Origin of the sequence: Vibrio plantisponsor (assembly GCF_013041605.1) — a bacterium.
Classification (GTDB): domain Bacteria; phylum Pseudomonadota; class Gammaproteobacteria; order Enterobacterales; family Vibrionaceae; genus Vibrio; species Vibrio plantisponsor.
On record NZ_JABEQC010000007.1, the window covers coordinates 1 to 57,671 of the forward strand.

44 protein-coding genes (1 of these 44 running past the window's edge) are annotated in these 57,671 nt (G+C 42.9%); 26 read left to right on the forward strand and 18 right to left on the reverse strand.

Going from position 1 to position 57,671, the window contains the following annotated elements:
* The first annotated feature begins 569 nt into the window (after nt 1-569).
* Nucleotides 570-1,826 carry a glucose-1-phosphate adenylyltransferase gene (glgC, locus tag HKI82_RS10995; RefSeq protein WP_102943166.1) on the forward strand — a complete coding sequence of 419 codons (1,257 nt, stop codon included), beginning with the start codon at nt 570-572 and terminating at the stop codon, nt 1,824-1,826.
* Nucleotides 1,827-2,148: 322 nt separating this feature from the next.
* On the opposite strand, the gene HKI82_RS11000 is transcribed toward glgC, so the two are convergent.
* Nucleotides 2,149-2,490 carry a hypothetical protein gene (locus HKI82_RS11000; protein ID WP_102943167.1) on the reverse strand — a complete coding sequence of 114 codons (342 nt, stop codon included), beginning with the start codon at nt 2,488-2,490 and terminating at the stop codon, nt 2,149-2,151.
* A 145-nt stretch (nt 2,491-2,635) separates the two neighbouring features.
* Here HKI82_RS11000 and HKI82_RS11005 point away from each other — a divergent pair, with 145 nt between their 5' ends.
* From HKI82_RS11005 to HKI82_RS11020, 4 genes are read left to right on the forward strand one after another with little or no spacing between them, the layout of a single operon-like run.
* Nucleotides 2,636-4,291: an ABC transporter transmembrane domain-containing protein gene (locus HKI82_RS11005; protein ID WP_171138027.1), complete on the forward strand. Its 1,656-nt coding sequence runs from the start codon at nt 2,636-2,638 to the stop codon at nt 4,289-4,291.
* Entirely contained in the window at nt 4,288-6,363 is a 2,076-nt protein-coding gene (locus tag HKI82_RS11010) for a peptidase domain-containing ABC transporter (RefSeq protein ID WP_171138028.1), read from the forward strand. The genes HKI82_RS11005 and HKI82_RS11010 overlap by 4 nt, the downstream gene beginning before the upstream one ends.
* Nucleotides 6,356-7,681: an HlyD family type I secretion periplasmic adaptor subunit gene (locus tag HKI82_RS11015; RefSeq protein WP_102943170.1), complete on the forward strand. Its 1,326-nt coding sequence runs from the start codon at nt 6,356-6,358 to the stop codon at nt 7,679-7,681. Before HKI82_RS11010 ends, HKI82_RS11015 begins: the two co-directional genes overlap by 8 nt.
* Nucleotides 7,682-7,696: 15 nt before the next feature.
* Nucleotides 7,697-12,364, forward strand: a complete 4,668-nt coding sequence (locus HKI82_RS11020; protein ID WP_171138029.1) for a VCBS domain-containing protein — start codon at nt 7,697-7,699, stop codon at nt 12,362-12,364.
* A 192-nt stretch (nt 12,365-12,556) separates the two neighbouring features.
* On the opposite strand, the gene gcvP is transcribed toward HKI82_RS11020, so the two are convergent.
* Nucleotides 12,557-15,418: an aminomethyl-transferring glycine dehydrogenase gene (gene gcvP, locus HKI82_RS11025; protein ID WP_171138030.1), complete on the reverse strand. Its 2,862-nt coding sequence runs from the start codon at nt 15,416-15,418 to the stop codon at nt 12,557-12,559.
* A 90-nt stretch (nt 15,419-15,508) separates the two neighbouring features.
* Nucleotides 15,509-15,889, reverse strand: coding sequence for a glycine cleavage system protein GcvH (gene gcvH, locus HKI82_RS11030; RefSeq protein ID WP_042487376.1), 381 nt, complete (start codon nt 15,887-15,889; stop codon nt 15,509-15,511).
* Between the two features lie 584 nt (nt 15,890-16,473).
* On the opposite strand from gcvH, the gene HKI82_RS11035 reads away from it, so the two are divergent.
* From HKI82_RS11035 to HKI82_RS11050, 4 genes are all read left to right on the forward strand, one after another.
* The gene (locus tag HKI82_RS11035; protein ID WP_171138031.1) at nt 16,474-17,097 is read left to right on the forward strand and encodes a helix-turn-helix domain-containing protein; all 624 of its coding nucleotides are present in this window, start codon (nt 16,474-16,476) and stop codon (nt 17,095-17,097) included.
* 290 nt (nt 17,098-17,387) lie between these two features.
* Nucleotides 17,388-18,521 (forward strand): glycine cleavage system aminomethyltransferase GcvT, encoded by a 1,134-nt coding sequence (gcvT, locus tag HKI82_RS11040; RefSeq protein ID WP_171138032.1) that lies wholly within the window; start codon nt 17,388-17,390, stop codon nt 18,519-18,521.
* 117 nt (nt 18,522-18,638) lie between these two features.
* Complete coding sequence (locus HKI82_RS11045) at nt 18,639-19,655, forward strand: S1 family peptidase (protein WP_102941289.1); 1,017 nt, start codon at nt 18,639-18,641, stop codon at nt 19,653-19,655.
* A gap of 222 nt (nt 19,656-19,877) precedes the next feature.
* Entirely contained in the window at nt 19,878-21,842 is a 1,965-nt protein-coding gene (locus tag HKI82_RS11050; RefSeq protein ID WP_171138033.1) for an LTA synthase family protein, read from the forward strand.
* Between the two features lie 11 nt (nt 21,843-21,853).
* Here the strand turns inward: HKI82_RS11050 and HKI82_RS11055 are convergent, their stop codons facing one another.
* The 3 genes from HKI82_RS11055 to HKI82_RS11065 form a co-directional block, all read right to left on the reverse strand.
* On the reverse strand, nt 21,854-23,593 hold the full coding sequence (locus tag HKI82_RS11055; protein ID WP_171138034.1) for a GGDEF domain-containing phosphodiesterase: 1,740 nt from the start codon (nt 23,591-23,593) through the stop codon (nt 21,854-21,856).
* A 299-nt stretch (nt 23,594-23,892) separates the two neighbouring features.
* Nucleotides 23,893-25,197 carry an inosine/guanosine kinase gene (locus HKI82_RS11060; protein WP_102941291.1) on the reverse strand — a complete coding sequence of 435 codons (1,305 nt, stop codon included), beginning with the start codon at nt 25,195-25,197 and terminating at the stop codon, nt 23,893-23,895.
* Nucleotides 25,198-25,312: 115 nt separating this feature from the next.
* Nucleotides 25,313-25,795, reverse strand: a complete 483-nt coding sequence (locus HKI82_RS11065) for a CreA family protein (RefSeq protein WP_171138035.1) — start codon at nt 25,793-25,795, stop codon at nt 25,313-25,315.
* 208 nt (nt 25,796-26,003) lie between these two features.
* Between HKI82_RS11065 and HKI82_RS11070 the strand changes: the two genes are divergently transcribed.
* From HKI82_RS11070 to cutA, 3 genes are all read left to right on the forward strand, one after another.
* Nucleotides 26,004-26,510, forward strand: coding sequence for a hypothetical protein (locus tag HKI82_RS11070; protein WP_102941293.1), 507 nt, complete (start codon nt 26,004-26,006; stop codon nt 26,508-26,510).
* Between the two features lie 157 nt (nt 26,511-26,667).
* Entirely contained in the window at nt 26,668-27,324 is a 657-nt protein-coding gene (locus HKI82_RS11075) for an HAD family hydrolase (RefSeq protein ID WP_102941294.1), read from the forward strand.
* A gap of 450 nt (nt 27,325-27,774) precedes the next feature.
* Nucleotides 27,775-28,092 carry a divalent-cation tolerance protein CutA gene (cutA, locus tag HKI82_RS11080; protein WP_102941296.1) on the forward strand — a complete coding sequence of 106 codons (318 nt, stop codon included), beginning with the start codon at nt 27,775-27,777 and terminating at the stop codon, nt 28,090-28,092.
* Here cutA and HKI82_RS11085 read toward each other — a convergent pair.
* Nucleotides 28,089-28,694, reverse strand: a complete 606-nt coding sequence (locus tag HKI82_RS11085; RefSeq protein WP_102941297.1) for a DUF2238 domain-containing protein — start codon at nt 28,692-28,694, stop codon at nt 28,089-28,091. The genes cutA and HKI82_RS11085 overlap by 4 nt on opposite strands.
* 236 nt (nt 28,695-28,930) lie before the next feature.
* Here HKI82_RS11085 and HKI82_RS11090 point away from each other — a divergent pair, with 236 nt between their 5' ends.
* Nucleotides 28,931-29,551, forward strand: a complete 621-nt coding sequence (locus HKI82_RS11090) for a DNA-J related domain-containing protein (RefSeq protein WP_102941298.1) — start codon at nt 28,931-28,933, stop codon at nt 29,549-29,551.
* 59 nt (nt 29,552-29,610) lie between these two features.
* Here HKI82_RS11090 and HKI82_RS11095 read toward each other — a convergent pair whose 3' ends face one another.
* The 3 genes from HKI82_RS11095 to tesA form a co-directional block, all read right to left on the reverse strand.
* Nucleotides 29,611-31,260, reverse strand: a complete 1,650-nt coding sequence (locus tag HKI82_RS11095) for an ABC-ATPase domain-containing protein (RefSeq protein WP_171138167.1) — start codon at nt 31,258-31,260, stop codon at nt 29,611-29,613.
* A gap of 203 nt (nt 31,261-31,463) precedes the next feature.
* A complete protein-coding gene (gene fabV, locus HKI82_RS11100; protein WP_171138036.1) occupies nt 31,464-32,669 on the reverse strand; it encodes an enoyl-ACP reductase FabV in 1,206 nt (401 codons plus the stop codon).
* 111 nt (nt 32,670-32,780) lie between these two features.
* The gene (gene tesA / locus HKI82_RS11105; RefSeq protein WP_102941301.1) at nt 32,781-33,380 is read right to left on the reverse strand and encodes a multifunctional acyl-CoA thioesterase I/protease I/lysophospholipase L1; all 600 of its coding nucleotides are present in this window, start codon (nt 33,378-33,380) and stop codon (nt 32,781-32,783) included.
* Between tesA and HKI82_RS11110 the strand changes: the two genes are divergently transcribed.
* The 3 genes from HKI82_RS11110 to HKI82_RS11120 all read left to right on the forward strand — a co-directional run bounded on the left by HKI82_RS11110 (nt 33,379) and on the right by HKI82_RS11120 (nt 38,232).
* Entirely contained in the window at nt 33,379-34,056 is a 678-nt protein-coding gene (locus tag HKI82_RS11110; RefSeq protein WP_171138037.1) for an ABC transporter ATP-binding protein, read from the forward strand. The genes tesA and HKI82_RS11110 overlap by 2 nt on opposite strands.
* The gene (locus tag HKI82_RS11115; RefSeq protein WP_171138038.1) at nt 34,053-36,488 is read left to right on the forward strand and encodes an ABC transporter permease; all 2,436 of its coding nucleotides are present in this window, start codon (nt 34,053-34,055) and stop codon (nt 36,486-36,488) included. The genes HKI82_RS11110 and HKI82_RS11115 overlap by 4 nt, the downstream gene beginning before the upstream one ends.
* A 280-nt stretch (nt 36,489-36,768) precedes the next feature.
* On the forward strand, nt 36,769-38,232 hold the full coding sequence (locus HKI82_RS11120; protein WP_171138039.1) for an FAD-dependent oxidoreductase: 1,464 nt from the start codon (nt 36,769-36,771) through the stop codon (nt 38,230-38,232).
* Nucleotides 38,233-38,291: 59 nt separating this feature from the next.
* Here HKI82_RS11120 and HKI82_RS11125 read toward each other — a convergent pair whose 3' ends face one another.
* On the reverse strand, nt 38,292-39,032 hold the full coding sequence (locus HKI82_RS11125) for a 5-oxoprolinase subunit PxpA (protein WP_102941440.1): 741 nt from the start codon (nt 39,030-39,032) through the stop codon (nt 38,292-38,294).
* 181 nt (nt 39,033-39,213) lie between these two features.
* Here HKI82_RS11125 and HKI82_RS11130 point away from each other — a divergent pair, with 181 nt between their 5' ends.
* The 4 genes from HKI82_RS11130 to galE all read left to right on the forward strand — a co-directional run bounded on the left by HKI82_RS11130 (nt 39,214) and on the right by galE (nt 44,782).
* Nucleotides 39,214-41,232, forward strand: coding sequence for a TonB-dependent receptor plug domain-containing protein (locus tag HKI82_RS11130; protein WP_171138040.1), 2,019 nt, complete (start codon nt 39,214-39,216; stop codon nt 41,230-41,232).
* Nucleotides 41,222-41,719 (forward strand): YfiR family protein, encoded by a 498-nt coding sequence (locus HKI82_RS11135; RefSeq protein ID WP_102941306.1) that lies wholly within the window; start codon nt 41,222-41,224, stop codon nt 41,717-41,719. The genes HKI82_RS11130 and HKI82_RS11135 overlap by 11 nt, the downstream gene beginning before the upstream one ends.
* The gene (locus tag HKI82_RS11140) at nt 41,716-43,692 is read left to right on the forward strand and encodes a sensor domain-containing diguanylate cyclase (protein WP_171138041.1); all 1,977 of its coding nucleotides are present in this window, start codon (nt 41,716-41,718) and stop codon (nt 43,690-43,692) included. The genes HKI82_RS11135 and HKI82_RS11140 overlap by 4 nt, the downstream gene beginning before the upstream one ends.
* A 73-nt stretch (nt 43,693-43,765) precedes the next feature.
* Nucleotides 43,766-44,782, forward strand: a complete 1,017-nt coding sequence (gene galE / locus HKI82_RS11145) for a UDP-glucose 4-epimerase GalE (protein WP_171138042.1) — start codon at nt 43,766-43,768, stop codon at nt 44,780-44,782.
* Nucleotides 44,783-44,853: 71 nt separating this feature from the next.
* Here galE and msrB read toward each other — a convergent pair whose 3' ends face one another.
* The 5 genes from msrB to HKI82_RS11170 form a co-directional block, all read right to left on the reverse strand.
* Nucleotides 44,854-45,999, reverse strand: a complete 1,146-nt coding sequence (msrB, locus tag HKI82_RS11150) for a peptide-methionine (R)-S-oxide reductase MsrB (RefSeq protein WP_102941309.1) — start codon at nt 45,997-45,999, stop codon at nt 44,854-44,856.
* Nucleotides 46,000-46,149: 150 nt separating this feature from the next.
* The gene (locus HKI82_RS11155; RefSeq protein WP_171138043.1) at nt 46,150-47,898 is read right to left on the reverse strand and encodes a formate--tetrahydrofolate ligase; all 1,749 of its coding nucleotides are present in this window, start codon (nt 47,896-47,898) and stop codon (nt 46,150-46,152) included.
* Between the two features lie 245 nt (nt 47,899-48,143).
* Complete coding sequence (gene elbB / locus HKI82_RS11160) at nt 48,144-48,794, reverse strand: isoprenoid biosynthesis glyoxalase ElbB (protein ID WP_042483166.1); 651 nt, start codon at nt 48,792-48,794, stop codon at nt 48,144-48,146.
* A gap of 4 nt (nt 48,795-48,798) precedes the next feature.
* Nucleotides 48,799-49,020 (reverse strand): hypothetical protein, encoded by a 222-nt coding sequence (locus HKI82_RS11165; RefSeq protein WP_171138026.1) that lies wholly within the window; start codon nt 49,018-49,020, stop codon nt 48,799-48,801.
* 121 nt (nt 49,021-49,141) lie between these two features.
* Nucleotides 49,142-50,059, reverse strand: a complete 918-nt coding sequence (locus HKI82_RS11170; protein WP_171138044.1) for a LysR family transcriptional regulator — start codon at nt 50,057-50,059, stop codon at nt 49,142-49,144.
* Between the two features lie 102 nt (nt 50,060-50,161).
* On the opposite strand from HKI82_RS11170, the gene yjjG reads away from it, so the two are divergent.
* Nucleotides 50,162-50,836 carry a pyrimidine 5'-nucleotidase gene (gene yjjG, locus HKI82_RS11175; protein ID WP_171138045.1) on the forward strand — a complete coding sequence of 225 codons (675 nt, stop codon included), beginning with the start codon at nt 50,162-50,164 and terminating at the stop codon, nt 50,834-50,836.
* Nucleotides 50,837-50,887: 51 nt separating this feature from the next.
* Nucleotides 50,888-51,592 carry a phosphonate utilization transcriptional regulator PhnR gene (gene phnR / locus HKI82_RS11180; protein WP_171138046.1) on the forward strand — a complete coding sequence of 235 codons (705 nt, stop codon included), beginning with the start codon at nt 50,888-50,890 and terminating at the stop codon, nt 51,590-51,592.
* Between the two features lie 68 nt (nt 51,593-51,660).
* Here phnR and HKI82_RS11185 read toward each other — a convergent pair whose 3' ends face one another.
* Nucleotides 51,661-52,449, reverse strand: a complete 789-nt coding sequence (locus HKI82_RS11185) for a siderophore-interacting protein (protein WP_171138047.1) — start codon at nt 52,447-52,449, stop codon at nt 51,661-51,663.
* Between the two features lie 365 nt (nt 52,450-52,814).
* Here HKI82_RS11185 and HKI82_RS11190 point away from each other — a divergent pair, with 365 nt between their 5' ends.
* Nucleotides 52,815-53,786 carry a glutathione S-transferase family protein gene (locus HKI82_RS11190; protein ID WP_171138048.1) on the forward strand — a complete coding sequence of 324 codons (972 nt, stop codon included), beginning with the start codon at nt 52,815-52,817 and terminating at the stop codon, nt 53,784-53,786.
* A gap of 58 nt (nt 53,787-53,844) precedes the next feature.
* Here HKI82_RS11190 and HKI82_RS11195 read toward each other — a convergent pair whose 3' ends face one another.
* Nucleotides 53,845-54,105: a putative hemolysin gene (locus tag HKI82_RS11195; protein WP_171138049.1), complete on the reverse strand. Its 261-nt coding sequence runs from the start codon at nt 54,103-54,105 to the stop codon at nt 53,845-53,847.
* 316 nt (nt 54,106-54,421) lie between these two features.
* Here HKI82_RS11195 and HKI82_RS11200 point away from each other — a divergent pair, with 316 nt between their 5' ends.
* The 3 genes from HKI82_RS11200 to HKI82_RS11210 all read left to right on the forward strand — a co-directional run.
* Nucleotides 54,422-55,354, forward strand: coding sequence for an exopolyphosphatase (locus HKI82_RS11200; protein ID WP_171138050.1), 933 nt, complete (start codon nt 54,422-54,424; stop codon nt 55,352-55,354).
* An 88-nt stretch (nt 55,355-55,442) separates the two neighbouring features.
* Entirely contained in the window at nt 55,443-55,961 is a 519-nt protein-coding gene (locus HKI82_RS11205; protein ID WP_042483205.1) for an NUDIX hydrolase, read from the forward strand.
* 214 nt (nt 55,962-56,175) lie between these two features.
* Nucleotides 56,176-57,671 carry the 5' portion of an extracellular solute-binding protein gene (locus HKI82_RS11210; RefSeq protein WP_171138051.1) on the forward strand. It continues 322 nt past the right edge of the window, so the window shows 1,496 of its 1,818 coding nt (coding positions 1-1,496); the start codon lies at nt 56,176-56,178; the stop codon falls past the right edge of the window.

Consider the following 57,671-nt stretch of genomic DNA (forward strand, 5'->3'; position numbering starts at 1 on the left):
GCTTTGTCATGTATCCCTCTGAACAACGTTTATCGCATATGAGTAGAGGGAGTAGGCAAGTGAAGTGCCAATTATAAAGTGGCTATATTTCAGTGGTTTAATGATTTTTTATCAAGTGTTGGGCAAGTTTTTACTAGTCAGCGAGCAATAAGTGACACTTGGTGCAAGTTTTTACTTGGATGTATTCACTATTCGCAAAAGGTGAACTCAGTGTGTAGCCGAGGAGTATTAGGCAATAGTTAGGCATAACGTTTGAGCAAATAAAGTTTGTGACTTCAAACAGCAAAACAATGGAGAAGTGAAGCAGGCAAATAGGTTTCGACCTAGCTTTAAAGTAAGTGAGACTTGTAGGTGACCAATGCCTTGTTAGTTCTTTTATTATTTAAGATTAGCTCAACCTGCCTAACTGCAATGCCCTGAGTTAGTCACAGTTTAATGGTTGATTGAACGATATAGTAACTAACATAGATTCAATAGACAGCACCGCTGCCCGCTCTTTAACTACGCCTTTTAATAACAAAACTAACTTATTAATTAATCTATATAAATCGTACGCTCAGGAGGCCTCTATGTCCCATAATTATGACAGACATATCAGTAATTTGACTAAAGACACATATGCTTTGATATTGGCAGGAGGCCGCGGTAGCCGTCTTTTTGAACTCACTGATTCTCGAGCCAAGCCAGCTGTTTATTTTGGTGGCAAGTTTCGTATTATCGATTTCCCATTATCAAATTGTTTCAACTCAGGTATTCACCGAGTAGGTATCGCAACACAGTACAAGTCACACTCGTTGATCCGCCATATTAGCAGAGGTTGGGGTAGCTTTAGGGCTCAACAATTTGTTGAAATTTTGCCAGCTTCACAACGAACCGGTGATGATTGGTATGCTGGTACAGCAGATGCGGTATATCAAAATATTGATATCATTCGTTCTCATAATCCTAAATACATTCTAATTTTGTCTGGTGACCATGTGTACCGCATGGATTATGGTACTTTGCTCGCTGAGCATGTGGCGAATAACGCCGATATGACTGTCTGTTGTCTTGAAGTCGATACAGAAGAAGCTGCGGGCAGTTTTGGTGTTTTGACTGTAGATTCAAAAAGTAAAATTGTTGCCTTTGATGAGAAACCAGCACAACCTAATGAGATTCCGAATAAACCGGGTAAGTGTTTGGCTTCAATGGGAAATTACCTGTTTAATGTTGATTTTCTTTTCAATCAGCTATTAAAAGATGTGGATACCGAAGGTTCGACCCATGATTTTGGACACGATATCATTCCTTCAATCATTAATGAAAGTAATGTCTTTGCCTATTCATTCAAAGACCCAGACAGTGAGAACCAGCCATATTGGCGCGATGTGGGTACATTAGACTCATTTTGGGAAGCGAATATGGAGCTTGTTACTCCTAAGCCACAACTTGATCTTTATGATAAAGCTTGGCCAATTTGGACGTATCAGGAGCAGCTTCCACCTGCAAAGTTCATTTTTGACAATGACGAACGACGCGGAATGGCCGTAGATTCAACGGTATCAGGAGGGTGCATTATTTCTGGCTCTACCATACGAAAATCATTGTTATATTCGAGTGTTCATGCCCACTCATACAGCCTTATCGAAGAGTCAGTATTGTTGCATGGTAGCCATGTGGGTGAGCGCGCTAAGTTGAAACGAGTCATCCTTGACAGTTATTGCAGTGTCCCTGCTGGCTTATGTATTGGTTATGATAGAGATCAAGATATAGCGAATGGTTTCCGCGTGACTGAAAAAGGAGTGACCTTGGTAACTAAAGCTATGCTGGATAAACTCGCAAAATAAACGTACCGAATTATTGCGATAGGGAAACTCTAGTCAAAGGCATCGCTTGCCGAGAAACAAGGCAAGCGAGTCCGATTCGTCGGAGCATGTCGTTCTCCAAGTCTCAGAGTGCGTTATCGCATATTATCTGACTCGAAAAGAGTAGGAGGAATAATCTTGGGAATATCAGTGATTGAAACCAATAGCGCCTAGTATGAGTGGCGTGGATTTTGAGTAATTCTACTAAGAAAGATAGCTGAACATGTCTCAATAGCGGCGATACATTGTAAGTTCGTTAGTGCGCTTACAGTAAAACAATTAAACTTTTCGCCATTATGAGAACTTACTCTTCATCAAAAAAATTTGAGTCCCAATAGACGAAGACTCTCTGTTGAGGAAAACGAAAAATCAATCCGTGTGTACCTAACCCACTTTGTCGGTAAACCATTTCATTGTTCTGATCTTTAAACGTCCCAATTGCATTTTCTACTGGGGAAAGATCATGAACAATTCCATCGTCACGGTTAATCGTAATGTATCCTTGTCTTTGAGAGAAATTACATGCAATTACCTTGTGCGGCTTAACTTCGTCATTTACGTATACGTCACAACGAGCTTTTGTTGAGTCCGCATAGACATTTGTTGTTATTAGACTCATCAGCAGAATAAATTTTAAGTGTTTCATGTTCACCTGTAACTTTGATTGAGGAAGAAGAGGCTATGTTGTTTTAGTTGAAGTATCGATACTTAAATCCATCAAATATTCGATCTAGTTTAATTTTTTGTTCTATAACATATAGATAACTCTTGCAATAAAAAGGGAATTTCTGTTGATAGATCACATTCGAACACTGAAAAATAATCACAGTTTCACAGAATTGCTTTTGTCTTCTATTTTTATCAATTTGCTATCGATGGCTCTGCCTTTCAGTATGTTGCAGATTTACGATCGCATCCTACCTAATGAAGCGTATGGTACGGCTAACGTGCTTTTGATTGGAGTATCGATAGCAATCGTTTTAGAACTTCTCCTACGATATGCCAGAAGCTGGTTTTTAGCTTCTTCCGCTGTTAACTATGAATATTCAGTGACGTCTAAATTAGTTAAACGTCTATTAAAGTCGGATTTTCGTTACCTAGAAAGCTTAGGACCCGGGCGGATTCTCAGTGGAATTAAGAACGTTGCTGTTGTGCGTGACTTATATTCTGGGCAAGCCGCCGTTGCAATGATGGATGTTCCTTTTATCCTACTCTTTCTATTTCTTATTTTTTACATCGGTGGCTGGATAGTCCTCGTGCCAATATTGGTATGGATGATTGCTGGAGTTTGGGTCTGGGTTATTAGTCAGAAATTGTTGGATGCGACGAAAGAATTAGCGATAAGTGATAGTGAAAGAACACGTATTCTTGTACTCGTTCTATCCGGATTAACAACCGTAAAAGCTTTGGCTATAGAAGCGCGGATGACCCACAGATTTAAAGAATTTAACTTCACACAATTCAAACTTCAGACGAATGTCGACCTGCTTTCATCTCGTCTCAATGAAATCGTTCAAGGTGCATCTCTGGCTACCACATTAACTATTGTTATGATTGGTTGCTTATCAGTTTTAGAAGGTTCATTGACTACAGGTGGACTTGCTGCTTGTTCTATTTTAGCAGGACGGGCTGTTGCGCCTTTGAGTTCAATCGGTAGCCTAAGAGCGAAATTCTCATCCGTAAAAGTAGTAAATCAAGATATTGAAAACCTGCTAAATGCTCCTTTAGAAAGGTTTACAGGGGAGGTTACCTACCAAACCAAAATTCCCTTGGGACCAATAGAATTTGAACAAGTCAGCATAGCAAAAAATGGGGCAAAATTGAGTGGCGTAACTGTTGAAATACCACACAATTCAATCACTACGATTACGTCAAATCCTATGAGTTATGCGAGTCTTTTTCTTGGTTCTCTTGGCGCTTTTTTTCCAGTTGAGCAAGGCGTCGTCAAAATAGCTGGAATACCATTAGAGCAGCACGATGATTTTGAGTTTCGTCAATCGGTTTGCTATGTATCGCCTTGGGGTTCTCTATTTCATGGCACAGTAATAGAGAACATGACTATGTTCCATCCGGAAAACGAGGCGTATGCCATCGAACTATCAGAAAAGCTTGGGCTGTCTGAAACAGTATCTAAGTTGCCATATGGATTTCAAACAATTATTGGCACTACTCAGGGGCAAATTCTCAATAAAGGTGCGTTGAAGCTGGTTTCTTTAATACGGGCATTATCTCAACACCCCTCAATTCTGTTATTGGATGAACCCATGGTCTCATTGGATGCTGATTCTCAATCTAAGCTATTGAATCTATTGAATGATAAAAGAAGCCAAATGACGATTATCGTTGCTTCTTATTTCAATGACATGTCGGCCATTAGTGATTTGAAATTGCATATAGAACTTGACGGGTCAATCAGCAGCGATACGAGTGCGGGAGTGAAACTATGAAAGAAGAAAAAGCTCCTATCAAAAACTTTAAGCCAGCATTGATTCAACTGTTTAAGCAAATGGGCTTGAATGTTCAAGCGAGCAACATAGAAAGGAATGTGGCGAACGCAGAGTTAACCTATCTTGAAGCCTATGTATTGTTTAAAAAGCACCAGATTGATGTGAGTGTGCAGAAGTGCAGCAAGCAGATATTAAAAGATGTCTTATTTCCATTTATATGGGTTTCTGGAGAGGGTTTGCCAACTGTAATGAGGTATATCCATGATAGATTTGAGTCATTGGATGAGAGGAATGAGTGGGTAACGATTTCTAAGCAACCTGACAGCGGTTATGTATTTATCATCGATTCTTTACCTAATGTTGGTACGAAGACACGTTTTTTTGCTACTCAGTATTCAAAACTAACTAAATGGTATCGCCCAGTTTTTTGGTTGAGTTTACTTTCTAGTTTGACCGGCTTAGCAATCCCCTTATTCACCATGGCTGTTTATGATCGAGTGATTGCTGGTCATGCTCCACAAATTCTTCCCAATATTGCAGTGGGTGCTGTAATTGCACTAGTAGCTCTGGTGGTCAGTCGTATTCTGCGGGCAAAAATAGTTACTGTTGCAAGTAATCGATTTTCCAGAGATTTATCGTCAATTACATTTAATCGACTAATGAGCATGCCTTTGTCTGTGCTTTCCCGTGTTGGCCTTGCCAATCATATGTCACGTATTCGTAATGCAGAAAATATTCGAAAAGTGATTGCCGGCCCAGCAGGAGCGGGTCTACTCGATCTTCCTTTTTCAATCGTTGTATTGCTTACTATTGCGTTATTAAGTGGTTGGTTGGTTGTTGTTCCCATCGTAATGCTTATCCTGTTCTATTTAGTAATGAAAGTCGTTGAACGGTATGTCAAAAGCGCCTCTCCTACGATTTCTAACGAATATCAAAGTAGATTTAATGAGCTATCAAAAAGCATACTTAGCTTAAAAACTGCAGGAGAAACGGAAGGTTGGTATAACGACTTTATGCGTCGAGCAAAAGAGAACTCACGTCAGAATTTTAGTTATACCAAGAGAAGTGGATTAAACGCTGCGATTGCCCACGCTATGGGCTTAGCGACGGTTTTGGTCACTGTATTTACTGGCATCTATTTAACTTTGAATCAGAGCATCACTCCGGGGGCGCTAATTGCTTGTACGATGCTTATTTGGCGAATAACTGGACCAGCGCAATTAGCATTCTCAGCCCGTCAAAAAATTACGATGGTTAAAGGTACCGCTGCTCAGTTTGACCGCTTTATGGAAGTGCCAACCGAGTTCAGCTCTATGAGACTCGAGTTACCCGACACTAACAATCCGCCCTCAATTAGTTTCAAACAAGTGATTCTGCGATATAGCGCCGAAAGTGAACCTGCATTAGCTGGAGTGAGTTTTGATGTTTCACCAGGCGAAATTGTCGCGGTTATTGGCCCTAATGGAAGTGGGAAAACATCGTTATTACTTTCGGCTTTGGGGGTTTTAGAACCTCAAGCTGGCTACGTAATGGTCAATAACAAAAATTGTAAACAGTATGATACCGAAGCGCTTCGGCGCTGGGCGGCATATAGTCCTACTAATGCTGACATTATTCCTGGGTCTTTGGCTCAAAATATAAGAGTTGCTTGCCCCGACGCAACGGAAGATGAAGTTAGAGATGCACTGACCAAAGCAGGAGCAGGTTCAATATTGAAAGCACTAAATAATGATGTTAATGCGGATGTGTTTGGTAAGGGAGCGAGTGTTTTTTCCTCCGTAGAAAGTGGTTATGTTGGTTTAGCAGTAGCTTTGGCGAAGCGGTCTTCATTTTTAGTTCTAGATGAACCCATTGCTAACCGAAATCCGTATGCGAAACGGGACTTTATAAAGACGTTAACTCAGTTAAAGGGGAACACTACTGTTCTGTTCAGTAGCCATGACAAAGATTTAATTCATCAAGCGGATAAGGTCATTATTTTGGATAAAGGTTCCGTCGTTTACTGTGGTCCTATAATGAATAAAGAAAATCAAGCAGACAAAACAGTCGCACAAGGGGATGCTAATGGCTAATCGTGAGTTGAACAACCGCTATTTTCCTGAACATGAATTTACCGAAGCCCTAGAAGCTCCTTCAGAAAGAAAGCTGATTCAACGAGTCATGTTATTTATTGTTTTGGCTGTATTCTCTATCTTACTTTGGTCAGTTTTTGCCAATATTGAAGAAGTCGCTAAAGCAAAGGGGCAAGTGATTCCTCTCGGTCGAAAACAGGTGATCCAATCGCAAACTGGAGGGACTTTAGCTTCTGTTCTCGTCTCTGAAGGTGATCTAGTCAAGAAGGGAGATACTATTGCGAGTTTTGTCTCTGTAGATAGCCAAGCCGTAGAAGAAGAACTTCTCGGACAGAGAGCAAACCTCGAATTGAAAATAGAAAGATATAACGCTTTCATGGAAACTCGAAAACCTAATTTTGAGGCCTATGCAGACTTGTATCCTAGTCTTGTGGATCAGCACTTAAAAAGCTTAGAAAGGATGAACAAGGAGTATGAAGCCATCGTACAACTGTCTCAGTCCGATATAGAAAAATCCACGGCAGAACTTCGTAGTATCGATTTCGAAATTCCACCTTTAAAAGATCAAATTAAATCGTCCGAACAATCTCTAAAAATGATGAACTCGGCTAAAGGAAGCCAAGCTGTCTCTAGGTTAACAATGTTGGAAACTCAGCAGAAATATGATTCCTACATTCGAGAACTAAAAAACCTTGAGGGAAGACGTGGAGTGGTAGAGAAAACGATTCAAAACTTGCAAAAGCAGTTAGAGCAGAGAATTGCCACTTTGTATAAAGAAGTGGGTGAAAACCGAACTGATGCACATTCAGAACTTATTGGTGTTACAGCAAGGTTGAAATCTTCGAATCTTCAGATTCAGCAGGACACTATTGTTTCTCCTGTCGACGGTATTATTCAATCCATTCCGAACTCGTCATCTGGAAGTGTGATCCAGCCTGGAGGAACCGTAGCTGTCATCGTCCCGACGACCGCAACAGCACTGTTGGAAGCAAAGTTATCGCCCAGAGATATTGGCTTTGTGAGAGTTGGCCAAAAAGCGAAAATAAAAATCGATGCTTATGATTACAGTCGATATGGATCTATTGATGGGACGGTAAAAAAAATATCACCGACGACTGATGCCGATGAAAAAGGCGGCGTCTATTACAAGGTTCAAATTGATATTGAAAAGCCTTATTTTGGTAACAATCCTGAAGTGTTGCATCTATTACCCGGTATGACCGGAGAGGCTGATATTGTCACTGGTGAGAAAACAATTTTTCAGTATCTCTGGAAGCCAGTATTTACCAATATCCGAGAATCTTTTGGTGAGCGATAAAGAAGGGCAGAGATTATGCGAGAGAAGAAAACGGAAAATTCCAGCAATAAAAAGGCCTCTGCTTCGGAAACGCCGAGTATAAATAAAAGGGATGACAAAGCTAGGTTCAAAGCCAAAGAGTTAGACAAGAAAGCTGCACTATTGAAAGCGCAACAGTTTAGGACTTCCAATCTAGAATCAGATTTCAATAGCGATTTAGTAGCAGACAAGTCATGGCATACTGCTCACGCACAGGCTACCGCAAAAGAAGCAACAGAATCGTCTGAACTATTAGATGAAAGTGTTACAGCAACAAGTAGTGAGCCAAGCTCACCTAATGCCGATAGAAGCGCAATAGCGGAAGACGAGATTGCTTTATCAGCAACGGACGATAGTCAGGCAAAGGATAATACGGGTGCTGAAAACATCTCTAATCATAGAGGTGGAAACCATGTCATAGTTGAACTTAAAGAATCAATCACAGGTGACCTTGACCCATTAAAGCAATCTATGGGCAATAACTTCAAATCAGCACTTGTGGCGCCTAGTGATCTCAACAAAGCAGAGCCAACTGTCAACACTCTGCAAGCGCCCCCCGCAACTCATTCAGCACATCATTCCCCTCAAGCGAGTAATAGTTCGGCGCAACATACTCTGGCTATCAACCATTTACCTCCTGCACAGTTGGTAAAAGAGGATGCTTCAGTTAGCACTGTCGATGGACAGTTAACAGCTTCTGGTGACGGGAGTTTATCTGTGAGTTGGTCTGTAGCGTCAACTCACGGAAAGTACGGTGATTTGCAACTCGATAGTAAAACAGGTGAATGGCATTATCATTTGGATAACCACCTTGCTGATACGGATCAGCTTGGTGAAGGCGAAGTTCATACGGAACATTTTACAGTTACGGCAACGGATAAATTCGGACATGTAATACACACAGAAATTCTCGTTAATGTGGAAGGTACGAATGATGCTCCGAAGGTGTCACATACAGTTGTAGACGAGGTGGTCGATCAAGGTGCCATTCTTCAGTTTACGTTGTCGGCTGATACGTTCAGCGATATTGACCATGGCGATACACTAACCCTGTCAACGGGAACGCTACCTGCGTGGCTGCATTTTGATGCCAGTACGGGTACTTTCAGTGGTACGCCGACCAATAGCGATGTAGGGCAAACGCGTATTACAGTGACCGCGACAGATAACCATGGTGCTCATGTATCGACTACTTTTGACCTCACTGTGAACAATGTGAATGACGCCCCCGTGCTCACACCGATGGCAACGGTGAAAGTGGATGAAGATGGCGCGTCAGTACAAGGACAAATACACGCCACGGACATTGATACGGGAGATACGCTAACGTTCAGCGCTGGTCAGGTAGATGGTTTCACCTTCCATTCAGATGGCAGTTGGACCTTCGACCCAAGTCACAGTGCATACCAACATTTGGCGGTGGGGGAAACACTGCCACTCAGCATTCCTGTTACTGTCACCGACAGTCATGGTGCCAGTGATGTTCAACAATTGAATATTGTGGTGAGCGGTACCAATGACGCGCCGACGGTTACATCAAGCATTACGTTGCCTGAAGGCAGCGAAGATACGAGTGTCTTGATTTCGGCATCATCGCTGTTGGCCAATGCTACCGACATTGATAGTGGTGAAACTCAACAGTTGACGGTTCAGCATTTGCACGCTGACCACGGCTCTATCGTTGATAACCATGATGGAACATTTACCGTTAATCCTGATGCGAACTACAACGGTAGAGTGACCTTTACCTATAATGTCCAAGATCCTCAAGGGGCGACAGTCGCAACGTCAGCAACGATGGATTTAAAAGCCGTTGGTGATGCAGCGATTATCACAGGACAAGATACGGGACACGTGACCGAAGATTTGTATGATGCTACCCAAACACAGAACTTAATGGCGTGGGGTCAGTTAACGGTTACCGACCCTGATAAAGGTGAAGCGGGTTTTGTCGAGCATATTACAGGCCTTGCGCGTTTTGCTAAGCCCGATTTTGTTTCGGGTCAGTACGGTAGAGTTGAAATCTCAGAAGATGGGCACTGGACCTATATGGTGCCAAACAGTCATCCAGATGTTCAATCTTTAGGTGTGGGTCAACATCTCACAGACCATATTGAGGTGGAATCATTAGATGGTACTAAGCACACCATCACAATTACTATTGATGGTACAAATGATGCCCCAACGGTGACTCATACCGTTGCAAATCAGACAGTAGACCAGAGTGCTACACTTCAGTTTAGGTTGCCGGCTGATACGTTCAGCGACATTGACCATGGCGATACACTAACCCTGTCAACCGGGACGCTACCTGCATGGCTGCATTTTGATGCCAGTACGGGTACTTTCAGTGGTACGCCGACCAATAGCGATGTAGGGCAAACTCGTATTACAGTGACCGCGACAGATAACCATGGTGCTCATGTATCGACTACTTTTGACCTCACTGTGAACAATGTGAATGACGCCCCCGTGCTCACACCGATGGCAACGGTGAAAGTGGATGAAGATGGCGCGTCAGTACAAGGACAAATACACGCCACGGACATTGATACGGGAGATACGCTAACGTTCAGCGCTGGTCAGGTAGATGGTTTCACCTTCCATTCAGATGGCAGTTGGACCTTCGACCCAAGTCACAGTGCATACCAACATTTGGCGGTGGGGGAAACACTGCCACTCAGCATTCCTGTTACTGTCACCGACAGTCATGGTGCCAGTGATGTTCAACTATTGAATATTTTGGTGACCGGTACCAATGACGCACCAGTATTATCAATTCAACCATTTGATAACACTTCAGGTCATTTAACAGAGGTAGATGTTGACTCTAGCGATACGCATCAGTTCTCGGTCGTACAGTCTAGCGGTAGCTATGGTGACCTTATAGTTAACTCACAAACTGGTGAATACAATTATGTGCCCAGAGCGTCGGTTGCGGGGATGTCATACGATTCAACGACTAATACTTACAGTGGATCTGATGTATTTGAAGTTCGAGTAACAGATAACCACGGAGCAGAATCCACAAAATTTATTACATTCAATGTGCAATCAATTCTTACACCTACCAGTGCTACGGGTTATCAGGTACACAGCCATGTGACAGCTCCACCTCAATTAACAGCGGCAAGCCCAAGTGTTCATATGTCATCATTGCCATTAACCAACGATGTTACTTTGGAGCTCGAAACGACGAGTGATACTGGTATGTCTGACCAAGATCATTTAACGCGCGATAATACTCCAACGGTACATGGGACATCGGAGATCCCTTTCTCTGTAATTGAGATCCATGAAGGAAATTCATTGATAGCTACGGTAGTGTCCGACGCTTCCGGTCATTATCGGGCAGATTTACCACATATGATTGATGCAACCCATTCGTTGTTTGCTATAGCTGTTTCTCCGTCATCAATCTCTGGTACATCTGTACCATTAGATTTGACCGTGGACACACAATCTGAACTGCATGTAAACCCGATTGCTGGCGATAACATCCTTGATGCTGTTGAACACACACATCTTTTAACTATAGACGGCACAGCAAATGGTATAGAGGATGGCCAAATCATTACTGTTTCTATTGGAGGAAATAACCATCAAGCAGTAGTTAGCAACGGGTTGTGGTCGGTGGATATAGATGCAACGGAGGTTCAGTCATTAACAGGTGGTCTTCATGATGTGCTTGTTAGTGCAGAAGATAGAGCTGGCAATGCTGTCAGTTCGAACATCCCGCTTTTTGTCAGTGATGCTTCAACACCAGTTCCATCTATGAGTTTCCAAACTCCTCCTACACCTACAGGTGGTGGCTCAATTGGTTCCCATATTTCAGGTACTATATTAATACCACCATTATTGCAGCAACTTAGTCCGCAAGCCTCTGGCTCTGGTGGTTGGGGCATAGATGATGGGCATGGTCACACTGTCACAAGTCTTCAGGGGGACTATGGAACCTTAACAATTGATCCAGTATCCGGACATGTCGAGTACATTTACAACACTGCTCCCATACAAAGTGTAAAGGCAACGGGTGGTACGCATGTTGCCGGACAAACAACAACAGAAGAGCACCATGATATTTTTAAGGTTGTTTATCATGACGTTCATGCTTCTGATATAGACGTCAAAGTGGATTTAGATGTGACCTATATCCACGGGCATAGTGGTCATAACCAGTTATCCACTCATCTTGTGGATATGACTCTTATACCAGCGACTCCATCCTCAGCACCCCCAGTACAACACGATGAGGTTATTGATGGGATTGTCCCTGACGAGTTTACTGTAGAGATTCTCGATGACGCGCATAATTCTGATATGAATCTCCCCTTTGATGGAACACATCAGTTAGATCAAGCGACGAAACCTATTGACCATTACTTAGATATGGTTGGTGTGTCTAATAGTCACGTTAGTGCGAGTGATAACCTACCTTTAAGTAATAATTTACCTTCTATTTCAGAAGCAATAGATAGTTCACTGGATGATAATGGTTATTCACATACTGAGGACGGCTTACCCCATGATCCTTTAGTGGATAGTAAAGATGAACGTTATGATGAAAAGCATTTACCAGATAGTCTAGACGCTCATCAATCAGATTCATCTCATACTGACGACTTATTACATCAGGGGCTCAGTGACATGCATAATCACATATAGCTGTTGGTATCGGAGTTTAGGGGGCGTTCAATAGGATACGGGACCTGTCTTGAATGAGTTAGATAATAAACTTAGCAAGTATTTGTCCAAGATTGTTTTGGCTTCATAGCAAAAAGGCGAACCGCTCGGTTCGCCTTTACTCTCTGTAACTTAGTTAGTCACACAATTAATAGTCATCAACAGATTCAATCGCTACTCGTAGCTTTCAATACTAGGGCAAGAACAGATTAGGTTACGGTCGCCATAGACGTTGTCAACTCGGTTAACTGTTGGCCAGTATTTTGAGTCTTTCGTTTGCTTACTTGGGAAGCAAGCAATCTCACGTGAATATGGGTGATCCCACTCTGTGCTTGATAGATCAACTTGAGTATGAGGAGCGTTAACCAATGGGTTGTTTTCCAGTGGCCAAACACCGTTATGAACTTGGGTGATTTCTTCACGAATTGCGATCATTGCATCACAGAAACGGTCTAGTTCAGCTAAATCTTCAGATTCCGTTGGCTCTACCATTAATGTGCCAGCAACAGGAAAGGACATAGTTGGTGCATGGAATCCGTAGTCCATTAAACGCTTAGCAATGTCTTCTTCGCTGATACCTGTTTCTTCTTTTAATGGGCGAATGTCGATAATACATTCATGGGCTACGCGGCCATTTTTACCACGGTACAATACAGGGTAGTGTGGGCGTAGGCGTTCCATCACATAGTTAGCGTTCAGAATAGCCACTTTGGTTGCATCAGTTAGGCCTTCTGTTCCCATCATTGCAATATATGCCCATGAAATAGGAAGAATAGATGCACTGCCGATATCGGCTGCTGAAACCGCATAGTCGGTGCCTTCAATGCCATCTTCGATATGACCTGGAAGGAATGGTGCTAAGTGAGACTTAACGCCAATTGGTCCCATACCCGGACCGCCACCACCGTGTGGAATACAGAACGTTTTGTGCAGGTTCAGGTGCGAAACATCTGAGCCGATGAAGCCCGGAGAAGTTAGGCCAACCTGAGCGTTCATGTTTGCACCGTCTAGGTAAACCTGACCGCCTGCTGCATGTACCATGTCACAGACTTCACGTACTTGCTCTTCGTAAACACCGTGCGTAGAAGGGTAAGTGATCATAATGCTTGATAGATTGTCTTTATGTTTTTCAATCTTATCTGCAAGGTCGCCTAGATCGATGTTTCCGTTCTCAGCACATTTTACCACTACCACTTTCAATGAAACCATTGATGCAGTTGCTGGGTTAGTACCATGTGCAGAGCTTGGGATTAAACATACGTTGCGATGACCTTCTCCACGGCTTTGGTGGTAACGTTGAATCGCGAGCAGGCCAGCATATTCGCCTGAAGCACCAGAGTTTGGCTGAAGAGAAAATGCATCGTAGCCAGTAATCTCACATAGTTTCTCTTTCAGATCATTCGCTAGAGCTGTATAACCAGCAGCTTGTGCTTTTGGCGCAAACGGGTGTAGTGCTCCGAACTCAGGCCATGTCACTGGGATCATCTCTGCAGCCGCGTTAAGCTTCATGGTACAACTGCCTAGTGGGATCATACCGTGAGTCAGAGAGAAGTCTTTATTTTCAAGCTTCTTCAGGTAACGCATCATCTGCGTTTCACTACGGTGCGTGTTAAACACTGGGTGAGTTAAATACTTAGAAGTACGACGGCAGTTCTCAGGAATAGCGGCGTATTCATTACTTGCGATTGTGTTTGAAAGTTCAGAGATATCTTCTTTAACGTCGAAGATAGCAAATAAAGCTTCAATATCTGCAAGTGTTGTAGTTTCATCGAAGCTAATACCAAGCTGATTTGGAAGTTTGCGTAAGTTGATATCCGCTTGTTGTGCTTTTAGATAGACTGCTTCAGTGTTGCTACCAGTATTGATAGTAATCGTGTCGAAGAAGCTATTGTGTGCAAGCTCGTAGCCTGATTTAGTTAAACCAGCGGCAAGAATTGCAGTTAAATGATGTGTACGACGAGCAATCTTCAATAAACCTTCTGCGCCATGGTATACCGCGTAGAAAGAAGCCATGTTTGCAAGCAGAGCCTGAGCTGTACAGATGTTCGAAGTCGCTTTCTCACGACGAATATGTTGTTCGCGAGTCTGCATTGCCATACGAAGAGCTTGGTTGCCTTTGCTGTCAATCGATACACCAATAACACGGCCTGGCATAGTACGTTTGTAAGCTTCGCGAGTTGCCATAAACGCAGCGTGCGGACCGCCGTAACCCATAGGTACGCCAAAGCGCTGAGCAGAACCAATCACTACGTCTGCGCCCATTTCACCTGCTGGTTTTAGTAGGGTGCTCGCCAAAAGATCGGTCGCTACCGTAACTAACGTTTTGTTTGCGTGTGCTTTTTCGATGATGTCGGTTAAATCACGAACTTCACCTGTCGTGCTTGGGTACTGAAGAAGCGCACCGAAAACATCTTGCTCAGCAAGGCAATCGATTGCGCCGATAATAACTTCAAAACCAAAGAACTCTGCGCGAGTCTTCACCACTTCGATAGTTTGTGGATGAACGTCATCCGCTACAAAGAAGCTGTTACTCTTGCTCTTGCCTGCGCGTTGACACAGAGTCATTGCTTCAGCTGCCGCTGTTGCTTCATCAAGTAGTGATGCGTTGGCAATGTCCATCCCCGTTAGGTCCATTACCATTTGTTGGTAGTTCAATAAAGACTCTAAACGACCTTGAGAGATCTCTGGTTGGTATGGTGTATATGCGGTGTACCAGCCTGGGTTTTCAAGCACGTTACGTAAGATTACGTTTGGCGTGAAAGTGTTGTAGTAACCCTGACCAATGAATGTTCTTTTCACTTGGTTTTGCTCTGCGAAAACACGCATAGCAGCAAGCATGTCAGCTTCGCTTTTTGCTGGAGCAAGATTAAGAGGAGATTCTAGGCGAATACTTGCTGGAACCGTATCTGCGATAAGTGCGTTTAAGCTCTCAGCTTTGATGGTCGCAAGCATTTTTGCTTGATCGTTATGATTAGGACCATTGTGTCGAGCAACAAATTCATTTTGCGTGCTTAGGCTATGAAGTAGTTCAGTCATTTTCCCTTTACCTTCTAAACCACGAGACAACTCGCTTGCGTGGCTTTGAAAAAAAGCTGCCCCGAGTGGACAGCTTTCCTGTTGTATAAATTAGTCTTCTTCGATTGAGCTCAGATACTCTTCGGCATCTTTAAGGTCGTCTAGCTCTGCAGGATCGGACATTTTTACTTTCACAATCCAGCCGCCTTCATAAGGCTCTTCGTTGATAAGCTCAGGGCTATCTTGTAGCTCTTCATTTACTTCAACTACCACACCAGATACTGGTGCATAGATATCAGAAGCCGCTTTTACAGATTCAACAAGTGAAAAGCTGTCTCCAGCATCAATTTCTGTATCTGTTTCTGGTAGTTCAACGAAAACCACATCACCCAGCATCTCTTGAGCGTGCTCAGAAATACCGATAGTTACAGTGCCATCACCGTTGTCACGAACCCATTCATGGCTTTCTGTAAACTTCAGTGTATTGTCCATTGCTAATTCTCCAAAAAAAGTATCCAAACTGTACTACCGATTGAATGGAGTCTTGAGTATTAAGGTTCCATTCAATCTTCAAGCATTATCAAACGTTTTGTTGTCGACAGACTTCTTAAATAGACCTTATCAACAACGATTTCAAATTCTAAACGGCTTAACCCTATCTATTCGTGTTGATGTGTGAAATCCACATCAAAAGTAATGATAGGCATCTCTGGTGCAAAAAGAGATGATTTATTTGTTAGTGCTTCGCTTTAAAGGCTGTGAGTGGCTTTGCTCATTGTTTGTAATTAGTTGTTAGGCATTACAATGTGAACGCGGTCGATATAGATAAGCATTTTATTAAGCAAAAATGTTAAATTTACCCGGTTCAGCGATACCACCATTATTGGCATAGCTAACAAGCCAGTAACATACTCTTTGGTGTGACAACAATCAATGAAAAATTTCCTATAGGAAACATTGGTGGCGTTTTTGTTAGCCATAGCACGCTTTATTTCCTGATGTGCTCTTTAATGAATCAATAGCTTTGTGCCACAATGATTCTCAAATACAGGAATGCTATTCATTAGAGGGAAAGCATGTCAGAAGACATTTATGATGAGTACCCATCAATGATACTTGCCAAAGAAGCAAGTGAACAAAATATCGAACCATTGAAACTTGGTCAGAGAATAAAAGATATCCGAACAAAGTTAGGAATCACGTTAGAAGAAGCAAGTAACCGAACGGGTTTGGCTCGTTCGACACTGAGCAAAATAGAGAACGAACAGATTTCGCCAACCTTTCAAGCAATGCAAAAGTTAGCTCATGGTTTGCAAATTGATATGCCGCAACTGTTTGAGCCGCCAAAGAAAATTTTAGCGACAGGCCGTAGAGATATTACAAAAAACAGTGCGGGTAAACCCCATCCGACGCAAACCTATGAGCATGAACTGTTAGCTACTCAGTTATCAAATAAGAAAATGATGCCATTTAAAAGTCGCGTTCGAGCTCGTGCTTTTGAAGAGTACAGTGACTGGGTTCGCCATGACGGTGAGGAGTTTCTTCTTATTCTCGAGGGGGTGGTTATGTTCTATAGCGAGTTTTATGAACCTGTTCGCTTGGAAGAGGGTGACAGCGTTTATTATGACGCCACGATGGGGCACATGCTGGTTTCATTAAGTGAAGTTGATGCCCATATTCTCTGGGTAACAGCAAAATAGACTCAAAAGCCAGAAGTTTCCTATAGTGAAGGCAAACGTTTGCATTTTGTTTTAAATTGAAGAAAAATACGCCGCATTGATGTTTAAAGACTCAATGCGGCGTTTTTGTTGCCTAAAGAGAATGTGATTGAGTTGTTAACTTAGATCTTTGTCACTGTTTGAATCTTGTTAATCAGAGAAAACAGGCGCATTCTTGTTTACTATTGGAAACATGGTTTCCGCTTTATGGAACTTTTGCTTTTTGAGATGGCTGACTCTACGTGTAAGAGCTTGGCAAAATGGAGAATAAAATGACTCAAGAACATGCGACTCAGGAACTTCTAGTTACTCCTTTACATACTTTGCACATTGAAGTTGGTGCAAAGATGGTTCCTTTCGCAGGCTATGATATGCCTGTTCAGTATTCACTAGGCGTAAAAAAAGAGCACTTGCATACCCGCGAGGCTGCGGGACTGTTTGATGTTTCGCATATGGGTCAGCTTCGTCTGCATGGTGAAGGTGCAGCTCAAGCACTAGAAACTTTAGTTCCAGTGGATATCGTGGACTTGCCTCAAGGTAAGCAGCGTTACGCATTTTTCACTAATGAAGAAGGTGGCATTTTAGACGACCTAATGGTTGCTAATTTAGGCGACCATTTGTTTGTCGTTGTTAATGCGGCTTGTAAGGAACAAGATATCGATCATCTGCATGCACATTTACCTTCAGGGGTTGAACTTGAAGTGATCAAAGACAGAGCGCTATTAGCACTGCAAGGTCCGAAAGCTGCTGAAGTTCTATCGCGTTTGCAACCTGCAGTAGCTGATATGCTTTTTATGGATATTCAGCAAGTCAGCATCGATGGTATTGAGTGTATCGTTAGCCGCAGTGGTTACACTGGTGAAGATGGCTATGAAATTTCAGTTCCAGCTGACCAAGCTCAAAAATTGGCTCGTAAGCTAACTTCATTTGAGGAAGTGGAATGGATTGGTCTAGGTGCTCGTGACTCTTTACGTTTAGAGTGTGGCTTATGTCTATACGGTCATGATTTAGATACAACCACTACACCAGTAGAAGCAAGCTTGCTATGGGCTATTCAACCAGTACGTCGCACAGGCGGTGCTCGCGAGGGTGGCTTCCCAGGGGCTGAGATTATTCTCAACCAGATCGCGACTAAAGATGTGGCTCGCAAACGCGTTGGTTTGGTTGGTCAGACGAAAGCGCCAGTTCGTGAAGGTACAGAGTTGTTTGACGCAGATGGTCAACATATTGGTGTTGTTACAAGTGGTACTGCGGGGCCAACAGCGGAAAAACCAGTTTCTATGGCTTATGTTCGTAATGACTTTTCAGCAGTTGGTACGGAATTATTTGCAGAAGTTCGTGGCAAAATGCTCCCGATGTTGGTAGAAAAAATGCCGTTTGTACCGCAAAGATACTACCGCGGTTAAGTGAATTTAAGTAAATAGGTTAGTCCTAAGAGTCGTAAGTCTAGTCTTACGGCTCTTTTTTATTTACATTAGCCGTCTAAAATTATCAGTAACAGATGTAAGTAATGGATTACCACTATGAAGAAAAAGGCTGTTTTGTTGTCCTCCCTGATAGGAATGAGTTGCCATTTAGCTGCTTCTGAAGATTATCAGGCTTATATTGTGAATGGCACTAATGCCAGCATCACAACTTTTCCTTCCTACGTGGCTTTATTTGTAGACTTGATCGATTACAACAACACCTATTATGAGGGGAGTTATTGCGGTGGAACAATTTTAAACTCCACTCACATTCTAACTGCCGCTCACTGTGTTTATAGCTCTGATCCGGACAACAACTTGTATTCTCTGTTTACTACTGTTGTTCCAGACTTACAGTATGAGAGTTATTTTCCTAACAACATCACTGAAAAGAAACGTGTAGCAAAAATTTATTATCGTGATGACTACAACAGTTCTACGTTGAATAATGATTTGGCAATACTGCAACTGGAATCAGCACTTACAACTATCAACTCTAGTTATTATGCGAATAGACCTTCGACAGGTACTACTTACCGTAACGCTTCAGAGACTTTTTATGCGGTCGGGCATGGTGATGTCAAAACTGGTGTGGATGATAAAGATTTTTTACAGAAAGCCTCTTTGACGTATGTGGATAACAGTTCTTGTAACTACAGCAATATGACAGACACCAAACTATGTATGGAGGGAGTGGTTAGCCCATCAAACGGATTAGAAGCCAGTACTTGCCAAGGTGATTCAGGTGGTCCTTTATATTGGTACTCCGGTAGCAATTACATTCAAGTGGGATTAACCAGTTTTGGCCCTTCTACATTTTGCGGGGATGCCAGCTCAAAGTTTGGGGCGACTTCAGTTTTTACAGAAGTTTATGACTACCGAACATGGATAGACAGCGTATTAGCGGGCACCGAGACAGCAAAATATATCGCGACCGATACTAAAAGGCAGTCATACGTCGACCGTATTGGACAAGAATCTTCTAGCTCAGGAGATTCTGGCGGAGGGGCATTTGGTTTTATGTCGCTATTGTTTATGACTCTTTTGGCGTTAGTAAGGCGTAACGCTCAATAAAATACTCAGCTACCTTTCAACTATTCCTCAAGTCGTTGTCACCCCTGCACGACGACTTTTTTTTCACATCGTGTAATGCACAATTCATCCACTTTCTAATTACTGGGATCTAGTTCTATAGTTTACTGCTACCAGCTTGTTTACATAGTCTTTACATGCACAATAGTTATTAAACTACTGATACCATTGTCTGTATAACTGATTAACTATAAAGAGAATTTCTTGAATAAAATTAAATCAATATTAGGGTCTATTTATCCCTTAGCAGCAGCTTCCGTTGCGATGATTGTATTGTTTACTCTTTCACGCATAGGATTGTCTTTATGGCATTTCGATCGTGTATCGGATGTTAATGGGTGGGGAGATATACTACTGAGTGGGTTGCGTGTTGATTTCGCGTCTGTCTCTTATCTTTTTATTCTTCCAGCGTTATTAACTTCATTTCTATCTGGTGATCACGTTATTGGTCGTGTGTGGAACTGGATTCTTAGGATTTGGATAACGGCTGGCTTGTGGTTAGTCGTTTACATGGAAGCTGCTACACCGCCTTTTATCATCGAATATGACTTGCGACCGAATCGATTGTTTGTTGAATACCTGATTTATCCAAAAGAAGTGTTTGGCATGCTTTGGTCCGGCTACAAGCTTGAGCTATTTTTAGGGCTTGCTGTAAGTGTCATAACGCTTATTGTTGGTTGGAAATGGTCAGCGTCTCTTGTTAAATCATTAACATACCCACGTTGGTACTGGCGTCCATTTATTGCTGTTGCTGTGGTTGCTATATGCTTGATGGGTGCTCGTTCTTCACTTGGACATCGTCCATTAAACCCAGCAATGGTAGCATTTGCTGCTGACCCTTTAGTGAATGACTTGACGTTAAACTCCTCTTATTCCGTAATATTTGCAGCTAAACAAATGGGATCAGAAGCGAGCGCATTCGAGTTTTATCCAAAAATGGATAAGCAACTGATTGTTGAGCAGATCAAAGACTCGATGAATATTGATCCGGAAGCTTTCACTGATAATCAAAAGCCAACGCTCGCCAATCATGTCGCGTCTTATACTGGTCCAAGAAAGAATGTTGTGATTCTTTTATTGGAGAGTCATGGGGCACGTTACGTTAAAAGTTTGGGGGGTATTGACGCCTCTCCTAATTTAGACAAACTGATCCAAGAAGGTTGGGCATTTACAAGAATGTATGCCACAGGTACTCGCTCAGTTCGAGGTATAGAAGCGGTAACAACAGGCTTTTCCCCGACGCCAGCCAGAGCTGTGGTTAAACTGGGTAAGAGCCAGACGAACTTCTTTTCCATTGCTAATTTGTTGAAAGCAAACCAATACCACACTCAATTTATCTATGGTGGAGAAAGTCATTTCGACAATATGAAGAGCTTTTTCCTAGGGAATGGCTTTGTCGATATGCAGGATTTCCCTACATTTTCTTCTCCGAAGTTTGTTGGCTCTTGGGGAGCTTCGGATCAAGATCTCTTTGCTAAAGCTGATGAACAATTTACACAGCTAGCACAAACAGATCAGCCATTTTTCAGTTTAGTTTTTACCTCTTCAAACCACAGTCCATTTGAATATCCAGATGGCGTGATTGAGCCTTACAATGAACCAAAACAAACTGTAGAAAATGCAGTTAAGTATGCGGATTATGCTTTAGGTGAGTTTGTCGAAAAGGCGAAAAAATCTAAGTACTGGACCAACACTGTTTTTGCCGTGATTGCAGATCATGATGCTCGTGCGACAGGAACACTTCCAGTGCCAATTGGACACTTTAAAATTCCGGCGGTGATCTTTGGTGGCGGTATTGAACCGCAAGTAGATGATCGTTTGGTGAGCCAAATTGATTTGGTTCCGACATTACTGTCATTAGCCGGTATCAGCAGCCAGAACCCTATGATAGGGCATGATTTGACACATGAAGTCCCTGTTGATAAACAACGTGCAATGATGCAACGTGATAAAAACTTTGCTTGGATGACAGCAGATAATGAGGTTGTGGTCATTCAACCAGAGAAGGGGATCTCTACTTATACTTATAATCCTAGTGAGGATTCTTTAACTGCTGCCCCGCTTAGTGAAGAGACGGTTATTAAAGCTCACGCTAACGCCATGTGGGGTAATTTGGCGTTTGACAACAATTACTATACGGCTCAAAAAAGCTACGATGTGAGCCAGTAAGAAGAATTTCCTCAAGCAGTGGTATTTGATGCTGCTTGAGGAATAACATCACTTCGAAGCAGGGTATAACGGCTTGCGCTGGCAACAGACAGTGGTTTAGAGAACCAATAACCTTGAAAATAAGATGCGCCCATGTCTTTGTATTTTTGGAACATGGCTTGGTCTTCAATCCCTTCAAACACAATATCAATCCCTTTTGAGCGGCATAACTGAGTAATAAACTGTAAGTACTGCTCGTAAGCATCATTGGTCATCGACTTCGTTGTCATCACTCTATCTATCTTAATTTGTTTTAACGGCAATCCTAAGAAGCTGTGTATTGAGCTGAAACCGGATCCAAAGTCATCAAGAGACAACGAAAAACCCATACTGCTTAGAATATAAATTTGGTTTAGTGCATTCTTGTTCCCGTCGAGCATGACGGTCTCTGTTAGTTCGAGAACGATGTTTTTTGGTTCGACGTTAGAATCTACAGCTAGTGTATAAAGGTTCGAGGGGAAGTTAGTGTCTAGAAGTTGCAACACAGAGACGTTTACGTTGACGCGTATGTTGGCTTTGTTTAGTTGGTTATAGCGGCTGATGAAATTACAGGCTTTAGAAAAAACCAAATACCCCAGCTCATTAATCAGTCCTTTTTTTTCAGCAATAGGAATAAATTCATCGGGATATATTTCACCGTATCCTTTAGAGCGCCACCTGACTAAGGCTTCAAAACTGGCAACCTTCCCATCACTTGCATTGATTATGGGTTGGAACTTAACGCTCAAAGAACGAGAGTGGATTGCTTCTTTAAGTTCTTTCTCAATAAAGAAGAAACGGTCAACATTGTGCTGAGTTCTACCGTTATAGATCTCAATACGAGAGCAGTTATTTTCGCCAGCGAACTGACAGGTTCTTGAAGCGATACTTAGGCATTCAGTCGCGGTTAAGTTCGTGTCTATGTAAGGATAAACACCGATGCTAATTTTATCCCCATATAACTTGCCATATTCAAGAGTAGACTCTGCATAATGCTTAAGTATATTTTGGCAGAGCCGTTGGAGTTCTCCAGTGGAGTAGTCACCGTAAAGCAATACTGCAAAGTCGTCAGAACGTACCCTATAGTGCTCACAATCATTATCAGGAAGTACACGTAACGCACCCGTCAAGTGTTCGATAATCTGCTGAAAAACATCTGTGCCGTATTGGTTGAGGTAAGACTTGATGTCGTCAATCTGAATGTAGATAAGCGTAGCGTTAACTTGCGGTTTTTTAGCGAGAGATTCAATGTCGTGAATCAGTTTGGTTCTGTTTGAAAGACCTGTGGCATTATCAAAAAACGCAGCTTGGTGAAGATAGGATTCCATCAGCTTTTGATCGGATATATCACGATGACTTCCAACCATAAAAGTATGCCCACATATGGTTTTTGTCGTTGCGACACCTTCAACCCATATGTACTGTCCGTTAGCTTTTCTTATACGATACTGGGTAACGACATTCCCACCTTCATCAATATGTTGTCCGATACGGCTATCAAGCAAAGTAGCATCTAAGGGGTGAACAACGTTAAACCAGTCTGAGAGTTCGATGGTCTTCGATTCAAATCCGAATTGATGATAAAACTCAGGGTTATAAAAAGTCATTAAACCCTGTTCATCCATATAGAAAACACCGTGTTTAAATACGTCAAAAATGTGAACTAAACGCTTCAAATACGTGTCATCCAGAGCATTCTCTATAACAGATAACTTGTCTTGCTTAAACGACATAACCGCATACCAACTCTAACAACTGCTAACCATAATGCGAAATATGGATGAAAGAAATATGAATCTAAAACATCTGTATTGCTAGAGCTTTAGAGCATTAAACCTAAACAATTTTTCAATTTAAATCTAAATGAATAACGATTCAATTATTGATAATAGTAATTGTTGTTAATCGTGCTATAGCGCAAGCTTTAATAACAAAAAGGCTCATTTGTAATAGTGCATCTCGTTGATGTTTAAAACAATGAACCTACAAAAATGCGGCAAAATGCCGCATTTTTGTTTTCTAAGAGACGAGTTTAACGCTCCCAATACGCTTCTTCTAAGCTGTCTTCACGTTCAGGCAGCGAGCGAGACAAACGAGGGGAGTGCTGAGTCAATACTTCATAGCTGACACGGTTAGCGTATTTACATACCTGAGAGAGAGACGAATAAGTCAGATATGGCTGATCGTGCTTAACGGAATTTGGCACATTAATCAGATGGAAAGCATTGGCTGCCATATCATGCAACAGTGCAGACAGAGCACCGTCACCGGCACCGTTAGTGTTCTTTATTTCGAGTGGGCCACCGAGGTAAGGTCCGATATGCGAATAGATTTTAACTGGAGTTGCACAGTCATTTTTGCGCATAGCACGGCTGAATTCGTATTTATTAAATTCAGGAATGTTACCCGGAAGTAGAGGCAATTCGGTTTCACGTTTACTGGATTCGTCAGTATAACCCGCCATAAACAAGCCGATTGGTCCTGCGGTACAGAGAACTAAATCGACCCATTGAAGAGCAGCGTCTGAAGCTAGAAGCGGATCTTTATGTCCCGTTAACGCTTCACCTTCTTCTTCATTCATCGCAACGACAGTGACGTTTTCCTTAAGAAATTCTTGCCACCATTTCTCGTTACCTTCAATGACGTACTTGGTGCCCAAAGTTAACACTACAGGAATGTTGTTTGCCTTGGCCAATTCAATCGCTCGCTGAACCGCTTGAGGCATAGGGTCTTCAGGCTTTCCACGCATAAGATAAGACGAAACAACCAATGCAGATGCTTTTTCGAATACTTGCTCAGGAATGCTATCCGGACGCAACTTATTCATGTGGCCTTCGTTTATCGCAAAGGTACGCTCTCCATCATCGGTGATTAACGTATAGCAACGGCCTATAGGACCATCAACGGTCTGAAGATGATTGAGGTTCATGCGAGAAGAAGTTCGGCATAAGTAACGATAGGCAAATGAACCTACTTCGATGTTTTTGGACATAACACCAAGAAGCACAGACTTGCTATCCGCCAGCACGGAATAGTTGTGTAGCGTATTGCCAATAGTGTCACCCGGATGTTGATGGGTGATGAGATTCAGCTCAACCAGCTCCCTGTATAAGGCATCTGCTTTGGCCTCTTCTAGGACAAGAGAATGACCTTTACTTAAATTGTATTTGGCTAGGAAGTCGTTATCGACTCGAGCTTCGATATCAACAATTGTCTGACCCACACCGACTATGGTTGGACGATGTAGCTTCGGTGCTTGTTGAATGTGGTTAAGTAATGGATCTCGAGCATGTGTCGGAAAGTAGTGCTTAGATTTACGCTGTCCGGGAAACTTCATCTTGACTGTTAGGTGAAAGAAATATTTCGTGCATAATATCACAAATATATTTTTATATTTTCATTTTCTTACACGGAAAATGGTTTTTGTGAATGCCACTTTCCGTGCATCTGACTCATTGTTGAGTGGTGGTTTGATTGTCTGGAAAAGCGTTATAGGCTTTTGTGCCCCAAAGTGGAACAGTGGACAGGCTGTGTTTAAAACTACCGTCCGTTTCCTTGGTTGTATAGGACAAATAAAGCAGTGTTTGATTTTCTGGATCAAAAATACGTCTGACTTTCATGGTTTTAAAGAAAATACTCTTTGACTGTTTGAACACCACTTCGCCAGATTTACTCTTATCGATAGCTGCAATCATTTCTGGTGTGATGTCGCCCGTTTGTCGGCACGAGATTGAACTGTCACTCGGGTCAGAAAGGCTCAAGTTCGCTTCTATAGAGGCTATATGGCAAGCCACCCCCTGTATTTTGTCATCGTGAAGTGACGCAATCTTAATGTCCTTCATGGTAAATACGCCTAGGGAAACATCACCAACTTCGTTATCTGAACATCCGATTAGTAGGGTAGACAGTCCTACCATCAAAAGTAACTTTTTCATTGCTTGTCCTATCGTGCCGTATATAAAATTGAACTCATCATAACCCAAGTTGCAAATAGATGCAGAAGCAAATATCTGACTGTAAATAAAGAAAGATGTGCAGATGAGATATCAAGACTTGTGGGATTGAGTCTACCTAAGTATCCTTCGCTTATTCATTGCAGCTAAATGTGGTTTTAGCGTAAGCACCTCAATAGAAGAAAATTTCATGACAGATTCCTATCCAAACGTCGTTAAAGTGAAAAATCAGTGGCTGTTTGATCAAGTTGAGGTTGAGTTTCCAACGCCTGAAAGTTTAAAAGGCAGAGCCATTTATCAGTCTCTCTGTGAAGAGAGTACTGTGACTCCGTTGATCCAAGGTGCGCAAGAAACGGACATCAATTTGGATGAAATATATCTGGTTGATTTTCATCGTTTGACGGTGATGTTCTCATTACTTCAAGCATCGCGAGGACGTGACGAACAAGAAAAAAATTATCTGTTGGAGTTTTTCACCCAAATTATCTTCTCTGAGCCTTGCTATCTTTATGTCGGATTTAAGCAATCTGAACCCGTGGCTGCTGCTTTAATTACGCAATCTGAAAATGAACTTTTGGTTTCAGATATCGTTGTAAAAGACCTTTCCTATAGTTCTGATGAGCAATTCGCTCTGGCAGCAACGCAAAAGTGGCTAAAAAGTAACGAATTTTCAGGCTCTTTCTATATCGAACTCTAATATTTGGCGGCAAATTGAGTCAGAAAATTCCGGATTGTTTTAAACAGTGACGGTGCTACAAAATATCGACATTGCTGTGTAAGCAGATATCAAATTGTTAACTGAATCATTTTTCCTATTTAGTTTGTAATTAAACTGCATAGAAAGGAGAAATATTATGGTTGGCAAAAAAACGAACTGCGTTATTTTCGATTGTGAAGGTACATTGGTCGACAGTGAACGCTTGTGTTGTGAAGCCCTTGTACAAGTCTTTAATGAAATTGGGGCAGAGCTATCTATCGAAGATATTATTGATAACTTTGAAGGTGGCAAAATTGCCGACATTATGCATTCCACTTTACAACTTGCAGAGAAAACTGCAGATATTGATGTGTTAGAACAGCGATATCGTGAAGTGTTGGAACCTCTGTTCTTGAAGAAACTCACGCCAATGCGCGGTGCAATTGAATTATTAGATTGGCTTAGAGAAACAGAGACTGAATTTTGCGTTACATCGAACGCGCCCAAAGACCGTATTGAATCGATTCTAAAATCGGCAGGTTTATACAACTATTTTCAAGGAAAAATATTTTCTGCATTCGAAGCAAATAGTTGGAAACCAGAACCGGATTTGATCCGCTATTGCGCCATGAACATGGGCTTTATGTTAGATGAATGCGTTTATGTTGATGATACCCATAAGGGCGTGAAAGCAGGTCTTAACGCTGGCGTCACCACCTTTCAAATCACGCCTTTAACTTGGCAAAATAGAGTGTCTCACCCCAAAGTTACAGTACTAGAGAGTTTAGAACAGCTAACTCTGTATTTAATTTAAGTCGTGATATTCGATTTCGATTAATGAAGTGTATTCTCCGGCACATGGATGTACGGGGTTAACACTAGGTTGGCTGCTAGTATCGTCGGTTTAATGTTACTCAATTCTTCTGTGTGAAAACCACACTTGCCGCAAAGAAATTTTTCACCGCTCTCAGAGAGCAAATATTCATCGCTTTGACAAAGCGGACAACACTCAATCATTTTCATCACACATTCTCTTCAAATTGTTTTTATTATTTAGTTTTAGCTATTGCTGCTTTTATGTTCAGAATAAACGGAATGTCGGTCGGTGATTGTTATAATTACATTATTCTTTCATTTTTTGAGATTCATTTCATAAATCCATGAATTGAGTTTGTTGAATTCTAAACCTCAATTAACGAACTCAGTGATTTTGATAGAAACTTAAAATATGCATGAGAGGAAAAACATAAGTGGGGTCGAAGAAATGGATGATAAATTCTGTATCGTTTTAACCACAACAAACAGTCAAGACGTAACACAGCAATTGATTCGATACCTACTATCAAATCAACTGGCTGCTTGTGTTCAAACACTGCCTATCAATAGTCACTACATTTGGGAAGGAGAAGTTTGTAACGACGAAGAGATCCTTCTAGTGATAAAAACCCAATCCAAACTGTTTGAACAAGTCACGGAAGCGATTGAACAACTTCATAACTATGAAGTTCCACAAATTGTTCAGGTACCTATTACTGATGGCTTCAACCCTTACTTGCAATGGATCGAAGCCAATACCAATTAGGCATTTAATCGATTGGGATTAATTCGAATCTGCACTGCGAGTAACAACAACGAGGCTAATGCGCCTAGGGTATCGCACAGCATGTCTTTTTGGGCATCCCAGATATCACCTTGAGAACCTAAGAATGCGATACCTTCGTCTCCGCCAGCCAAATCCGCATACCACCATTCAACAATTTCGTAGCATGCAGCGATACTCATAATGCAAAACAGAGCGTAGCTGCTGGCAAATAATGGCTTAGCCAGTTTGTTTCGTATAAGCAGTTCGGCAATTGGGTATGCATACAAGCCTATGGAAAAGTGTGCGACACGGTCGAAGTTATTGCGCTCTGAACCAATGAGGGTGTTGAACCAATCAAAGGGCACTTCTGAGAAGGTATATTTAGCGCCAATCGTATGAAGAGTCAGCCAGATGAAAAAGAGAGCATAAGAAGTTGTACTTAATCTCTGCTTCATTGAAACCAGCCACACAATCGCAAGAATAAGTAGTGCAGGTACAATTTCGGCAACCCATACTGCTCGTGATGCGGGAGAGATGGCGGAAAAAATAAACACGGCTGTATATGCCAGACTCAGGATCGTCAGGCTTCTTGGTACTGTCATAGTTCAAATATCCTTTACTCAATTTTCTAAAGCATGTTTACACTATTTGAAACAGTGTTCAATTAAGTTGTGTTAAAAATCGAGTAGATTAATCTTAGAAGTAATTAGGAATTACTCGTATTCTAGAGATGAAAAATTGAATAAAGGTCAAAGCGTTAATAGTTTCGTCCTATTCTTACTCGACAAAAAGCTGCTCATGGCTTTGAATAAAAGAAGGGAAAATTGAGAGAAACTATATGACTGAAGCACAGCAAGTGTCCACAACGTTTCGCAACTATGTTGAGAATCCTTTATTGTGGCCAATTTTGGAAGTGTTGAAACGGCAGCCGTCCGGTTGGAAAGTTCATACGCTTGCCGCGCATTTGGGTGAGTTGGAACTGATGCCGACACTGGATGAAGCTCCAGAAAAAGATTTGTTCAAACGCAATTTTCTTATCATGAATGCGCTATACCAACTACAAGAGACTCTTTATCCGAAGCAATGGCTCCAAGTTGAGGCTATGGATATTATTCTGATGCCGATGTTTCGCAATGCCTCCCACGTAATTGATGTTGAAGATCCTTTGCGCGAATACTATTCACAGTGGGAGCACTATGAAGCGAGCGAAGGGGAAGTTAAACGCCTTCTCAATGAGTTTTGGACTCGCTATCGTAAGTTTGTTGGTGGCAGTAGCAAAGACTTAAATAGACAACAAGCCTTACGCTTATTCGAACTCCACGATGATGCTACACACTTTGAAATCCGCAAAACTTGGCGAAAACTCGCGTTAAGATGGCATCCGGACAGAGATAACGGCAATGCGGAAAAATTTAGGATCTTATGTGAGGCTTGGAACATTCTGCGCCAAGAGGCATAAAAATCTTTGACCAGAAAAAAACAGCGCAAATTTGCGCTGTTTTTTCGTTTCGATAACTCTTAATTCTTGAACTTAGCTTTGCGCATACGGTTCAGTGCTGCCATCGCATCCAGTATGCGAGGTTTCGCCAAATCGCCATGGTTTGGCATGTTCTCGTGCCAGTTGTCGTTAAGAAAGGCTTCGAAATCTTTAGCTGGGTTTTTCGACCAACCTGGCATCTGTGCGAGCTGGAACCAAAGCCAACCGATAGCATTAACTTCAGAAGGAGACTCTATCTGCTCAAGAGCGCTTAAGTCAGCAAACTCTTTGCCAAAGCGAAGTGAATCTGTGCCTTTTGCTGATACTCGGAATTTGCCTTCCGCCAGTATGGTTTGTAATGCCATGCAGTTTAGAGAACGAGGTGCAATGTTTTCCAAAGGCGTTTCACATTCGTTTTTACGTTCAGTAGGGTGAAGCGCAATCACTTGCTGTGCTTTTTCAGTCACGTCATTCGGCTGGAAATCATGCATTTGAATCACAGTGTCAGCCACATCAAGGTAATCTCCAGAACCACCCATAACAACTAAGCTGGAAATTCCCATTTCATCACGCAGTTGACCAATGCGATCGACTAACGGAGTGATCGGTTCATCACCTTTACTTACCAATGCTTGCATACGTTCGTCACGTATCATGAAGTTGGTTGCCGAGGTGTCTTCATCAATCAGCAAAGTGCTGGCGCCAGCTTCTATTGACTCTTGAAGCCAAGCCGCTTGTGATGTAGAGCCAGAGGCATCTTGAGTACTAAAGTCACGAGTATCTCGGCCTAGAGGCAAATGGTTGATATAGTTCGAAAGATTAAGGTTGTGGACGCAGCGACCGTCTTCAGCGCGAATTTTCATGGCGTTGACATCAGCGACAATACCTTCACGTCCATCACCCGGAATATGGTTGTAGATTGAACGTTCTATTGCCGTAAGCAGGGTCGATTTACCGTGAAAACCGCCGCCGACAATCAAAGTAATACCTTTTGGAATGCCCATTCCGTGTACTTCACCTTTATTCGGTGCCAGCAAAATGGTCTCCAACTCTTTTGGAGACTGGAATGCAACAGCATCTTTCATTGGAAGGTCGCAGTTACCAGCTATACGTGGCAGCACACTTCCGTTTGCAACAAAGGCGACCAAGTTTTTCTCATCAAGTTGAGAACGCAATGCTTCTTGGTCTTCGATGGTTTCACAGTGATGAGTCAGCGCTTCAATATCCAATTCACGAGCATTGGTTGCTTTGCGAATGAATTTAGGCATATGAAATGTAAGCGTGTTGAGTGCCTTCTTCGCGAGAATGTCACGCCCTTCAGCAGGCAGAGACATACGGAAACGCAACTCAATGCCGTGTTCAGTAAATAATACGGCGGTACTATCCATTACGGTTTGGCCGGTGATATGGATAGTTACGGAGTTTTCTTGCTTGGCGAATTCTGCGAATGAGCGAGCGATAAAGTCTCTGGCAGCCATTTGATAAGCCGCAGACTTATCTTTCAACCATGCTAAGCCAGTGAGTGACCATGCTCTTGTCGCACGCAAGCGCGAAGCTGACGCGAACGGATCTGACTGAACATAATCGATGAACAGATTGTAGTCGCCGAAATCATATTCGCCTTTGATTTGCTGATATGCGCGATAATTCTGTTTTTCGAGTTTTTTCAGTTTTGCTGTTAATACATCCATCACGACTGCTCTTGGAATAATGAAAAGGGGGGCGATTATAGGTAGCCCTATCAAGGGAGTAAAGCCATGTGTTGCTTAATCCTTGTGGGATAAACAAAAACTGTACTCTATTTAGGAGTACAGTTTTAGTGGTAGTAGGGTATTTGTCAACAAAGAGGCGGGTTCCAGACAAGTGATCGGATTCCCACCAACGGTTGAATTCATTAATCTTCTTGCGCTAAGAATGACTTTAAGTCGACATCCTTTGAGTAGTCGATATTTTCAAAACCAAACCCATTGAGATTAAGAAACTCTTGTTTGAATCCTTGGTAATCGCCCAGTTGTTTAAAGTTATCGGCATTCATTTCGCCAAGAATCGCCAATACTTTTTCCTGAGTATCTTGGCTAAGTTCCAGGTCATCCATGCGGATCAAACGTTCGTTATCAACTGGCGTGGTGACATTCTCTCCCAGATACAGTTTTTCACTGAATAATCGTTGCATCTGTTCAATACAGCCTTCATGGGTGCCTTTCTCTTTCATCACTCGGTAAAGCGCTAAGATGTATGGGCTCAAGCCTGGAATAAAGACACTCGCTTTTGTGACTAACGCCTTACAAACCGAAGCGTAAGCGCCACCATTGTAATTCGCTAACTTCAAATTAAGAGAGTGACTGGTTTGGTGCAAATCCACTTTTGCATAACCCAAGGTACCATCAAGATAGATAGGGTGAGTGATTTCCGGACCAATGTATGAGAAAGCTACGGTTTTACAGCCGTCAGCGATAGAGTCCGAGTTGATCAAAGTATCAATCCAGTTTTCCCAATCTTCACCGCCCATTACTTTGATAGTGCTGGTGATTTCTTCGTCGGTTGCAGGTTCAAGCGTGCTATTTACCCAGCTGTCGTTTTCCAGAATGATGGTGGAGCCTGATACTGCATCACCAATCGGTTTGATGGCGGAACGCCAGAACTCATCACTGTCGCCTTTTCGGCGCATACCACTGGCGATACTGTAGATTACTAGGTCGACTTCACCTTCGAAATACGTTTCGATTGCTTCGATCACTTGTTCTCTAATTTCTTTTGAGAACACATCACCATCAATATTGACGGCTACATTGCCATTTTGTTCTGCGTGCTTTTTAAAGAAATGGTTGTTGTAGTAACCAGCGCTGCCTACACCTTTTTCAGATGGACCTCGTTCCATAGACACGCCGATAGTATCTGCGTTTGCTCCGCCGAATGTTAATGCGATACGTGCAGCTAACCCAAAGCCTGATGATGAGCCAAGAATCAAAACACGTTTGGGACCGTGTTCAATTGGTTTTGCTGATTTAACGTATTGAATTTGTTTTAAAATGGCTTGTTCGCAACCGAAAGGGTGTGCGGTACGTGCAACCACACCTTGTATTACGGGTTCTATGAGCATTATTAGTACCTTTTGGTGCTAGGGGGCAGTAACAATATCGTAAAGCTAAGTAAAGTTTATTGAGCTGAGGCAACAGACCTACATATTTTTAGTCATAATGTAGGAAATGCTTTAAAGCAAAGGTTCTAACTGTTCTGCCATAAAATCTGCTATCCAAGGTTGAGCATCAGGTTTTGGATGAAGCCCGTCCTGCATCATCCATTCTGGTTTGACAATGACCTGTTCTAGGAAAAAGGGAATGAGAGGAACCGATTTTTCACTGGCGATGGTTGGATAAAGTTGTGAAAACGCTTCGCTATAACGTTTACCGTAATTTGGCGGAATGCGAATTTGCATCAGAATGACTTGGCTATTTTGTGCTTGTATGGTGTCGATCATCGTTTTCAGGTTGTTTTCAACCAGTTGTGGAGGAAATCCACGTAGACCATCATTAGCACCAAGTTCAATTAAAACGGAGTCAGGATTGTGTTGTTTTAACAAAGAAGGTAAGCGTGAAAGGCCGTTGCCTGTCGTATCACCCGAGATACTTCCGTTAATTACTGTTACAGATTTACCTTTGTTTTTTAAAGCATCACCAAGCAAATTAGGCCAAGCTTGTTCTATAGACATGTTATAGCCGGCGCTCAAACTATCACCCAACACTAAGAGTGTGTTACTACTAGCGTTGGTCGAGAAAAATACAACAAGAAGCAAGGAAAGTAGTCTAGTCATGCAATCATCCGTTATTTCAGCTCAATCTTTATCTAAAGTAGTCTCCACCAATCAGGAGCAATTAACAATCCTCAAAGAGGTGAATCTTGATATTCGCCAGGGCGAAAGTGTGGCCATCGTCGGCACTTCTGGTGCAGGTAAATCCACCTTGATGACACTGCTTGCAGGATTGGACACGCCGACCAGCGGAGAAGTTCATCTGTTGGGGAAATCACTGACAGAGCTTGATGATGAAGCGAGAGCCGCGATTCGCAGTCAATCGGTAGGGTTTGTGTTCCAAAGCTTTTTGCTCATTCCAAGCTTATCTGCATTAGAAAATGTCACTTTGCCATGTTTGTTAAAGGGCGAAGCCGAAGATAAACAGCGGGCAGAAGCGTTATTAAAATCTGTGGGGTTAGATCATCGTATTCATCACTCGCCAAGTCAGCTTTCGGGTGGTGAGCAGCAGCGAGTTGCTCTGGCGCGTGCGTTTATGATCAGCCCACAAGTGTTATTTGCAGATGAACCGACAGGCAACCTAGATCAGGAAACCGCAGCGAAGGTTATCGATTTACTTTTTGAGCTGAACTCGCAACATGGAACAACATTGGTTCTTGTCACTCATGACCCTGTTCTTGCTGCAAGATGCCAAAGACGCTTTCACATGACGGCAGGTATGTTGGAGGAGCGAGTATGAATGTTGCCCCATCTTTAAACAAACGTCTGTTTCGATGGAGCTTTAGCGAGATTCGCCACGGCCAACTGTGGCCGATTTCCTTAGCTCTAACTCTCATCATTGCCTGTGTGTTTGCTTTAACAGCATTGGCTGACCGTATGGAGCAGGTGGTTGTTAAGCAGGGCAAAGATGCATTGACGGCAGACAGTGTGTTTGTTTCGGCAAATCCTTTGCCTTCAACGTTGCTGCAATTGACCAATGAAAAAAACTTAACCACCTCCACCATGACTCGTTTTTCCACCATGGCGTTCAGTGACAATGGTATGAAGTTAGTCACGGTTAAAGCCGTAGACAGCCAATATCCATTGCGTGGAGAGATGGAATTGTCGGATGGGAAAACCATCAAGCATCAGATCCAGCCAAATGAGTTATGGCTGGACGAACGAATTTTCAACGAACTGAATGTAAATATAGGTGACAGTGTCACTATTGGTGATGCTGATTTTGTCGTATCGGGCAGAGTTGTTCAAGAACCCGGTTTAAGCTTCAACCCATTTCAGCAAATGCCGTCCGTTTTTATTCACTTATCAGATGTTGAGCGCACCGGTGCTATCCAAATCGGCAGTAGAGTTCAGTACCAGCTCTTCATTAATGCTGAAGAGCCTGTCATTGAACAACTGAAAAAAGCAGTAACTTTGTCCCCAAGTGAGCGATGGAGAGATCAAGATAGCGGCAGCAGAACCAATGAAGTGTTTGAAAGAACTCAGCAATATCTGTCTTTGACTGTGGCTATCGTGATCATCATGGCAGCTACCACTTTGGTTTTGACCTGCCAGCATTATGTTTCTACTCGTCAGCGCACGATCGCAATGCTTAAAAGCTTGGGTGCCAGTAAGCAATGGGTAGGACGTTGGTTAGCCATTCAAGTGGCGTTACTACTTGGTTTTGCCGCCGTGAGTGGCATTGTCATAGGAATGGGGCTGGAATATCTGTTGCGCGTGCCGTTGGTCGACCTGCTGCCTACGCCGCTTCCAAGTTATGGTTATAAACCTGCGCTTGTGGCGCTGACCTCAAGTGTGTTAATTGCCGTACCTGCTTTAGGTATCCCGCTTGGGCATCTACTTAATGTAAATGCAGCCAGTGTTATGCAGAACACTCAAAAGCAGAACCGAATGAGATGGAATATCGCTCTTGCGCTTGTGCCTTTACTACCCATGCTTGCTTTCTATTGGCAAAACAAGTTGGTTTGGATAGTACTTGCAGGAATAACGGTGCTGTTTTTGATTCTTGCTTTAATCAGCGTTGTGGTGACACGTTCTTTGGCAAAGTTACCGCTTAATACTGCAATGAAGCTGGCCCTTAGCCGAATCAATCGTTCCTCTGTGGCTACTGGCATTCAATTTGGTGCATTGTCACTTTCGTTGATGTTATTGGCTGTAATGTGGTTGGTTCGAACAGATTTGTTGTCTGACTGGCAAAAAACATTGCCAGCTAATGCGGCGAATGCCTTTGCTTTCAATATTGCCACTTATGAAAAAGATGCGTATTTGGAAACCATAGACAAAGCTGGAATTGAACGTTCGGATGCTTATCCGATCATTCGTGGAAGATTAACTGAAATTAACGGTGTTGAAGCGAAAACTTATGCACAAGGGGAAGGGAGCAGCGATGCGTTAAGGCGTGAACTTAACTTTACTTGGGGTGATAGCCTACCAACCTATAACGATTTGATTGCTGGTGAGTGGACGCAAAGTAAAGGGGTGTCAGTTGAGCAAGATGTCGCTGAAGACCTCGGCCTTAAAATTGGGGATAAACTGACATTCTCTATCAACAGCCAACCTATCGAAGCGACGGTAAATACTATTCGTCATGTGGAATGGCGTGCTATGAAGCCTAACTTCTACTTCATTTTTACACCGGATTTATTACAGGACATTCCTAGCTCTTGGTTGGTTAGCTTTCGAATAGAACAGCAGCATGATGGGCTACTTACAGAACTGTCACGCAATCACCCTACAGTGAGTTTGATGGATATCCGAGCAATGGGAGCGAAAATCCAAGATCTGCTGACACAAATTGTCTGGTCGATAACAGTACTTGCTTTGATGGGCGTAGTGGCTGGTATACTCCTGATTTTTACGTTATTACGCTTAAGTCTGAGCCAGCGTCAACAAGAGATAAGGCTGTATAGAACTTTAGGCGCGAGCCGTCGTCGAGTCACTCAGACTATTTGGTCAGAGTTTGGGCTTATGGCTTTGGTTGCAGGTATCGTTGCTGCTTTAAGCGCAGATGTGGTCGTAGCGAGTGTTATGAAGTTCGGTTTTGACTTGTCAGCTTCGCTACATCTGAACATGTGGCTGGTGCTGCCAATCGTCACTTTTTGCACATTAGCTGCGGTTGTGAATAGTTTAATTAAGCGTTTGTTAGTTCCTATAAATAAAGCATTTAATTAGTGATTCCTTGAGTAAGTGCGAGAGTTATCCACAAAAACGGTGGATAAATGCTGGGATAACTAAGAGCTCTGATGCAGTGTATTTCTGCCTCAGCCCCGTAGAACCTTTGGCTGCAGACAGAGCTTTATGCACAAGGTTAAAAAAGCACCGATCACAGAATATTGAGTCAAGATATTTATTTCATTTTTTTGTATTGCAACTTTTATTCTGTCGAGCTATAGCCACGTAAAAAATGTGATTTTAATAACACTTTATAAGCTTTAGAATGGGTTTAGTTTGAATGACTATCGGTAGCGACATGTCACAGAATACAACAAACTTTCAGTCACCTCGCGTCGCCGTCATTGGCGGCGGCGTCGCCGGTGCAACAGCTGCGGTTCATTTAGGTGAACTGGGCGTCAATGTACTGTTATTGGAAAAAGGTCCGAGTTTAGTTAATGGGCCGCCAATTTGTCACCTCCATGCTGGGGGTAACTTATACAGAGAAATTTCAGAGCAACAATGTATTGAATTGTTGCGTCAGTCGGTTGAAACGATCCGTCTGTATCCGCATACCTTGAATAAACGCCCAACAGTGATTGCTATTCCGGATACCGATTCAGGAGAGCCACAAGATATCATTCCTCGTTTGGATACCATTCAGGCATGTTATCAACAGTTGGTCGATGAGGATCCTCGTAACCAGATTATGGGCGATCCTAAGCAGTATTATTCGATTTACCAACGTGAGCAGTTAGAGATCTTAGCCAACCAAGTTCAACCGAAGGAACCGCTGACCAGCGAAGAGTGGTTGATTCCGTTTGCCAGGTACGCTGACCTGAACTCGATTAAATACCCTGTAGTGGTTGTTCAAGAGTATGGTTGGAGTGTATTTCGACTTGCTGCGAGTGCGGAGCTGGCGCTAAGCGCGATGGCTAACTGTCAGGTAAAGACTCACGCTACTTTGGTTAGTGCAGAATACAACGGGTATTGTTGGCAGCTTAAGTATGTGGATATTGATGGTCAACATCACCAAGTGGAAGCCGATTATCTGATCAATGCCTGTGGTTATGAGACAGGTAAAGTCGATGACATGGCACATTATCAGCGTAAGCGCATGGTTGAATTTAAAGCGGCCTATGTCACTCACTGGCCGCAGTGCCAACATGAGTGGCCTGAAGTGGTATTTCACGGAGAGCGTGGTACGCCACGAGGCATGGCGCAGCTAACACCTTATGCCGATGGTGTGTTTCAGTTACATGGTATGACGGAAGATATCACTTTGTTTAAAGATGGTTTAGTAACCTCTGAGGACAACTCTTCTCAGCCAGTTCTGCCTAAATATCTGCAGCGCAAAATACTTGAAGGCTGGCAGAGTGATGCTCTTAATGAAAGAACTCACAAAGCCATTCGACATATCAGTCAGTTTATGCCCGAATTTGAGAGTGCGCAGGTCGGTGGCAAGCCGTTGTACGGTGCCCAGCAAATTCCCGGATATGATGCGACACTGCGAGCTGCAGATGTAACGTTTGAAGACAACAACTATGCTCGAATGGAAGTGGTGAAGGGGTCGTCTGCGTTAGAGGCGGTGAGAAAGATAGTTTCCAACTGGCAGCTTGTGAAAGCACTATCGGATAAGTTAATTGAAGAACAGCACCCGATCAGTATGTCGTTGACGCCCAACGATATTGAATCGAGAGCGAAGCGACTAGCGCAAGAGCGAGGATATCCTCAAGCTTTAGCCAAGTTTGTTGGTATGAAATAACCTGATATGTATTAGCCCCAGAGTCTATCGACTATGGGGCTGATTTTTAGAAATCTAGCCTAAGCATCCAGTTGAGCTCTAATTTTAGCGATAAGCTCAATAGCGGCTTCATTATCACCATGAACACAAATTGTGTCGGCTTCAATGGGGATAATCGCTCCGTCAGATGTACTGACTTTGCCATATTCTGCGATCTGTTTAATTTGACTCAAGATGGCGTCTTCGCTGGTTAAAACAGCATTCGGAGAAGAGCGAGGTGTTAATAGCCCGTTCGATAAATAGGTTCTATCGGCAAAAGCTTCAAACAGCAGTGGCACATCGTAACTGTCTGCAATATCTAAATAACGTTGATTGTTTCCTGAAGCCAATATCATTAAAGGGATATTGAAACATGAAACAGCATCAGTGATTGCCCGAAACACATCTTCATTTTTCATCATGTCATTGTATAAGGCGCCATGAGGTTTAACGTATGTGACTTCAGTATTCTTGCTTTCACATAGCGCTTTTAGTGCGCCAATTTGATAGATAAGAATCTCGCAAATTTGTTCTTCTGAAAACGACATGGAACGTCGCCCAAATCCTTGCAAATCTGGATAGCCAGGGTGCGCACCAATCTGAACATCGTGTTGAATCGCGTAATCTATGGTTCGGCTCATGACATGCGGGTCGGAAGCGTGAAAGCCACACGCAATATTGGCCATATCGACCCATGGCATAACCATTTCGTCGTTGCCCATGCGCCAATGACCGAAACTTTCGCCCATGTCGCAGTTAAGAGTGATAGTCCGTTTTTTCACGTGAATCATCGTTCCTTAGTATTTAAGCTACTATAAAATACAGAATTAATTATAAATAAACAGCGATAAAGCTCATCGTTTATTGCATGTACCACATGATTGATGGCTTGTTTAGCTGATAACTGGTTTAGCCGAAAAATTAGTCCCTATTGAACGCCCATACACATGGAAGAGATCGTAAATGAAAAAAGCGACGTGTATTTATACAACGTTAGTTTTTATTTCAGCAGCAGGATACGCTGACGACAATGTTCTTGAGCATCTTATGAGCCTTTCAATTGAAGAGCTCTCAATGTTGAATGTTCAAATGGAAACAGCCACTAAATCGTCTCGGCGATTAGCTGATATCCCGTCTTCAGTTTATGTGTTGAGTAATGAACGCATCATTCGAAGTGGTGCGCGTTCTATTCCCGATGCTCTAGCGCTGGTTCCGGGGCTGCATGTTTCCAAGTTCTCAGATACCGAGTGGATCGTTTCCGCACGAGGCTTTCATGATGGGCTTTTCAACAAACAACTTGTCATGATTGATGGGCGCAGTGTCTACAGTCCTCTCTATGGCGGAGTTTATTGGGCAGACATCGATTATGTACTGGAAGACATAGACAGAATAGAAGTGCTTCGCGGACCGAGTGCGGCTTTGTGGGGCGGTAATGCAGTGAATGGCGTTGTAAATATCATCACAAAGTCGGCAAAAGAGACTCAAGGAACCTTTGTAGCGGCTGGATGGGCAGAAGGTGGAGACTACGATACAAGTGTCCGACATGGGCTGCAATGGAGCGACGATGTTAGCGCAAGAGCGTTTTACAAGAGGCGTCAGCTTCGCAACGACCGAAGGAAATCGTACCCTGACTGGACTTTTGAGACGGCAGGTATTGTCACTCAATCAGATGATGATAGCGATGCTTGGGCTTTTCGTCTCGGAGGTGAACGTCTAACCTATAGCCAGGATTGGTATCAGCTACATTACTCAAATGGTTATTTAGATTCCGTTGATCTCGTTGAGCAACACGTTGATAGCTATTCATTTTATACACAAGCGAGTTACGATAAACGACATTCAGACAAGCTGGTCGGAAACTATCAGGTTTGGTTTGAACGCAACTCGAATGAAATGGCAGATGGTGCTGGATTGTCCAATACCTTTGACTTGGATTTTAACTATAACTATCAGGAAAATGACGAACATCTACTCACTTATGGTGGCGGTTACCGTCTCGTAGAAGTCGAGTTTTTTCACCCATATGAAGGGATAGATTTTAATAATCTGCCGTATTATCAACGTTATGCCTTTAAGCAGAGAGATGTCGATAGTATTGCAAACTTATACTTGCAGTCTGAAAAAACATGGAATAGTCAATGGAAGACAGTAGCAGGCGTTAAATTGGAATACTTTGAGCTTTCAGAACAGTTTGAAGTATCACCTCAATTACGATCGTTGCTGACAATAGATGCCAATCAAACGGTTTGGATAGGCTATGGACGAGCATCAGTTGCTCCTTCATACCTAACTTCTAACACTTATCTCATCTCAAACTATTATGACCCCAACCAGGCTCGGGACCTTGTTGAAGTGATGTTTGCTGAAAGTAATATGAAGCCCGAAAGTGCAAGTACATATGAAGTTGGATATCGATATGATTCAGTCACTGGCTTTGAATTTGATGTAATGGCCTTCCTAAGTCACCATAAATATGTGCGAGGACGAGACAATATTGCTATGTCCGGTGTTCCTGATCAGGTCGTTGGTTTAGCGGTAACTGATGACTATTCGCTAGATACTCATGGCGTAGAGTTAAGTGCAGGGTATTTAGCATTAGATAATTTGCGTTTCTATCTGAGTTACAGTTACTTGCATGCTAAAGGTGAATGGAATGGAGGGACTTATTCCAGTGGCAGTTTTGAAAACTGGTATAACATTGATGCACAGCATAATACAAGTTTACAGACACTCTGGGATATTTCTCCTCAGTGGAAGTTAGATTTTATCATTCGTGGTCACTCGATTAAGTACAATGACTATTATCCTCAAATCCCGAATTATATTGCTGTTGATGCTCGTTTAGCGTGGCAGGCATATCCCAAGGCACCTAGGTTAGAACTCATTTTGCAAAATATCGGGGAGAAAAATGGATATAGAACCGACTGGATTAGCACAGCTAATGAAGAAACTGGAGTGCTGAAGGCTTCTTATGAGTTTTAATTTACGCCGTGCATTTATTCTAATGTCTGTGCTTATTTCAAGCGTTGCTTATGCTGCCTATGATCCAGCGGATATTAAAGCGGTTTATATTTACCGTATTTCAAATTTCATCCACTGGAACAGTGAAAGTGAAATGGCCAATATAGAGTTCTGTATTGTTGGCAATGATAAAATTGCGTCAACGCTAAAGAAAATCACTCTTGATAAAACCGTTCGCAATCTCCCTCTTTCAGTTACTCCTTTTTATAGGGAACAGTGTGACATTCTTTTTGTGGATGCTCAGAGTGGCTTAAGTCTTGATAGTGTTAAACCACATACGGTTGTCATTAGTGACAGTCAATCAATTAGTGCGCAAGGTGGAACAATAGAGCTAGCGACGCTAGAGGGTAAAGTTAAACCGAAGATCTACATGGCCAATATTGGTGCGTACTCAATCTCTTCCAGCTTGTTACGCATAGCTATCATTGAAGATGGGGAGAAAATATGAACTCGCTATCTTTAAGATTCAAACTCATTCTTCCGATTTTCTTTCTGATGTCGTCCATTTTCTGTATTGCACAGTGGTTTAGTTTTCAAAAAGACATTGAGCAGAAAGAGGAAAGTCTAATCGAGCGCGTTCATGTGCTATCGAAAGGCGTATCCTATAACTTACAAGCGGCCATTTTGTTTGATGATCAACTTATTGCTCAAGACATTCTGTCCGCTTTTGCGGTCGACGAAGATGTTGTGCGGGTTAAACTATTTGATCAAGAAAACCAGTTGTTTGCCTTGTATGAGAAAGCGGGCAGTGATGCACCGATTCCCAACGAGACTCTACGCAAGAAAGCACTGCAGAATGAGTATGCTATCTCTGACCAATATATTTATCTTACCGTTCCAATTGAAATAGAAGGGCAGACAGTGGCTTCTTTAAGCGTAACGGTTTCGGCAAAGTCTTTACGTGAAATATATGAGACAGCACTTAATGATGCATTGTTCTTTTTTACTGTTTTGACGCTTTCTGGTATCGCACTTTATCAGTTAGTTCAAAAGCTAATTGTTAAGCCTGTGTACTCGCTGAATCACGCGATGAAGGCATACATTGATAACCGAGAGCGAAATGTAGATATCGAATGCAAATCCAAAGATGAAATCGGTGATTTGGTGAGTGCATTTAACACCATGCTAGACACTATTGAGGCTCACGAAGAACAAGACAGGCATACGCTCGCTAAGTTGGAGCAAGAGAAGTCGTTTGCCAATGAAGTGGTCGATACTGTCCAACATGGTTTAATTGTGGTGAACAGTAATGGCGAAATTATCATGTCAAACGGTGAAGCTAGCCGGGTTTTCCATCATTCATCACTGGGGCTGTTAGGGCAAAATCTTATTGATATTTTACAAGTAGATAACGATTCCATCATTGATTCAGCGTTAAATGAACATAAGCAGCTAGATGAAGAACTCATAGTCAGGCAAAACGGTAATAATGCTCAGCAGTTACTGCGAGTCAGCAGTCGTCCACTATCCAGACCGGATCAAACTTTGTTCGCGATTGAAGATGTGACGGAAATTGAAGTTGCACTTCGTCGCCAAAGATTAGCGGCAGGGGTGTTTGAAAACAGCCAAGACGGAATAATTCTGCTCAACCACCAAGGTGTGATTACAGTGATTAACCCTAAGGTAACGGAGTTGCTTGGCTACAACAACGAAGATGTAGTCAACAAACCGATTGATGACGTCTTGGCTTGGAATCAATTCAGCTCTTTGCTGCCAAGTATCGAACAGTCGTTGGCGGATTTTGGTCAATGGCAAGGAGAGGTATGGGAAAGGCATACGGATGGTCATCTTGTGCCGCTGTTTGCCAAAGTTAATCGCATTGCTAAATCTGACCTATCTAAAGGACAGGATATGGTCATCATCATTTCAGATCTTTCCAATGTGAAAGAGATGGAGCGCTTGGAATACCTCGCGCATCATGACTCACTAACAGGTTTGGCTAATCGCTCTAAGTTGTATCGGGTAATTAATGACATCATTGCCGAGAACCAAGTGTCGTTTCGTCCATTCTCTTTGCTTTACCTAGACTTAGATGGGTTTAAGCAGATTAATGATAACTATGGCCACGAGGCCGGAGATGAAGTTCTCAAACAGGTGTCTGAGCGATTGCTTTCTCAGGTTCGCAGTCAGGATCTTGTTGCCCGATTGTCTGGTGATGAATTTGTCATTGTGATTAATCCAAGTGAGCGACAAAGTGTTGAGCTAATGTCACAACGACTGATTAAGCTGATTGAGCAAGATATTCAATACAAACAACACAGTGTTAATGTTGGGGCAAGCATTGGCGTATACTTCATTGACAGCAGAGAAGATAGCCTAGACGCGATGATCAAAGTGGCCGATAACGCGATGTACAAGGCAAAGAAATTAGGTAAAGGCCAATTTGTACTTACTGAAAAATCAACTCAAGAATTGATGTAAATACAGTACAGTTGGCAACAAATTTTATAAATGGTTGGGTAAGTAGCGTTAGGCTGCTCTTATGGAGAGAAGAATGAACGTATTAGTGACTGGTGGCATGGGGTACATCGGTAGTCATACATGCATCCAGATGATTCATGCAGGAATGACACCGGTGATCTTGGATAACTTATACAACAGCAAATCAACAGTGCTTGATCGCATCGAGAAAGTGGCTGGGATAAAACCTAAATTTGCTGAAGGTGATATTCGTAACAAAGCCTTGATGGTGGAATTACTGACTGAGTACAAGATTGACGCCGTTATTCATTTTGCAGGTTTAAAAGCCGTTGGAGAATCGGTTCAGAAGCCACTGGAATACTATGATAACAACGTTAATGGGACTCTAGTTTTGGTTTCAGCAATGCGAGAAGCCGGTGTGAAGTCCTTGGTTTTTAGCTCTTCCGCTACGGTTTATGGCGATCCTGCATCTGTACCTATCACCGAAGATTTCCCGACCAGTGCGACGAATCCATATGGTCGCAGTAAACTGATGGTGGAAGAGTGTCTGACGGACTTTCAAAAAGCAAACCCTGATTGGAGCATTACGCTGCTGCGTTATTTTAATCCTGTGGGTTCGCATCCATCGGGTGAATTGGGTGAAGATCCGCAAGGGATCCCTAATAACCTAATGCCTTTTGTCTCTCAGGTTGCAGTAGGGCGTCGAGAGTTTCTTTCTGTGTTTGGTAGTGACTACCCAACTAAAGACGGTACAGGTGTCCGTGATTACATTCACGTGATGGATTTGGCAGATGGTCATATTGCAGCATTGCAGAAAGTGGGTGATAAAGCGGGCTTACATATCTATAACTTAGGCACCGGCATAGGCTATAGCGTGTTAGATATGGTCAAGGCGTTTGAGCTGGCTTCAAACAAACAGGTGCCATACAAGCTGGTGGATAGACGACCTGGTGACATTGCGGAATGCTGGGCTGATCCTGCAAAAGCAGAGCAAGAGTTAGGCTGGAAGGCTTCGCGTACACTTGAAGAGATGACTCAAGATACGTGGCGTTGGCAGTCGAATAACCCGCAAGGTTATCCTTCAGCCTAATGGTGTAAACAAATAAAAAGCGGCCGTGAAGTCCGCTTTTTATTTATATGGATGCTATCCAGCCAGACGAACTATTTCTCAAATAGAGAAAGCAATTCCCCGTAACCTTCTTGCTCCATCTTATCGATTGGCACAAAACGCATCGCGGCTGAGTTCATGCAGTATCTCAACCCTGTAGGAGCAGGACCATCGTCGAATACGTGACCGAGATGAGAGTCAGCAAAGCGGCTGCGAACCTCGGTTCGGGTATAAAACAGCTTGTTGTCATCGTGCGTGACAATGTAGGCCGAACTGATGGGCTTAGTGAAACTTGGCCAGCCTGTACCTGATTTGTATTTATCGGTGGAAGAAAATAGAGGCTCTCCAGAAACGATATCCACATAGATCCCTGCTTGCTTGTTGTCCCAGTATTCATTTTGGAAAGCACGTTCGGTGCCTTCCTCTTGAGTAACGTAATACTGTAGGTCGGTTAGTTTGGCTTTGATCTCTTTATCAGACGGGCGAGTGTATGCTTTGACACTGTTGAGAGCTTTTGTCTTGTCGATGATTTCTCGTAGCGTTACCGGCTTTTCGACTCTGTCTTTACCGAAAATCTCGTCTAGGTACTGATCACGTCCAGAAGCGTAACGATAGTACTTATAACGCAGCGAGTTATTTTTGTAATAGTCTTGATGGTACTCTTCCGCACGCCAGAACTTGGTGTATTTAATCAGCTCAGTTTTTAATGGCTTTTTGAAAATGCCTGTTTGTTCAATTTCTTTCATGAAGTTAGCAGCAATCTGCTTTTGCTCATCATTGTGATAGAAAATCGCAGGGCGGTATTGGTTCCCTCGGTCAACAAAAGAGCCTTGGTCATCGGTTGGGTCGATATGTCGGAAGAATTGGTCCAGAACCTGTTCGTAAGTGACTTTTTTAGGGTCGTACGTCACCTGAACCACTTCAATGTGTCCCGTTTTACCTGACGAGACTTGTTTGTAATTTGGGTTATCAACATTTCCGCCCGCGTAACCAGAGACTACGTCAACGACACCCGGAAGTTTTTCCAAATCTGATTCTGTACACCAGAAACAGCCACCCGCCAAGGTAGCAACTTCCGTTTGACCAGATTTCATTGGATCTGCGTGAGTCGATGTCATTTCGCTGGTGGCATGACTGAACGAAAAAATTGATAAAGGTATTGCTGCGAAGAGTAGTAATAGTGCTGTTGAGCGTTTCATAACTTTTCTTACCCATTTTTATTATCGATATAAGAAAAGAACGGCACACCAAGTGAAAAATTTCAAACTGTTTACGAAAGAAATAAATCTATCGATAAAGAAAAGGCAGCTTGGGTTGCAATGCTGCCTTGTCGAATTTGATTGGGTGGGTTAACTCAAACCAATAATATGCCCGTGTTCATCGATGTCTAATGACATAAAGGCGGGCTTGTCTGGTAAACCGGGCATGGTCATGACGTTGTCGCACAGCGCATACACAAAGCCAGCGCCAGCGCAGAGTTTGAGCTCGCGAATCATCACTTCAAATCCGCTTGGTGCGCCTTTGATTGAAGAATTTGTGGTAATGGAGAGTGGCGTTTTTGCAAAACAGACGGACAGGTTTTCAAAGCCTTGTTCGTTCAACTGCTTTAATTGCATTTGAGCTTTATAACTCAGCATAAATGAACCTGCTCCATAGCCTTTGGTGACGACACTGGTAATTTTGGTCATCAGCGCATCTTCAGCTTGGTATAAAGGTTCAAACAAAGAGGTTTTCTCGCACTGTTTAATGACTTTTTCTGCAAGCTCTTTCGTGCCTTCACCACCTTTAACAAAACCCTCTGAAATCGACACTTCAACATCGTTAGGTAAAGCCTCGATAAGTTCAATAAGCTGCTGTAGCTCTTCGTCAGTATCTTGTGGGAAACGGTTAATTGCGACAACCGCAGGAATGCCGTATTTGTTAACGTTGTTGATGTGCCACTTTAAGTTCTCAAAACCTGCGACTAAAGCATCTCGATCTGGCGCGAATAATGAGTCGGGGATAGCTTGACCCGGACGTAAATCGAATTGACCTGAGTTTGCTTTCAGACCGCGCAAAGTTGCCACAATAACAGCGCAATCGGGTGTTTTACCTGATGCTTTTGCTTTGATGTTACAGGCCTTTTCAAAACCCATGTCTGAACCGAATCCGCCTTCTGTGACTGTGTACTCGGCTAAACGTGTCGCGATGTCATCGGCAATGATCGATGAATTGCCGTGTGCAATATTGGCGAAAGGCCCTGCATGGATAAGGGTAGGCACGCCCTCTAACGTTTGCATTAGGGTTGGTTTGATCGCTTCTTTCATACTGACCGTCATCGCGCCAGCGACTTGCAAATCCTCTGTGGTTACTGGGTTACCATCAAAACTGTAGCCAATCACAATTTTGCCGATACGTTGGCGCAGATCTTTAAGGTCAGAAGCTAAAGCAAGAATTGCCATTAGTTCAGACGCTGCGGAAATATCGAAACCGTCAGTACGTTCATAACCATTGATGGTTTTACCCATTTCGTTTTGGCCAACCGTCACCATGCGCAGCGCGCGATCGTTATGGTCAACAACACGTTTCCATACCACTTGGTGTGGATCGATTCGTAGCGCTTTAAGCTGTGTTCGGCGTTCGAAATCTTCATAGCCGTTACGCTGCTCATGGTAGATACGCGCATCAATAGCGGCAGAGGCTAGGTTATGGGCGGCGGTCACCGCATGAATATCACCAGTTAAGTGCAGGTTTAACTCTTCCATCGGCGCTACTTGAGAATAACCTCCACCGGCAGCACCACCTTTCACACCAAAGATTGGCCCCATAGAAGGTTGGCGTATACAAGCAAAAACCGACTGATTCAATTTTGCTAATCCTTGCGCTAAACCTATGGTTGTGACCGTTTTACCTTCACCGAGCGGTGTCGGTGTGATGGCTGTGACCAACACAAATTTGCCTACGGGTTTTTCATGCAATCGTTCTAAACATTTTAATGAGACTTTTGCTTTGTAATGGCCGTGACTTTCGTACTCTTCAGCAAGTAATCCTGCTTTTTCAGCAACGGCATCAATGTGAGTCAATGGGGTAGTGCGGCAAATGTCGATGTCTGATAGCATAAAATCCTCAGAGGGTGATGGTATTTAGTTGAGCAAACGTTTGCGTTGGCATGTTATCTAGAAATAAGTCGATGTAAAGTGTTTTTGTGAGAGGATTGTTCGATTGCGGTGATTTTCAAAATTATGCTGATTTGTGTCAACTCTCGGATAATATTTACTCACTGAAAAAGATTAACAAACTTTATAAAGTAGCAAGGTGACCGAGATGATCACCTTGCTGTTGTCATTCTATAGAGTGGAGCTATTTATGCCAGCTCTATTAGCTTTTCAACCAGACGTTCGATACCTGATGCCGCTTCTGAAATACTGCCTGCCAACATATAAGCTGGCGTAGAAAGAACGTTGTGTTCATGGTCATAGACGAAGTCATCGACTGGGCAGTTGATGTGGTCCCCTCCCATGTGATTGAAAGCGATGGCGGTATCTTTGTCATTACCAATTGTGCCTTGCACGCCGTGCTCATAAATCATTGGAATAATAGTGGGGGCGATACACAGATACGCAGCTGGTTTACCAGATTGAGCGAACGCTCGACAAGCAGACGCAACATGAGCATTAATGGTGCACTCTGTGCCTTTAACTGCAAAATCAGTTAAGTTTTTGGCCGCGCCAAATCCACCGGGAAGGAGTAACGCATCGTAGTCGTCGGCTTTGAGTTTTTCTACATCGTCTATCTTGCCTCGAACAAGCCGAGCGGCCTCTACCAGAACATTGCGCTTTTCTGTCATCACTTCACCGGTCAGGTGATTGATAACATGCAGTTGTTCGATATTAGGCGCAAAGCAATGCCAGCTTGCCCCTTGCTTCTCAATGGCATGGAGCGCTAAGACAGCTTCATGAATCTCTGAGCCATCGAAGACACCACAGCCACTTAAAATAACGGCTACTTTTTTCATCGACTTATTCCTTGTGTTTAGCAGGAGTTTTTCTAACCTTGCGACCTTTCTTCGCTTTCAAATGGTTATCGGTAGATAAGTCTAGTTGAGGATCCGAAGTTGGAGCGTCGCACAGATCACAGCTCGAATTTTGTTCACTTTCACTTTGGGATTCTGTGTCACTGTCTGGGTAATGTTTCACAACAAACGGAACAAGCATTACAGATGAAGGCAAGAAGTGTTTCATGGCTAATCCAATTGATCTCTAAAAAGTGGTCAACAGGTTTTATATGTCGTTAATCACTCATGTTTATTGTGCTAAATCAGTGAACAGGCCTTTTCTCGCGTTCACCTTTTATTGTTGTGACTCAGAATATACCTTCGTCCCAAACCGGTTTGTCTCTGCCCAATTTGTCCGCAACAAACTCCATAAATGCCCTTACTTTGTGTGGAAGATGCTTACGTTCAGGAAACACGGCATAAATGGCGTGTTCGGGCAAAGAATAGGGCGTCATTATGGGCTGCAATTTTCCAGACAAGATGTCTTTGCTCACCAGAAAAGTAGGCAACTGACCCACACCTAAGCCTTCGATGAGAGCGCGGCGGATCGCTTCACTGTTATTCACAATAAAATTCCCTTTGGGAATCACTTTAAACTCGTTGTGTTGTTGTTCGAATGTCCATTCACTACCACCTCTGAAATAGGAGTAAACAAGACAGTTGTGACCAATTAGATCAGAGGGCTTTTGCGGTGAGCCATTGCGCTTTATGTATTCAGGTGATGCGCACAAAACGCTTTTGCAATTAACCAGCCGCTTTGCCACCAGATTTGAGATGGGTAGGTTGCCAATACGAATGGCGAGGTCGAACTCGCCTTCGATTAAGTCGACCATTTGATCTTCTAGTTGTAGGTCGATAGTGACTTTGGGAAACTGCTCAAGAAATTCGGCAATGATAGGTGCGATGTAAAGCACGCCAAAAGACATTGGGGCGGTGATCTTAAGTTTACCTTTTGGTTCACCTTGTAGCTCAGTGACGGCATCCATTCCTTGTTGTGCCAATGCTAGGGCTTGAGAAACATGGTCATAGTAGCGTTTGCCTGCTTCAGTCAGACTCAGTTTTCGTGTGGTTCGATTGAGCAGACGTATGCCGAGTTCATCTTCCAACTGGGTAACCCGTTTACTGATTGCAGATTTCGTCACTCCCAGCTTTTCGGCTGCTAGCGAAAAGCTTCCGCATTCAACGACCGCAACGAAAATAGGGATGGTAGAGAAAGTATTGTCCATGATTATTGTTGCCTCTAAATTAACAACAAGTTTCCGTTGCTAGAGATTATCATTTTATGGAAAACAATCTACACTAGGCACACCGTTTTTGAGGAGACAGATATGAAGTACGACTGGATATTATTTGATGCTGACGAAACCTTGTTCCATTTCGATGCTTTAAAAGGCATGCAGTTAATGTTTGAACGCAAAGGTGTGAATTTTACAGAACAAGATTTTCATCATTATCAGCAGGTTAATAAGCCACTTTGGGTCGATTATCAAAACGGAACCATCACTGCCGAAGAACTTAAGCATATCCGCTTTAAAGCTTGGGCTGAGAAACTTGAGACCACCACTGCCGAATTGAACAGCGCATTCTTAGAAGCAATGGCTGATATCTGCACTTTACTACCGGGTGCAAAAGAGCTGATGGATGCACTAAATGGCAAAGCGAAGCTTGGCATCATTACTAACGGTTTTACTGAACTTCAGGCTATTCGTTTGGAAAGAACCGGTATGACTCAATACTTTGATCATGTTGTGATATCAGAAGAAGTGGGCGTCGCTAAGCCTGATGCAGGTATTTTCCAGCATGCAATGGAGAAAATGGGTAACCCGAGCAAAGAACGAGTACTGATGGTGGGGGATAATCCTCATTCAGATATCCTTGGTGGCTTAAACTTTGGTATCGAAACCTGTTGGGTGAACGTGCATCAACATGAAAGACCCGAAGGGATTAATGCGCATTATGAAGTGCAATCCTTGCATGAGTTGCGTAGTATTCTGTTAGCGTAATTCTCATCCACAAAATGGGTGTGCTCACAAGAAGTAGGTGAAAGGAATACTGTGCAATACGTGAAAATTAAAGATGCCATCGTTGAACAAATTGACGCTGGCATGTTATCTCCAAGACAGAAGCTACCTTCTGAGCGCAAATTGGCAGAATCATTCGATACTACTCGCGTAACACTGCGTGAGGCGTTATCGCTACTTGAAGCTGAAGGGCGTGTATTCCGTGAAGACCGACGTGGATGGTTTATTTCCCCAGATCCACTACGTTATGACCCTACACAAACGCTTAATTTCAATAAGATGGCTGAGGCGCAAAACCGTGTGCCTAAAACTGAGCTACTTGCAGCGAAAGCGATGATAGCCAACAAACAAGCATCAGCACTGCTTGGGTTAAAACCCTTCTCGGATATCTATCGAGTGGACAGAGTGCGATACCTTGATGCTCGTCCTGTGGTATTTGTGACTCACTATATTCGCCCTGAGCTTTTTCCAGATCTCTTGTCACACGACATGTCACAGTCATTAACCGAACTCTATAAAGAACACTACTCGACGCAATATCAGTCGGTCCGCTACCGAATTTCGACAAGCTCATTGCTGGGAGAAACTGCACAAGCACTGCGAGCAACCGATGGTACGCCAACCATGGTGGTTGAAAGAGTGAATTATGATGCTAATGGTGACGCAATATGTTGCGACATCGAGTATTGGCGCCATGACGCGATCAGTATCGAATCAGTCGCTCAACTCTCCAGATAAACAATCCTAAGAAAGAAAATAGCCTGCTAATGCAGGCTATTTTTATCTGTCTGCTCGCTGTTCGAAAACTAGTGTTGCTCTTCTGCGTCTTGGCGTTTAATCACTTTGTGACCATCTTCACTGACGCCATTTTTCCAGTAACTGCTGATATAGATGAAATCTCTGTCTATCTCTTTGTCATTGCGGAAGTATTGGCGCAGGGCTTTCATCGAATCGAACTCACAAGCGCACCAAACGGCACATTGTCCTTCTAGCCAAACCTGAGCTTTGACCATATCCACCAATTTGTCGCCGTACTCAGCAACGGCCCAAATCACTTTGACACCTTGTGGTGCTTCAAGTGTTTGTACATCTTCATGTTCGTTGACCTCAATAACCGCGTAGCCACGTGCATTTTCATCTAGGTTTGCCAGTGTTACCGCCAGTGCTGGTAGCGAAGTCATATCAGCAACAAGGAATACCCAATCTGCATTTGGATTCGTGGATTGGCCTTGGCCCGGCCCTGCAATCGAAATGGTGTCGCCTACTTTTGCATTCATTGCCCAACGGGCAGCGAATCCGGACGATGGGTCATGAGTAATATGGCGGACAAAATCGACCACAATGCTGTTTTTCTCTTCATCAAACTCGCGGATTGTATAAGTGCGCATGACTGGTCTTGCGTCTTCATCTAAATCTGAGAGTTGAGTTGAACCTTCTGGTGAGAACAGAAGTTTGATGTAGTCGCCTTCGTTTTGTTTTCCAAAGTGAGCAATAGCATCACCTTGTAATGTAATTCTTTGAATGCTGGGTGAGATTTGCGCAGTTCCAATGACTGTTAATGGATAAGCGCTTCTTTTATTTTGATTTTTCTGCATAGTAACTTCTTTCGTACTTATAAAATATATTCATTTTCTTATTGACTGCGACGCTACTTTAGCCGCAAAAATTCAGCTTATCAATGATAATAATTGTCATTTACGAAAGTTTACATCCAGATTTCGAGGTGGTTATAGAAATAAAAATCACACATTTTGTGCGTAATTTGAGTGTTATTGCCTTGGTTTTTCAGAAGAATTCGACTTTTCCGGCATACCTAGTTAATCGAACAAAACACTTTTATAAATATAACGTTGATTATTTCTCTTCAAATATCCCATTGTTGGCTTTACCAATGGTAATCATACTGAATCCAGCATTTAGAAAGTTAGATAAATTGAGTCGATTCAGATAAGGGGTTGCCATGTTAGTTGACGGTAAATGGACAAAAGATTGGAAAGCGATGCAGAAAGCGGACGAGAAAGGACGTTTTGTTCGACAAGTCTCCAGTTTTCGTAACTGGATAACACCGGATGGCAGCGCTGGTCCAACAGGTACTGGTGGTTTCAAAGCGGAAGCGGGGCGTTATCGTCTGTACGTTGCTTATATTTGTCCTTGGGCTTCACGGACATTGATGGCTCGTAAGCTTAAAGGTTTAGATGAGTACATCGAAGTTACAGTGGTGAACCCTGTGATGACTAACCAAGGCTGGAGCTTTTCGCAATACGCAGGTTCTGACACTGACCCACTGTTTAATTCGCAGTACTTACATGAAATTTACACCCGAGCGGATGCACACTTTACTGGTCGTGCGACCGTTCCTGTATTGTGGGACATGAAACAGAATGTGATGGTAAATAACGAGAGCGCAGACATATTGCGTATGTTAGATACCGCATTCGAACACTTAGTGCCGTCAGATGTTCGTTTGTATCCAGAACAATACGCAAGTGAAATTGATGAGTTGAATCCTCGTATCTATGACCTGCTAAACAATGGTGTTTATAAAGCGGGCTTTACGCAGTCGCAGGAGTCTTATTTAGAAGCGGTAACCGGCGTTTTCTCAATGCTCGACGAGCTTGAACAACGTCTGGAAGGTAAAGAGTATTTGGTGGGTAATCAACTGACAGAATCGGATGTGAGAACTTTCGTTACTCTGATCCGTTTTGATGCGGCATACCATGGCTTATTCAAAACAAACCTTAAACGTATTGCAGATTACAAAAATCTATCTGCTTATATGGAGCGAATCTTACGCTTGCCCGGTGTTGTGGATACGGTAAATATGGACCATATCATCACAGGCTATTATTCGATCAAAGATCTTAATCCTTCAGGTGTGCGGCCAATCGGACCAAAACACATTGATGATTTGCTTCGCTCTGTAGGGCACTAAAACAAAAGGCAGCTAAAGCTGCCTTTTGTTGTTCGCGACTAAGTGAATCTCTATGTACTTATTGCTTATCTTTTTCTTGTCGGTTTTCGTAGTATTCCCACTGTTCGACCTTCTCATCATCTGAGAGCACACAATACGTCACGCGTTTAGCGTCCTCAGTGACCATTTCGAGGTTGCCGCCTTGCTGTACACAGTAGAGTGAGGCAGGGCTCGTGGTTGCTTCATACTCCTTCACAGCGTATTCATCCGGTTCGTTTGAGCAGCCAACAAGTAGCGCACTACCTATTAAAGCTGAAATCACAATACTGTGTTTTTTCATCGGTTATCTCCATGGGCCTATTGAGTTCATTTAAAATTGGTTCTGCTTGAAATATCAGCGCTTCGGTTTGCCGTCATTTACTCTTCTTCGCATTCACAAAGAGTAGTTAACGCGACCATTTAGAGACGAGCTGTAATCTCAAGTGATTACGCCATATGGAAATTGTAGAATATTTTTTTAAAAACCATTGTCTTAAGTTTGTTAAAAAAATCATGCTGTCTAAAATTAAGTCATAGTGCTTTCTTGAGTTGAGCATCAATAGTGGTGAAAGCATGAGGGGAAGAATGATGAGTATAAAAATTTAGGGGATTAACTAATGGCGGAGCACAAGTATCGGCTTGTCACCCGAAGTGACTTTGACGGATTGGTTTGCGCAGTGTTGCTCAAAAAACTTAACTTAATTAACGACATCAAGTTTGTGCATCCCAAAGATATGCAAGACGGCAAGATAGCGATAACAGAAAACGATATCACCACCAACTTACCTTATGTTGAAAACGCCTTTTTGATATTTGACCACCACCTTTCTGAAACCATTCGCAATACAGAACCCAGACTTAATCACATTATCGATCCTAATGCGCCTTCTGCGGCGCGAGTGGTATGGGATTACTACGGTGGGCTGGAAGTCTTTCCTGAAGCATGGTTGGAAATGATGGAAGCGGTGGACAAAGGTGATTCCGCTCAGTTCACACGTGATGAAGTACTGGATTCTACGGGGTGGAATCTGCTTAACTTTTTGATGGATGCGAGAACTGGCTTGGGGCGGTTTCGCGATTTCAGAATTTCAAACTATAACCTGATGATGGATCTGATTGATTATTGCGGTAACCACACCATTGAGCAAATTCTCGATCTGCCTGATGTGAGAGAGCGGATAGAGTTGTATCGAGAGCACGAAAACAAGTTTAAAGAGCAAGTGATGAAGTGCGGCACCGTGTATAAGAATTTGGTGGTGTTAGATCTAACTGAAGAAGAAGTAATTTACGCTGGCAACCGTTTTATCATTTATGCCCTTTACCCGCAGTGTAATATTTCAATTCATAAAATGTGGGGTTTCCAAAAGCAAAACATCGTGTTTGCCACAGGTAAATCCATCTTTGACCGCAGCTCAAAAACCAACGTGGGCGAGCTGATGCTTGAATATGGAGGCGGTGGTCACCACGCAGCTGGAACTTGTCAGATCGATGTTGATCTCGCACCGAAAGTTGAGCAAGAGTTGATTAAGCGAATCACCGCAGATGGTTGATATCATGGCTTGCTCTAAGTGACTTATGCCCCGTTTAACGGGGCTTTTTTATGTTAGAATTCGCGCCGAGAAATTTAAGGGAACCACCATGAGACATTTACAAACTGCCGTTCATCCTGATGTCGAACGCTTAAGCCAGTACACAGTGCTACAACGCAAAGCAACAAGAGCGATCGTGATTGATGGCGAAGATATCTTAATGCTGTATACCGAGCGATATCATGACTACACACTTCCGGGCGGTGGGTTAGATGATGGGGAAGATGTGCTTGCGGGTTTGGTTCGCGAACTGGAAGAAGAAACCGGAGCAAAGAATATCCATTCCATCAAGCCTTATGGTATCTACGAAGAGTTTCGACCTTGGTACAAAAATGATTTTGATGTGATGCATATGATCTCGTATTGCTACACCTGCAAGATTGATCGCGAACTGGGCAACACCAAATTTGAAGACTACGAAATACGTAATGGCATGGAACCTCGTTGGATTAATATTCACCAAGCGATAGCTCACAACGAAAAAACCATTCTAGAAAGCCCGAAAAAGGGGATGAGTATCGAGCGCGAAACCTATTTGCTGCGTTTGATTGCTCAAGAAATGCTCTGATATCTCTAAAGCGTGAGACATGAACATAAGAAACCGCTGAAATGTAGATTTGTTGCAACTTGCTTACGTTTTGGCGGTTTCGTTCTGTAGAAACTTCTCTATACTTATCCAAGTGACTGAATTATTAATAATATCCTGCATTATCCGGATATGAGCTATGCAATATGGCTACGGGTAACTCAGTGTCATTTTGATAAATAGAAGGATTCGCGGAATGGGAAATGCCAAACCACTTGTTTTAGGGATTGTGCTTACTGCAATTAGCCACTTTGCTTTGGCGGACGTTATTGAAACCACTCGATTGGTTGGCTTTGGTGAAGCAAAGTATCCGCAAGACTTTACTCATTTTGATTACGTCAATCCTGATGCTCCCAAGTACGGAAAAATCACTTACGGACAGGTCGGTACTTACGACAACTTTAATCGTTATGCTTCGCGCGGTGTGCCTGCGATATACACCGGTGAACTTTATGACACCTTAATGTATTCACCAACCGATGAAATTGACTCTTATTACCCCCTTATCACTGAAAAAGTGCGCTATTCCGATGATTACACCTGGCTTGAGTTAGACATTAATCCTAAAGCCCGCTTTCAGGATGGAGAGCCAATTACCGCAGCCGATGTGGAATTCACCTTCAACAAGTTCATGACTGAAGGCGTACCTCAGTACCGCGTGTATTACAAAGAGATCAAATCCGTTAAGGCGATAGCGCCACTGACCGTGCGTATTGAAATGTCGGAACCCAATAGAGAAAAGTTGTTTAGCTTTGCTCAAGGAACCCGAGTGTTACCCGAACATTTCTGGAAAGACAAAAACTTCGCAGAGCCTTTAAATGAGCCACCAGTAGGTAGCGGCCCATACAAAATCTCAGACTACAAAATGGGTCAGAGCGTGACGTATGAGCTGGATGACAACTACTGGGCCAAAGATCTCCCCGTCAATGTTGGGCGCAACAACTTCAAGCAAGTTCAATATGACTATTACCGAGATGATACGGTGATGCTGGAAGCATTCAAGGCAGGTGAGTTTGATTTACGTCAGGAGAGCCAAGCTAAATTCTGGGCGACATCATACACTGGCGTTAACTTCGACAATGGCTTTATCAAGAAAGAAGAAATTGAACACAATGCGCCCGCCAGTACGCAAGGTTTTGTGTTCAACACGCAAAGACCAGTTTTCCAAGATGTGCGAGTTCGTGAAGCTCTGAACTATGCGATGGATTTTGAGTGGATGAACAAGAACATGTTCTATAGCCAATACTCACGCACTCGCAGCTATTTCCAAAACACCGACTATGAAGCGAAAGGCTTACCTAGCGAAGAAGAGTTATCTATTCTCAACCCAGTTAAACAAGCGATTCCACCCAGAGTCTTTACTGAAGAGTATCAACCGCCAGTGACTGACGGCAGTGGCCGTATCCGCACCCAAATGAGAACCGCGTTTGCGTTATTAAAAAGCGCAGGCTGGGAGCTGAAAGATAAAGTGATGGTGAACGCTAAAACTGGCGAGCCAATGACCTTTGAACTGCTTATCTACAATCCGACCACTGAGCGTATCGCGATACCGTTGCAAAAAAATCTCAAACTGATGGGGATTGAGATGAAAATTCGCACCGTTGATAACACGCAATATATCAAGCGACTACGTGACCGCGATTTCGATATGGTTTCCTCATCTTATTTTGCTAACCCTTTCCCAAGTTCTAA

Coding starts and splice junctions, on each gene's coding strand:
- glgC (WP_102943166.1), top strand. CDS start 570: ATGTCCCATAATTATGACAGACATATCAGTAATTTGACTAAAGACACA.
- HKI82_RS11000 (WP_102943167.1), bottom strand. CDS start 2,490: ATGAAACACTTAAAATTTATTCTGCTGATGAGTCTAATAACAACAAAT.
- HKI82_RS11010 (WP_171138028.1), top strand. CDS start 4,288: ATGAAAGAAGAAAAAGCTCCTATCAAAAACTTTAAGCCAGCATTGATT.
- HKI82_RS11015 (WP_102943170.1), top strand. CDS start 6,356: ATGGCTAATCGTGAGTTGAACAACCGCTATTTTCCTGAACATGAATTT.
- HKI82_RS11020 (WP_171138029.1), top strand. CDS start 7,697: ATGCGAGAGAAGAAAACGGAAAATTCCAGCAATAAAAAGGCCTCTGCT.
- gcvP (WP_171138030.1), bottom strand. CDS start 15,418: ATGACTGAACTACTTCATAGCCTAAGCACGCAAAATGAATTTGTTGCT.
- gcvH (WP_042487376.1), bottom strand. CDS start 15,889: ATGGACAATACACTGAAGTTTACAGAAAGCCATGAATGGGTTCGTGAC.
- HKI82_RS11035 (WP_171138031.1), top strand. CDS start 16,474: ATGTCAGAAGACATTTATGATGAGTACCCATCAATGATACTTGCCAAA.
- gcvT (WP_171138032.1), top strand. CDS start 17,388: ATGACTCAAGAACATGCGACTCAGGAACTTCTAGTTACTCCTTTACAT.
- HKI82_RS11045 (WP_102941289.1), top strand. CDS start 18,639: ATGAAGAAAAAGGCTGTTTTGTTGTCCTCCCTGATAGGAATGAGTTGC.
- HKI82_RS11055 (WP_171138034.1), bottom strand. CDS start 23,593: ATGTCGTTTAAGCAAGACAAGTTATCTGTTATAGAGAATGCTCTGGAT.
- HKI82_RS11060 (WP_102941291.1), bottom strand. CDS start 25,197: ATGAAGTTTCCCGGACAGCGTAAATCTAAGCACTACTTTCCGACACAT.
- HKI82_RS11065 (WP_171138035.1), bottom strand. CDS start 25,795: ATGAAAAAGTTACTTTTGATGGTAGGACTGTCTACCCTACTAATCGGA.
- HKI82_RS11070 (WP_102941293.1), top strand. CDS start 26,004: ATGACAGATTCCTATCCAAACGTCGTTAAAGTGAAAAATCAGTGGCTG.
- HKI82_RS11075 (WP_102941294.1), top strand. CDS start 26,668: ATGGTTGGCAAAAAAACGAACTGCGTTATTTTCGATTGTGAAGGTACA.
- cutA (WP_102941296.1), top strand. CDS start 27,775: ATGGATGATAAATTCTGTATCGTTTTAACCACAACAAACAGTCAAGAC.
- HKI82_RS11085 (WP_102941297.1), bottom strand. CDS start 28,694: ATGACAGTACCAAGAAGCCTGACGATCCTGAGTCTGGCATATACAGCC.
- HKI82_RS11090 (WP_102941298.1), top strand. CDS start 28,931: ATGACTGAAGCACAGCAAGTGTCCACAACGTTTCGCAACTATGTTGAG.
- HKI82_RS11095 (WP_171138167.1), bottom strand. CDS start 31,260: ATGGATGTATTAACAGCAAAACTGAAAAAACTCGAAAAACAGAATTAT.
- fabV (WP_171138036.1), bottom strand. CDS start 32,669: ATGCTCATAGAACCCGTAATACAAGGTGTGGTTGCACGTACCGCACAC.
- HKI82_RS11110 (WP_171138037.1), top strand. CDS start 33,379: ATGCAATCATCCGTTATTTCAGCTCAATCTTTATCTAAAGTAGTCTCC.
- tesA (WP_102941301.1), bottom strand. CDS start 33,380: ATGACTAGACTACTTTCCTTGCTTCTTGTTGTATTTTTCTCGACCAAC.
- HKI82_RS11115 (WP_171138038.1), top strand. CDS start 34,053: ATGAATGTTGCCCCATCTTTAAACAAACGTCTGTTTCGATGGAGCTTT.
- HKI82_RS11120 (WP_171138039.1), top strand. CDS start 36,769: ATGACTATCGGTAGCGACATGTCACAGAATACAACAAACTTTCAGTCA.
- HKI82_RS11130 (WP_171138040.1), top strand. CDS start 39,214: ATGAAAAAAGCGACGTGTATTTATACAACGTTAGTTTTTATTTCAGCA.
- HKI82_RS11135 (WP_102941306.1), top strand. CDS start 41,222: ATGAGTTTTAATTTACGCCGTGCATTTATTCTAATGTCTGTGCTTATT.
- HKI82_RS11140 (WP_171138041.1), top strand. CDS start 41,716: ATGAACTCGCTATCTTTAAGATTCAAACTCATTCTTCCGATTTTCTTT.
- galE (WP_171138042.1), top strand. CDS start 43,766: ATGAACGTATTAGTGACTGGTGGCATGGGGTACATCGGTAGTCATACA.
- msrB (WP_102941309.1), bottom strand. CDS start 45,999: ATGAAACGCTCAACAGCACTATTACTACTCTTCGCAGCAATACCTTTA.
- HKI82_RS11155 (WP_171138043.1), bottom strand. CDS start 47,898: ATGCTATCAGACATCGACATTTGCCGCACTACCCCATTGACTCACATT.
- elbB (WP_042483166.1), bottom strand. CDS start 48,794: ATGAAAAAAGTAGCCGTTATTTTAAGTGGCTGTGGTGTCTTCGATGGC.
- HKI82_RS11165 (WP_171138026.1), bottom strand. CDS start 49,020: ATGAAACACTTCTTGCCTTCATCTGTAATGCTTGTTCCGTTTGTTGTG.
- HKI82_RS11170 (WP_171138044.1), bottom strand. CDS start 50,059: ATGGACAATACTTTCTCTACCATCCCTATTTTCGTTGCGGTCGTTGAA.
- yjjG (WP_171138045.1), top strand. CDS start 50,162: ATGAAGTACGACTGGATATTATTTGATGCTGACGAAACCTTGTTCCAT.
- HKI82_RS11185 (WP_171138047.1), bottom strand. CDS start 52,449: ATGCAGAAAAATCAAAATAAAAGAAGCGCTTATCCATTAACAGTCATT.
- HKI82_RS11190 (WP_171138048.1), top strand. CDS start 52,815: ATGTTAGTTGACGGTAAATGGACAAAAGATTGGAAAGCGATGCAGAAA.
- HKI82_RS11195 (WP_171138049.1), bottom strand. CDS start 54,105: ATGAAAAAACACAGTATTGTGATTTCAGCTTTAATAGGTAGTGCGCTA.
- HKI82_RS11200 (WP_171138050.1), top strand. CDS start 54,422: ATGGCGGAGCACAAGTATCGGCTTGTCACCCGAAGTGACTTTGACGGA.
- HKI82_RS11205 (WP_042483205.1), top strand. CDS start 55,443: ATGAGACATTTACAAACTGCCGTTCATCCTGATGTCGAACGCTTAAGC.